The 56,664-nt window shown below is 69.2% G+C and carries 55 protein-coding genes and 4 tRNA genes (1 of these 59 cut by a window edge); 48 read left to right on the top strand and 11 right to left on the bottom strand.

Going from position 1 to position 56,664, the window contains the following annotated elements:
• From ACFYYH_RS12600 to ACFYYH_RS12585, 4 genes are all read right to left on the bottom strand, one after another.
• On the bottom strand, window positions 1-1,138 hold the 5' portion of the coding sequence (locus ACFYYH_RS12600; protein WP_388549695.1) for a sensor histidine kinase. 308 nt of this gene lie to the left of the window's left edge; the window shows 1,138 of its 1,446 coding nt (coding positions 1-1,138); the start codon lies at window positions 1,136-1,138; its stop codon lies beyond the left edge, outside the window.
• A gap of 195 nt (window positions 1,139-1,333) precedes the next feature.
• Window positions 1,334-2,536 (bottom strand): sensor histidine kinase, encoded by a 1,203-nt coding sequence (locus ACFYYH_RS12595; RefSeq protein WP_388549433.1) that lies wholly within the window; start codon window positions 2,534-2,536, stop codon window positions 1,334-1,336.
• Between the two features lie 329 nt (window positions 2,537-2,865).
• Complete coding sequence (locus tag ACFYYH_RS12590; protein ID WP_388549431.1) at window positions 2,866-3,486, bottom strand: GNAT family N-acetyltransferase; 621 nt, start codon at window positions 3,484-3,486, stop codon at window positions 2,866-2,868.
• Window positions 3,458-4,222 (bottom strand): GntR family transcriptional regulator, encoded by a 765-nt coding sequence (locus ACFYYH_RS12585; RefSeq protein ID WP_388549428.1) that lies wholly within the window; start codon window positions 4,220-4,222, stop codon window positions 3,458-3,460. Before ACFYYH_RS12585 ends, ACFYYH_RS12590 begins: the two co-directional genes overlap by 29 nt.
• 446 nt (window positions 4,223-4,668) lie before the next feature.
• Between ACFYYH_RS12585 and ACFYYH_RS12580 the strand changes: the two genes are divergently transcribed.
• The 26 genes from ACFYYH_RS12580 to ACFYYH_RS12455 all read left to right on the top strand — a co-directional run bounded on the left by ACFYYH_RS12580 (window position 4,669) and on the right by ACFYYH_RS12455 (window position 27,629).
• Entirely contained in the window at window positions 4,669-5,121 is a 453-nt protein-coding gene (locus ACFYYH_RS12580; protein ID WP_388549426.1) for a hypothetical protein, read from the top strand.
• Between the two features lie 37 nt (window positions 5,122-5,158).
• On the top strand, window positions 5,159-5,368 hold the full coding sequence (locus ACFYYH_RS12575) for a hypothetical protein (protein ID WP_388549423.1): 210 nt from the start codon (window positions 5,159-5,161) through the stop codon (window positions 5,366-5,368).
• Window positions 5,369-5,511: 143 nt separating this feature from the next.
• Window positions 5,512-5,775 carry a DUF6284 family protein gene (locus tag ACFYYH_RS12570; RefSeq protein ID WP_388549422.1) on the top strand — a complete coding sequence of 88 codons (264 nt, stop codon included), beginning with the start codon at window positions 5,512-5,514 and terminating at the stop codon, window positions 5,773-5,775.
• Window positions 5,772-6,227, top strand: a complete 456-nt coding sequence (locus ACFYYH_RS12565) for a Pycsar system effector family protein (RefSeq protein WP_388549420.1) — start codon at window positions 5,772-5,774, stop codon at window positions 6,225-6,227. Before ACFYYH_RS12570 ends, ACFYYH_RS12565 begins: the two co-directional genes overlap by 4 nt.
• On the top strand, window positions 6,224-7,126 hold the full coding sequence (locus ACFYYH_RS12560; RefSeq protein ID WP_388549417.1) for a DUF2637 domain-containing protein: 903 nt from the start codon (window positions 6,224-6,226) through the stop codon (window positions 7,124-7,126). Before ACFYYH_RS12565 ends, ACFYYH_RS12560 begins: the two co-directional genes overlap by 4 nt.
• Complete coding sequence (locus tag ACFYYH_RS12555; protein ID WP_388549416.1) at window positions 7,126-7,515, top strand: RRQRL motif-containing zinc-binding protein; 390 nt, start codon at window positions 7,126-7,128, stop codon at window positions 7,513-7,515. The genes ACFYYH_RS12560 and ACFYYH_RS12555 overlap by 1 nt, the downstream gene beginning before the upstream one ends.
• Before the next feature lie 101 nt (window positions 7,516-7,616).
• Window positions 7,617-8,027, top strand: coding sequence for a DUF6251 family protein (locus tag ACFYYH_RS12550; RefSeq protein ID WP_388549415.1), 411 nt, complete (start codon window positions 7,617-7,619; stop codon window positions 8,025-8,027).
• 266 nt (window positions 8,028-8,293) lie between these two features.
• Complete coding sequence (locus ACFYYH_RS12545; RefSeq protein WP_388549412.1) at window positions 8,294-8,620, top strand: DUF6257 family protein; 327 nt, start codon at window positions 8,294-8,296, stop codon at window positions 8,618-8,620.
• 107 nt (window positions 8,621-8,727) lie between these two features.
• On the top strand, window positions 8,728-10,851 hold the full coding sequence (locus tag ACFYYH_RS12540; protein ID WP_388549410.1) for an FtsK/SpoIIIE domain-containing protein: 2,124 nt from the start codon (window positions 8,728-8,730) through the stop codon (window positions 10,849-10,851).
• A gap of 286 nt (window positions 10,852-11,137) precedes the next feature.
• The gene (locus ACFYYH_RS12535; protein ID WP_388549407.1) at window positions 11,138-12,055 is read left to right on the top strand and encodes a bifunctional DNA primase/polymerase; all 918 of its coding nucleotides are present in this window, start codon (window positions 11,138-11,140) and stop codon (window positions 12,053-12,055) included.
• Window positions 12,056-12,401: 346 nt separating this feature from the next.
• Entirely contained in the window at window positions 12,402-13,526 is a 1,125-nt protein-coding gene (locus ACFYYH_RS12530) for a DUF3631 domain-containing protein (protein ID WP_388549406.1), read from the top strand.
• 228 nt (window positions 13,527-13,754) lie between these two features.
• A complete protein-coding gene (locus ACFYYH_RS12525; protein ID WP_388549404.1) occupies window positions 13,755-13,970 on the top strand; it encodes a helix-turn-helix domain-containing protein in 216 nt (71 codons plus the stop codon).
• Between the two features lie 71 nt (window positions 13,971-14,041).
• Complete coding sequence (gene xerC, locus ACFYYH_RS12520; protein ID WP_388549402.1) at window positions 14,042-15,238, top strand: tyrosine recombinase XerC; 1,197 nt, start codon at window positions 14,042-14,044, stop codon at window positions 15,236-15,238.
• A 185-nt stretch (window positions 15,239-15,423) separates the two neighbouring features.
• Window positions 15,424-15,816 (top strand): NADH-quinone oxidoreductase subunit A, encoded by a 393-nt coding sequence (locus ACFYYH_RS12515; protein WP_388549399.1) that lies wholly within the window; start codon window positions 15,424-15,426, stop codon window positions 15,814-15,816.
• 122 nt (window positions 15,817-15,938) lie between these two features.
• Window positions 15,939-16,559, top strand: coding sequence for an NADH-quinone oxidoreductase subunit B (locus ACFYYH_RS12510; RefSeq protein WP_388549692.1), 621 nt, complete (start codon window positions 15,939-15,941; stop codon window positions 16,557-16,559).
• Window positions 16,556-17,812, top strand: a complete 1,257-nt coding sequence (locus ACFYYH_RS12505; protein WP_388549396.1) for an NADH-quinone oxidoreductase subunit C — start codon at window positions 16,556-16,558, stop codon at window positions 17,810-17,812. Before ACFYYH_RS12510 ends, ACFYYH_RS12505 begins: the two co-directional genes overlap by 4 nt.
• Window positions 17,809-18,777, top strand: coding sequence for an NADH-quinone oxidoreductase subunit H (locus ACFYYH_RS12500; protein ID WP_388549393.1), 969 nt, complete (start codon window positions 17,809-17,811; stop codon window positions 18,775-18,777). The genes ACFYYH_RS12505 and ACFYYH_RS12500 overlap by 4 nt, the downstream gene beginning before the upstream one ends.
• Entirely contained in the window at window positions 18,777-19,403 is a 627-nt protein-coding gene (locus tag ACFYYH_RS12495; RefSeq protein WP_388549391.1) for a NuoI/complex I 23 kDa subunit family protein, read from the top strand. The genes ACFYYH_RS12500 and ACFYYH_RS12495 overlap by 1 nt, the downstream gene beginning before the upstream one ends.
• Window positions 19,400-20,083 carry an NADH-quinone oxidoreductase subunit J gene (locus ACFYYH_RS12490; RefSeq protein WP_388549389.1) on the top strand — a complete coding sequence of 228 codons (684 nt, stop codon included), beginning with the start codon at window positions 19,400-19,402 and terminating at the stop codon, window positions 20,081-20,083. The genes ACFYYH_RS12495 and ACFYYH_RS12490 overlap by 4 nt, the downstream gene beginning before the upstream one ends.
• Entirely contained in the window at window positions 20,083-20,433 is a 351-nt protein-coding gene (gene nuoK / locus ACFYYH_RS12485) for an NADH-quinone oxidoreductase subunit NuoK (RefSeq protein ID WP_388549386.1), read from the top strand. The genes ACFYYH_RS12490 and nuoK overlap by 1 nt, the downstream gene beginning before the upstream one ends.
• Window positions 20,430-22,436: an NADH-quinone oxidoreductase subunit L gene (locus tag ACFYYH_RS12480; RefSeq protein ID WP_388549383.1), complete on the top strand. Its 2,007-nt coding sequence runs from the start codon at window positions 20,430-20,432 to the stop codon at window positions 22,434-22,436. The genes nuoK and ACFYYH_RS12480 overlap by 4 nt, the downstream gene beginning before the upstream one ends.
• A gap of 3 nt (window positions 22,437-22,439) precedes the next feature.
• Window positions 22,440-24,029 (top strand): NuoM family protein, encoded by a 1,590-nt coding sequence (locus ACFYYH_RS12475; protein ID WP_388549381.1) that lies wholly within the window; start codon window positions 22,440-22,442, stop codon window positions 24,027-24,029.
• The gene (locus ACFYYH_RS12470; protein ID WP_388549378.1) at window positions 24,026-25,624 is read left to right on the top strand and encodes an NADH-quinone oxidoreductase subunit N; all 1,599 of its coding nucleotides are present in this window, start codon (window positions 24,026-24,028) and stop codon (window positions 25,622-25,624) included. The genes ACFYYH_RS12475 and ACFYYH_RS12470 overlap by 4 nt, the downstream gene beginning before the upstream one ends.
• A gap of 198 nt (window positions 25,625-25,822) precedes the next feature.
• Window positions 25,823-26,686, top strand: a complete 864-nt coding sequence (gene htpX, locus ACFYYH_RS12465) for a zinc metalloprotease HtpX (protein ID WP_388549376.1) — start codon at window positions 25,823-25,825, stop codon at window positions 26,684-26,686.
• On the top strand, window positions 26,683-27,075 hold the full coding sequence (locus ACFYYH_RS12460) for a YccF domain-containing protein (protein WP_388549374.1): 393 nt from the start codon (window positions 26,683-26,685) through the stop codon (window positions 27,073-27,075). Before htpX ends, ACFYYH_RS12460 begins: the two co-directional genes overlap by 4 nt.
• Before the next feature lie 284 nt (window positions 27,076-27,359).
• Window positions 27,360-27,629: a GlsB/YeaQ/YmgE family stress response membrane protein gene (locus tag ACFYYH_RS12455; protein WP_388549372.1), complete on the top strand. Its 270-nt coding sequence runs from the start codon at window positions 27,360-27,362 to the stop codon at window positions 27,627-27,629.
• Window positions 27,630-27,646: 17 nt separating this feature from the next.
• Here ACFYYH_RS12455 and ACFYYH_RS12450 read toward each other — a convergent pair whose 3' ends face one another.
• From ACFYYH_RS12450 to ACFYYH_RS12440, 3 genes are all read right to left on the bottom strand, one after another.
• Window positions 27,647-28,312 carry an alpha-ketoglutarate-dependent dioxygenase AlkB family protein gene (locus ACFYYH_RS12450; protein WP_388549371.1) on the bottom strand — a complete coding sequence of 222 codons (666 nt, stop codon included), beginning with the start codon at window positions 28,310-28,312 and terminating at the stop codon, window positions 27,647-27,649.
• Window positions 28,309-28,491, bottom strand: coding sequence for a hypothetical protein (locus ACFYYH_RS12445; protein WP_388549369.1), 183 nt, complete (start codon window positions 28,489-28,491; stop codon window positions 28,309-28,311). The genes ACFYYH_RS12450 and ACFYYH_RS12445 overlap by 4 nt, the downstream gene beginning before the upstream one ends.
• Before the next feature lie 118 nt (window positions 28,492-28,609).
• Complete coding sequence (locus tag ACFYYH_RS12440) at window positions 28,610-29,098, bottom strand: YajQ family cyclic di-GMP-binding protein (RefSeq protein ID WP_388549367.1); 489 nt, start codon at window positions 29,096-29,098, stop codon at window positions 28,610-28,612.
• Between the two features lie 241 nt (window positions 29,099-29,339).
• On the opposite strand from ACFYYH_RS12440, the gene ACFYYH_RS12435 reads away from it, so the two are divergent.
• A tRNA-Tyr gene (locus ACFYYH_RS12435) sits at window positions 29,340-29,421 on the top strand.
• A gap of 245 nt (window positions 29,422-29,666) precedes the next feature.
• Here the strand turns inward: ACFYYH_RS12435 and ACFYYH_RS12430 are convergent.
• Window positions 29,667-30,326, bottom strand: coding sequence for an SDR family oxidoreductase (locus tag ACFYYH_RS12430; protein ID WP_388549366.1), 660 nt, complete (start codon window positions 30,324-30,326; stop codon window positions 29,667-29,669).
• A gap of 81 nt (window positions 30,327-30,407) precedes the next feature.
• On the bottom strand, window positions 30,408-31,670 hold the full coding sequence (locus ACFYYH_RS12425; RefSeq protein WP_388549364.1) for an amidohydrolase family protein: 1,263 nt from the start codon (window positions 31,668-31,670) through the stop codon (window positions 30,408-30,410).
• Between the two features lie 346 nt (window positions 31,671-32,016).
• On the opposite strand from ACFYYH_RS12425, the gene ACFYYH_RS12420 reads away from it, so the two are divergent.
• The 8 genes from ACFYYH_RS12420 to ACFYYH_RS12385 all read left to right on the top strand — a co-directional run bounded on the left by ACFYYH_RS12420 (window position 32,017) and on the right by ACFYYH_RS12385 (window position 37,056).
• Window positions 32,017-32,089: transfer RNA gene (locus tag ACFYYH_RS12420), tRNA-Thr, on the top strand.
• A 47-nt stretch (window positions 32,090-32,136) separates the two neighbouring features.
• Window positions 32,137-32,209 (top strand) — tRNA-Met (locus ACFYYH_RS12415).
• Window positions 32,210-32,301: 92 nt separating this feature from the next.
• Complete coding sequence (rpmG, locus tag ACFYYH_RS12410) at window positions 32,302-32,466, top strand: 50S ribosomal protein L33 (protein ID WP_003956487.1); 165 nt, start codon at window positions 32,302-32,304, stop codon at window positions 32,464-32,466.
• Window positions 32,467-32,576: 110 nt separating this feature from the next.
• The gene (locus tag ACFYYH_RS12405; RefSeq protein WP_388549361.1) at window positions 32,577-33,029 is read left to right on the top strand and encodes a MaoC family dehydratase N-terminal domain-containing protein; all 453 of its coding nucleotides are present in this window, start codon (window positions 32,577-32,579) and stop codon (window positions 33,027-33,029) included.
• Window positions 33,030-33,034: 5 nt separating this feature from the next.
• Complete coding sequence (locus ACFYYH_RS12400) at window positions 33,035-33,463, top strand: MaoC family dehydratase (protein ID WP_388549359.1); 429 nt, start codon at window positions 33,035-33,037, stop codon at window positions 33,461-33,463.
• Window positions 33,464-33,655: 192 nt separating this feature from the next.
• Window positions 33,656-34,216 (top strand): TetR/AcrR family transcriptional regulator, encoded by a 561-nt coding sequence (locus ACFYYH_RS12395; RefSeq protein WP_388549356.1) that lies wholly within the window; start codon window positions 33,656-33,658, stop codon window positions 34,214-34,216.
• 207 nt (window positions 34,217-34,423) lie between these two features.
• The gene (locus ACFYYH_RS12390) at window positions 34,424-35,914 is read left to right on the top strand and encodes a DHA2 family efflux MFS transporter permease subunit (protein WP_388549354.1); all 1,491 of its coding nucleotides are present in this window, start codon (window positions 34,424-34,426) and stop codon (window positions 35,912-35,914) included.
• Between the two features lie 86 nt (window positions 35,915-36,000).
• A complete protein-coding gene (locus ACFYYH_RS12385) occupies window positions 36,001-37,056 on the top strand; it encodes a UDP-N-acetylmuramate dehydrogenase (protein WP_388549352.1) in 1,056 nt (351 codons plus the stop codon).
• 125 nt (window positions 37,057-37,181) lie between these two features.
• On the opposite strand, the gene ACFYYH_RS12380 is transcribed toward ACFYYH_RS12385, so the two are convergent.
• Together ACFYYH_RS12380 and ACFYYH_RS12375 are read right to left on the bottom strand one after the other, a co-directional pair.
• A complete protein-coding gene (locus ACFYYH_RS12380) occupies window positions 37,182-38,249 on the bottom strand; it encodes an adenosine deaminase (RefSeq protein WP_388549350.1) in 1,068 nt (355 codons plus the stop codon).
• 140 nt (window positions 38,250-38,389) lie between these two features.
• Complete coding sequence (locus tag ACFYYH_RS12375; protein ID WP_388549348.1) at window positions 38,390-39,616, bottom strand: pyridoxal phosphate-dependent aminotransferase; 1,227 nt, start codon at window positions 39,614-39,616, stop codon at window positions 38,390-38,392.
• A gap of 249 nt (window positions 39,617-39,865) precedes the next feature.
• Between ACFYYH_RS12375 and ACFYYH_RS12370 the strand changes: the two genes are divergently transcribed.
• From ACFYYH_RS12370 to fusA, 13 genes are all read left to right on the top strand, one after another.
• A tRNA-Trp gene (locus ACFYYH_RS12370) sits at window positions 39,866-39,938 on the top strand.
• Between the two features lie 108 nt (window positions 39,939-40,046).
• Window positions 40,047-40,331: a preprotein translocase subunit SecE gene (gene secE, locus ACFYYH_RS12365; protein WP_066942727.1), complete on the top strand. Its 285-nt coding sequence runs from the start codon at window positions 40,047-40,049 to the stop codon at window positions 40,329-40,331.
• 71 nt (window positions 40,332-40,402) lie between these two features.
• Window positions 40,403-41,290, top strand: a complete 888-nt coding sequence (gene nusG / locus ACFYYH_RS12360) for a transcription termination/antitermination protein NusG (RefSeq protein WP_388549345.1) — start codon at window positions 40,403-40,405, stop codon at window positions 41,288-41,290.
• A 193-nt stretch (window positions 41,291-41,483) separates the two neighbouring features.
• Window positions 41,484-41,918 carry a 50S ribosomal protein L11 gene (rplK, locus tag ACFYYH_RS12355; protein WP_363081959.1) on the top strand — a complete coding sequence of 145 codons (435 nt, stop codon included), beginning with the start codon at window positions 41,484-41,486 and terminating at the stop codon, window positions 41,916-41,918.
• Window positions 41,919-42,001: 83 nt separating this feature from the next.
• Entirely contained in the window at window positions 42,002-42,724 is a 723-nt protein-coding gene (rplA, locus tag ACFYYH_RS12350) for a 50S ribosomal protein L1 (protein ID WP_388549342.1), read from the top strand.
• Window positions 42,725-42,885: 161 nt separating this feature from the next.
• Window positions 42,886-43,749: a DUF1396 domain-containing protein gene (locus tag ACFYYH_RS12345; RefSeq protein WP_388549340.1), complete on the top strand. Its 864-nt coding sequence runs from the start codon at window positions 42,886-42,888 to the stop codon at window positions 43,747-43,749.
• 263 nt (window positions 43,750-44,012) lie between these two features.
• Window positions 44,013-44,573, top strand: coding sequence for a 50S ribosomal protein L10 (gene rplJ / locus ACFYYH_RS12340; RefSeq protein ID WP_388549337.1), 561 nt, complete (start codon window positions 44,013-44,015; stop codon window positions 44,571-44,573).
• Window positions 44,574-44,658: 85 nt separating this feature from the next.
• Complete coding sequence (rplL, locus tag ACFYYH_RS12335) at window positions 44,659-45,042, top strand: 50S ribosomal protein L7/L12 (protein ID WP_388549334.1); 384 nt, start codon at window positions 44,659-44,661, stop codon at window positions 45,040-45,042.
• Window positions 45,043-45,619: 577 nt separating this feature from the next.
• Complete coding sequence (gene rpoB, locus ACFYYH_RS12330; protein ID WP_388549331.1) at window positions 45,620-49,102, top strand: DNA-directed RNA polymerase subunit beta; 3,483 nt, start codon at window positions 45,620-45,622, stop codon at window positions 49,100-49,102.
• Between the two features lie 127 nt (window positions 49,103-49,229).
• Complete coding sequence (locus ACFYYH_RS12325) at window positions 49,230-53,144, top strand: DNA-directed RNA polymerase subunit beta' (RefSeq protein WP_388549328.1); 3,915 nt, start codon at window positions 49,230-49,232, stop codon at window positions 53,142-53,144.
• Window positions 53,145-53,592: 448 nt separating this feature from the next.
• Window positions 53,593-53,964, top strand: coding sequence for a 30S ribosomal protein S12 (gene rpsL / locus ACFYYH_RS12320; RefSeq protein ID WP_003948652.1), 372 nt, complete (start codon window positions 53,593-53,595; stop codon window positions 53,962-53,964).
• A gap of 2 nt (window positions 53,965-53,966) precedes the next feature.
• Complete coding sequence (rpsG, locus tag ACFYYH_RS12315) at window positions 53,967-54,437, top strand: 30S ribosomal protein S7 (protein WP_030742163.1); 471 nt, start codon at window positions 53,967-53,969, stop codon at window positions 54,435-54,437.
• Window positions 54,438-54,475: 38 nt separating this feature from the next.
• Entirely contained in the window at window positions 54,476-56,602 is a 2,127-nt protein-coding gene (fusA, locus tag ACFYYH_RS12310; RefSeq protein ID WP_388549325.1) for an elongation factor G, read from the top strand.
• Window positions 56,603-56,664 lie beyond the last annotated feature (62 nt).

Raw genomic sequence — 56,664 nt, 5'->3', positions numbered from 1 at the left:
CGCTCACCGGGACGGTGCAGCGGGAGGCGATGGCGGAGAGTGCCGCGTCCAGGCCGCGGTCGGTGAGGACGGCGGGGTGGATGCCGCGGGCCAGATCGCGCAGCTCCTGAAGCGCCGTCTTCACTTCCCCGTGCGCCTCGTCCACCATGCGCGCCGCGGCCTCCGGGTCCTCCGTGAGCTTCTCCTTCGCCAGCCCCAGATCCATGGCCAGGGCGACCAGCCGGGCCTGGGCGCCGTCGTGCAGATCGCGTTCGATGCGGCGCAGATCGGCCGCCGCCGTGTCCACGACCACCCCACGGTCCGACTCCAGCTCCGAGACCCGGGTGGCCAGCCGGGACGGCCCGAGCAGTCCCACGACCATCAGCCGGTCCACGGACACCAGGCCGCGTACCAGCCAGGGGCAGGCGAGGACGAACACCAGTCCGACCGCGCTGGTGACGCCGATCTCGAAGGGGGTGTCGAGGAAGATGCCGGTGCCCTCGCTGTCGCTGTACAGGGCGATACCCGGCTGGTCGAGATGGCCGGAGAACACCCACTGCCACAGCGGATAGGTGAACAGCGCCAGGGCCGTCACCCAGAACGTGACGGCGACGGTGAACGCGAACAGCGCCCACGGGAAGTGCAGCACTCCGTAGACGAGATGCCGCCAGGACACCCCGCTCTTCAGCATCGCGCCGACCCAGGACATCACCCCGCTCTTCTCGCCCCGTACGGGCACGGGGTCGGCCACGTCCAGTCCCAGCAGCCCCCTGGCCCGCGCCCGCTCCAGCATGCCGAAGCCGCGGCAGCCCGCCAGCCCCAGGGCCAGCACCGGAATGCCGAGGAAGGTGACGAGCAGCCCGCCGCCGAGCGAGAGCGTGGTGATCGCGTAGACGAAGAACACCGTGCTGATCGGCAGGCTGAGCAGCAGATAGCCGAACTCGCGCCAGGTGCGTCCCTCGACCGGCGCGCGCAGGGCGGGCGGGAGGAAGTGGGACCGTCGACGCGCTCCGTACGCGGGGCCGTGCTCACGTCCGTGCTCACGTCCGTGCTCATGTCCGAATACGGGGCCGTACCCGGATCCGAATGTGGGGCCGTACCCGGGTCCGTGCTCGGGGCCGTGATCCGACGCGTGGTCCGTTCCGTATCCGCGGTCCATGGCCATCGGGGGTGTCCGTTCTGCGAGCGGGCTGTGGCTGAGTGGGCGGTGGGCTTCCATGCACTCCATGCTGCTGGGACCGTGGCGCCGCCACCATGAGGGCGGTATCCGTCTTCGCCCTGGGGTTTTCCCCACCCCGGAGGGGGCGGTCGGCCACCCACGGGGGACGCCGTGTCTGCGGAGCGCCCGCAGGGCTCAGGCCTTTCCGCGCCGGCGCCAGGGCAGTTCCGCCGTGACGACGGTCGGGCCGCCGGCCGGTGAGTCCAGGACGAAGAGCCCGTCGACCGCGCCGAGCCGCTCGGCGAGACCGGACATGCCCGTACCGCCCTCCAGCCGCGCGCCGCCGCGTCCGTCGTCCGTGACCTGGAGCATCAGCCGGTCCTCCGTGCGCCACACCTCGACGGCCGCGGCGCGGGCCCCGCTGTGCTTGCTGACGTTCTGGAGCAGCTCGGAGACCGTGAAGTACGCGATGCCCTCGATCGCCTCCGCGGGCCGCTCGGTCAGATCGACGGTCACCTTCACCGGGACGGTGCAGCGGGAGGCGATGGCGGAGAGTGCCGCGTCCAGGCCGCGGTCGGTGAGGACGGCGGGGTGGATGCCGCGGGCCAGATCGCGCAGTTCCTGGAGGGCCAGCTTCACCTCGCCATGGGCCTCGTGGACCATGTCGGCCGCGGCCTCGGGATCCTCCGTGAGCTTCTCCTTGGCGAGGCCGAGCCCCATGGCCAGGGCCACCAGCCGGGCCTGGGCGCCGTCGTGCAGATCGCGTTCGATGCGGCGCAGATCGGCCGCCGCCGTGTCCACGACCACCCCACGGTCCGACTCCAGTTCGGCGATGCGCCGCTCCAGCTCGTCGGAGGGCGAGAGCAGCCCCCGGACCATCGCCCGGTCGGCGTTGGTGAGCCCGCGTGCCACATGGGGAAGGACCGGCCACAGGACGAACAGGCCCACCAGCGCGAGGGTGAACGTCACCACGCCCCAGGGCAGCCGGATGAATTCGTACAGCACGGTCCGCCAGGCGACCGGGTCCTTCACCCCCCTCCACACCCAGTCCAGCAGACCTTCGGAACGGCGCGCCCGGTCGCGCCGGCGCCCGCGCCCGTACGCGTACAGGGAGCTCGGTTCGTCGATCCGCACGCCCAGCAGCCCCCGCGCCCGCGCGCGCTCCGTCCGGCCGAGCCATCGCGCCCCCGTGAGACCGCCGACGAGCCAGGGCAGACCGATCACCGTCACCGACAGCGCCGCGCCCGTGGACACGGTGAACACCACATAGACGAATCCGGCCAGCGCGGCGGGCAGATTGGTGAGGAGATACGCGATCTCCTTCCAGGTCTGCCGGTCGTACGCGAAACGCACGGGTGGCGGCCGGTCGTCGTGGGGGAGGCTGTCGCTCACGGTCATGGGGCCAAGCCTGCACGTACGGGGTGCCGCACGCCATGGGGTAGCTGGGTGAGCCGGGGTAGGGATAACCCCACTGTCGAGACGGGGCTGCTTACCGTCTCTTTAAAGGCACCCCGGAAGGAGGCCCAGAGAGGCGCATGCTGCGAGTGTTGCTGGCAGTCGGCCGAGCGCTCTCTTGTCCGTGACAGTCCGAGTAAGTGCGCCCTGTGTCATGGCGTGTGGCTCCCTGTTTGGCTCCCCGCCGGAGCAACGAAACCGGCGGACCTGCACCAGTGAGGTGCGGGCCCGCCGGTTTGCTGCGACGTTCTCGTACGGTGCGACTTCACAGGTCAGGCGCCCCAGCCACCGGCCTCTGAAAGTGGGGTCCCGTCCGAGTCGTACAGCATCGCCTCAAGCCCGACGTACCCCGGGCCCGTGCCAGTGACTACCCCTGCCGGTCGCTGATAGAGAGCACCCGATCGGCGGTGCGGAAGGTCCACCGTGCGGACGTGCGTGAATCCCTGCCGCTGGTAGTAGCGCCCAAGCTGCGCATTGGTCCTCCATGCGTCCACCCGGAGCCACGACTTTCCCGCTTTCCTGGCTTTGCGCGATGCCCAATCAAGCATTGACGCACCCACGGATCGCCCCTGGGAAACCGAGAGAACGATGACCCGATGGGCATATAGGGCATCGTCGGGCGCATCTTCAGGGGTCCAGAATTCAGGGTCGGCAGATTCATCTACCGTAATCGTGCCCAGATTCACGCCGAAATCGTGAACGATATAGGCGGTACCGCACTCAATGTCATGCGAGATTTTCTCGACATTGGCGGGGTATTGCCACTGATCGATTCCCCTCTGTGCTAGCGCCCTAGACGCCTCACCCCACATCGAGGCAATTAGGTCCACATCGCTAGAGGCTGCGGGCCGGATGGTAATTCGATCACCCATTTTGACGCGTTCCCAACTCATAGCGGAGGACATTGCGGTCGGTAGGCATTGCGGTGACTGTGACCCGAACGGGGCCGCTCTCCGCGTATCCCGTACGACTCCTCACCAGCAGTGGCACCCCTGGCTCAACAGCTAGGTCATCGGCCTGTTTCGGATTCGGCATCACTGCCGTGACGTCGTCCACGTATCGCACCTGGGTATACCCCATGGATGCCATGTAGGCGATTACGCCTTCCGGAATATCGGCGGGCTCTGCGACAAGCGTGTTCTTCACGAGGCTGTTCGGATAGTACGAGTCTTCAGTTGACCAGGGCTGGCCGTCCACGAAACGCAGTCGACGACGGACAAGGACCAAATCCCCCGCTTCCAGGCCCAATTTCACAGCGATGTCCGGTGACGCCTTTTCGATGCTTACTGCGATGGTCTGACTCGGTGTGCGCCCTTGCTCTTGAATGTCCTGCACCCAAGCGTCAACACCCGCCGAGACGCGCCGGTCGTGATTCTCGGATCGCGATGCGTTGTAGACCAAGACGTCCTGCCGATGGACGAGGTACCCCTGTCCGTGGCTCGGGAAGATCAGCCCTTCCGTAACCAGTCGCTTGAGTCCAAGACGAACCGTGTTCCGGGAGGCGCCGAACCGTTCCATCAGCGTTCGCTCGCTCGGCAGCTTGCTGCCAGGGCCGTAGACGCCCGCGCCGATCTGCTCACGCAGGGCTGCTGCCATCTGCTCGTACAGGGGATCCGATCGAGTCGTCATGCCTCCATCTTGCCCCACCGGGTCAACTGGTTGGTACGAGTAGCACCAAAACTCTTGACGTCGACATCGGAAAGGGTGCAGAGTCTTCCTCAGGTGGTTGGTACCAGTTGAACCAGAGGAACCACTGCCTAGAGGGGCCTTCTTTGGGCTGCTCGACCGCATGACAAGGGGCCCGGGACAGAGCGGGCCGAGGTTCCCGGGCGCCTGGTCACCCCGGAGGGCTTAGACCGAAAGGTCACGTCTCCATACGCCTTCGCCGGGCATGGCGGCTCTTCCGTGAAACGGGAGTCGCAGTCCCGAAGGAGACACACGCACGTCATCAACTCTCGCAGCACCTTGCTGCGGCCGGTTGCCTCCTCCGCCCGTCCGGCCCCGCGAGGGGTTCGTACGGGCGGGGTTGAGGGGAGCCGGAACGTCCGGACCTAAGACCCCTGGAAAGGGGCCTCATGACAGTCACGATCATCGCCGTTCTTGGCACCCTCGCCGGTGCCGTAGTCGCCGGGCTCATGCAGCACCGGACGACGACCCGTACGGCCCGCGCCGCGCAGGCCGAACGCCGACGCCAGGCTCTCGCGGACGCCATCCCCGCCCTGCTCGGGGCGCTGGTCAAGCACCGCGAGAAGCAGTACGCGAAGATCGCGGATCGGCGCGACGGCCTGGCCGACACGGTCGAGTCCCGGCAGGCCCGGTACGCGGCCCACTCTGCGGTCACCAGCGCCATGGACACCCTGCACATGGTCACCCAGGACCGCGCGCTGCTCGACCTGGCCCAGGACGCCATCGACGCGGCCATGGCAATCGGAAACGCCCCCGCCACCGAGCTGGACGCGGCGGGCCTGCGGGCACGGCAGGCGCACACCGCCCTGCGTGTGGCGGGTGCCGCCCACATCCATGCCTGACATCTCGTCAGCGCACGATCCCACCCGAGGAGACCGTATGTTCCGCCGTCACACCGATGCGCAGGCCGCTTTGCGGCAGCAGGGCGACGACCTCAAGTGCCGTGACCGCGCCAAGAAGTGGGGCATGGCCGACAGCGCCAAGAAGTGGCAGGCCAGCGCCGACGCCGCGATGGACGAATTCGCGCGGATCACGCAGGAAGAGCACGACCGTCGTACCGCGCGCACCCCGAAGCGTCGCACCAAGTAGCACTACCAGCCCCGGCATCCACGTCGTGAGGGCGCCCGATCGGATCGGGCCCGGGGCGCTCCACCCACAAGCGGCGCGGCCCCGGTGTTCGAGCACCGGGGCCGCTGTTCGAGCCGTTTCACCTGCTAGGGAGAGACCGACTCATGAATCACATCGTTACTGTTCAGGAGGCCGTTACGGCGTTCGAGCCGTGGCTTGAGCCGACGGACGCGGAGCTGGACGCGGTCGAGCTGGAGTTGCCCGTCATCACGGCGGAGATCGCCTTGCTGGACGCGCAGATCATGACGCTGGACCGGCCGGTCAGCGAGCTGGACACCCGCCGCATCCGGCGGGCTCGCCGCCGGGTGCTGGCCGCCCGGCGGGAGCTCTCGAACCGCGCGGTGACTGTGCCCGGGGGTGCTGCATGAGCGCCCTGGACACCCGCCTGACCGCGGCTCACGCGGAAGTGAAGGCGGAGATCGCCCGGACGGACACCAAGACCGGGTTACTGCTGGCGTTCACCGGTGCACTGCTGGCCGGTGTCTGGACCGTTGCCAAGGACGTGCCCCTTCCGGTCGCCTCGCTGGTGGTGGGCGGTTTGGGTGTGGCGTTGCTGGTTGCGGCGGCTGCGGTGCTGCTCCGGGCGGTCCGCCCGAACTTGGGCGGGTCCCGGCCGGTGGGCTTCCCCCGGTGGGCTGCCCTCACGGCTGAGGACGTCCGCGCCGAGTTGGGTGAGGACAAGCTTGCCCAGCACGTTGTGGAGCTGTCCCGGATCGCTGTCCGGAAGTTCGTCGGCCTGCGGCGTGCGGTCGATCTGACGTGCGCGGCCGGTGTGCTGCTGATCGTGGCGGCTGTGATCGCGGTCGGGGGTGCGCTGTGAACCGCACTGCCAAGACCTTCGTTGTGCTGGCTCTGGTCGGCGTGGTCGCGATGGCGTTCCGGGTGTCCTGGAATGCCCTGCGTGACATTGCCCGGGCGATCGGTGCGGACGCGACGGCTGCCACGCTCTACCCGTTCGTGGTGGACGGACTGATGGCGCTGGCTCTGATCGCGGCCCTGGTGCTGGTCGGCAAGGACCGGTCGTTCGCGCTGCGGGTGCTGGCCGCCTACACGCTCGCATCCCTCGTCCTCAACTACGTCCACGGACTGGTTCCCGAGCTGCATGGCGGGGCGGCCGACTGGGGCCGACTGGCCGACTGGGACCCCGCCAACTGGGCTTTGGTCCTGCTCGCCACCAGTCTGCCGGTCGGGTCGATCTACTTCGGGTCCGATCTGGTCGCGAAGGTCCTTCACCACCGGCCGGTCGCCCCACCAGACAGCGGTACGAATGATCAGAAAACGACCGAGATTGAGATCAATCGGTCGATGTCTGACCTGGAAGTGTCGGCCGACGCGCCCGCAGAGGCGTCGGCGGTGCCGGTGGCCGCCCCCGTGCCGCTTCCCGCGCCAGCTCCGGTCGAACTGCCCGCGCCGGTCGAGCCGGTGCCGGTCGTCGCTGTGGTCGCGGCTGAGTCGGCCAAGCCCCGCCGGGCGACCGGTCGGGTTCCGGCAGCGGCGCGTACCGGTCGGCCGACCCGTACGGCGGACCAACTGCTTGATGAGGCACGGTCGGTGACGGCCGACTGGCCCGACGACCGGCTGACGGCCGACGCTATCCGCAAGGCGGTCCGTACGTCGGCGGAGAAGGCGCGCGGTCTGCGCGACACGCTCAAGTCGGAGCGCGCAGACGGCAACGCTGTTACCGACTCCCGTCAGGATGACGCTGCGGTGGTGGCGTGATGTCGGCCGCGTTCGGCACCTGCTACGACCCGAATGGTGAGCGCCACGGGATCCCGACGTTCCCGTGGCGTTTCGCTCCGGACGGCTACGCCACCCGCCGCCAGCTCCGCGCCGCCGGTCTGCGGCCCGGCGGTCAGCCGGTCGCCGCGCAGATCATGCGCCGCTCGCGCCGCCGTAAGACCGGGTTCACGGTCGCCTACCTCTACCACATCGACCAGGCCAAGCCCGTACGCCCCATGACCCCGGGGCGCGCCACCGCGCTCGCCGCGGCCATGGCCGCACGCCGGACCTGTCCCGAGTGCCGCACGGACGCGGGGTACTGCATCCCGACGTCGCTCGGCATGTGTGTGACCTGCGCGTATCCCTCAGAGGAACAGCGCGCCGCCTGAACCACCCCGCTCAGCCCCGGCAGTCACGCCGTGAGGGCGCCGGATCGACTCTGGCCCGGGGCACGCACCGCACCACCCCTGACCACCCCACCGGAGGCACCGTGGAACACCTCCCCATCTCCGCCCCGCGTACGGTCGTCCAACTCCCGGACGGCACGCACGCCTACGTCAACCCGTCCGACCTGCCCGCCGCTCAGCAGACCGGGGGCCCGCAGGTCGTTCACATCCACCAGGCCCCGCCGGACCGGACGATGCAGCGTGTCGCCCTGGGCTCCGGCATCGGCGCCGGAGCAGTCGGCGCGTCCGTCTACTTCGGCCCCATGTTGATCGCGGCGATCACGTCCATGGCGGTCAGCCTGGCTGTGGCCGCGCTGGTCGTGGTCGCGATCACGTATGGCCTGGTGACGGTCGTGCGGTCGGTCGGCGGCACGGACGGCAAGGCCGCCGCGGCGGCCGTTGCCCAGGTCGCCCCGAAGTCTCGCCGCGGTCGCAAGACGAGGGGGCGGGCGTGATGTTCCGGGCTGGTGACAAGGTCCGGATTATCGCCTGTGCTGACGATTCGCGCGCAGTCGGCCGGACCGGGGTGATTGTGGACGAGGTGCCGCCCGGGCCGCTGACCGGCGGGCGGTGGACCGTGCACCGGATCAGCCTGCTGATCGGCCCTGTTCTGTGCAGCTCGGATGAGCTGCGACCCGCCTGACGGCTGCCCAGACGCGCCCGGCTCTGTGCCGGGCGCGGTGGGGAGCCGGACAGTCCGGCCCCGTGAAGGGGGCACCCGATGCGTACGTACACCCGTTCCGAAAGCACCCGCCGCGCCTTGCTGGTCGCCCGTGGCGCCAAGCAGTCCCTGGCCGGTGCCGATGCGGTCGATCCGCGGATCGAGGACGAGATCGACCGGATCGACGACCGTGCCGAGGAGCGCGCCTGGCGTGACAGGAGCGCCATGGCCACCCAGCTCGACAAGGACAAGGACGCTGTGGCCGCCGCCCGGACGGCCGAACGCACCGCCACCCGCGGCGCCAAGAATGCCGCCCGCCAGGCCCGGCAGGACGCCGAAAAGACCCTGCGCCGGACCGAGCAGGCCGCGCGCCGTATCGGCCTGTGACCACGCCCCGGGACGGCCGCCACCGGCCAAGGAAGTCGGCCGTCCCGGGCCCCCACCCGCCATCCATGAGGCAGAGCAGGAGAACCCCCATCATGACTGAGACCGCGATGGAGGCGCCCGCGATGGGCAGCGTCCATGACCTGAATGAGCACCGTGCCGCCCGCGGGGACAGCCCCGTGACCCCGGTAACCGCCGCCCCTGCGGAGGCCGTTGACCGGTCCGACAACCCGCTGTCCGACTGGCTGACCGTGCCCGACGCCCCCGTGCTCCCCGCGTGGGCGCGGTCGCGCGCGTCGATCGCCGCCAACGTGACAGCGCTGGGCCGGCTCACGTGGTGGCACACCCAATACCACGGGCTGCGTGTCCCCAAGTATCTGGTCAAGACCGTGCTGCTGGCCACCCGCGGCTTCTTCCGCGCCACGGTCGGGCTGTGGCCGACGCTGTCCGCGCGGGACCACACCGCGATGGTGCGGGCCCTTGCGGCACAGGCTGCCCTCAAGCCCGAAGACATCGAACTCGCCGCGCGTCTCCAGGCCGCACACGCCGCCCGTACCCAGACGCGGCGCTGGCGGTTCGGTGTCGCCGCGGTCGGCGTTGCTGCCGCCGCGACGGGCATTGCGCTGGCCGACCCGCTGTTGCAGGCCGGTATGACCGCGGCCGTGGTCGGGCCGCTCGCCTACCTCGGGCGCGGCAAGGAGACGCGGCTGCTCGATCAGGGCGCCCCGCCCCTCAAGGTCGACATGTCTGCGCAGCAGTTGAACGACGCGCTCCGTGCCGCCGGTCTCCTCAAAAGCGGCAGCGGCAAGGACGAGAAGGACCTTCCGAAGGTGTCGTGCTCGATGGGCCCGGTCCGTGACGGCCGCGGCTGGGCCGTGATCTTCGACCTTCCCCGCGGCGGCGGCAAGACTGCCTCCGACGTGCTGGCCAAGCGCGAAGTCATCGCGCAGGAACTCGGGGTCGATGAGATCCAGGTCATCATGTCCCGCGTCCGCGCCGCGAAGGGCGGCAACGCAGGCCGCGTCTCCATGTGGGTCGCGGACGATGACCCCTACCTCGGCACGCCGAACCCGTCCCCGCTGGAGAAGGCAGAGCGGTTCTCCATCTGGGAGCCGGTCCCGTTCGGACAGGACGCCCGCGGCACCCGCGTCAACATCCCCGTGATGTGGCAGTCCATGTTCTTCGGCGGACTCCCCCGACGCGGCAAGACGTTCTCCCAGCGCCTCCTGACCGCGGCCGGTCTGCTGGACGCGTTCGTGCGGCACTACGTCGCGGACGGCAAGGGCGGGGCGGACTGGATGCCCATGAAGGCCGTCGCCCACCGCCTCGTCATGGGCGCTGAAGACGACGCCATCGACGCACTCAAGGCCATGCTGGCTGAGCTGCTCGCGGAGATGGAGCGCAGGTTTGCGCTGCTGCGGGACCTGCCGACGTCAGTGTGCCCGGAAGGCAAGCTCACCCCCGACATTGTTGCCAAGTACAACCTGCCGGTCATCTTCGTCACCATCGATGAGCTGCAGGAGTACTTCACCGCGATGGAGAAGGACGACCGTGAGCAGGTCATCAACGACCTGTGCCGCATCGCGCGGCGCGGACCGGCCGCCGGGTTCATCTCCAACTTCGCTTCCCAGCGCCCCGACGCGGACAGCGTGCCGACCAAGCTCCGGGAGATCATCACCATCCGCTACTCCACCCAGGTCGTAGACCGTGCGAGCAGTGACATGGTGCTGGGCAAGGGCAAGGCCGCGCAGGGCGCTGACGCGTCGGTCCTGTCCGAGGAGCACAAGGGCGTTGGCGTGCTGGTCACCGGGCCCGCCTCGTATGTCACCGTGCGGGCGGACTACCTGGACGGCCCGTCCTTCGCCGCCCTGTGCCGCAAGGGCAGGGTGCTGCGCGAGCAGGCCGGACAGCTCACCGGCGACGCGGCAGGCGACGTGACCGCCGCCGCCGACGCGGCTGGCGTCAGCGTGCCCGCGATCGTCTCGGACGTCCTGGAAGTCATGCGGCACGCCCCGCGGATGTTCACCACCGACCTGCTCGCCGCGCTCGTGAACCTGGACGAGGACGTGTACGGCGACCACAACGCGGAGCGCCTGGCCGCGGACCTGGAAGCCGCCGGAGTCAAGCGCACCAGCAAGCAAGTCAAGATCAACGGCGCCAACGGCGCGGGCTACCAGCGCCGTGACGTTGAGGCCGCGGTGCCCGCGGAGATCCTGCTCTCGGTCGGCAGGTAAAGCCCTCCCCCTCTACCAGGCACCCTCCCGAACACCCGCCCGCGCCCCCGGAAGCACCCCGCCGGGGGCGCGGGCGGGTAGAGGGGACCCTTTACCCCGGTAGAGGGGCAGGTAGAGGCCCCTGACCTGCAAGGTAAGGCCGGTAGAGGGGGGTGTCTGCCCCCTGCCGGAACCCCTCTCAGCACCACGATCCGACACCTGGCAGCACAGAGGGCGGCCCCCTCACTCCAATGACCGGGCCGCCCTCGTCCAGCACAACTCAACAGTGGAACTGGAGGCATCCAGCATGACGCATCACCCCCCGTCCGCGCTGCTGTCCGCAGCCCTCGCCGCCGCCGAACGCGGCTGGCACGTCTTCCCCCTCCGCCCCGGCGACAAGCGCCCCGCCCTGCACGGCGAGACCGCCTGCCCTCGCACCGGGGACTGCGCGGCCGGTCACCGCAAGTGGGAGGACCGCGCCACCACCGACCCCGACCGCATCCACCGGGCATGGGCCGACCGGCCGTTCAACGTCGGGATCGCTACCGGCCCCTCCGGGCTGATCGTGGTGGACCTGGACATGCCCAAGCACAACAGCATCAAGGGCAGTACGGACGCGCCTTCCGGCGCGACGACCTTCGAGGCGCTCTGCGAGCGCGCCGGACAGGCCGTCCCCACCACCTACCGCACCCGGACCGCGAGCGGCGGGCAGCACCTGTACTTCACCGCCCCTGCTGGGGTCCGGCTCGCCAACACCGCTGGAAAGCTGGGGCAGTTGATCGACACGCGAGCGTGCGGCGGGTATGTCGTCGGCGCGGGGAGCGTCACCCGCGCCGGAGCGTACGAGGCTCTGTGCGCCCCTGAGGCGGTCCCGGTGCCCGGATGGCTGCTGAGCATCCTCCAACCCGCCCCCAAGCCCGCACAGGCGCCCTCACGGCCCATCACGGGGCAATCACGCCGATACGCGGACGTAGCACTCACCAACGAGACGAACAACGTCGCCACCGCCGGGGACGGCACCCGCAACGCCACGCTCATGAGGGCCGCCCGCGCCATGGGACGGTTCGTCGCGTCGGGCGACCTTCCCCGCATCGTGGTGGAGGAGGCTCTTAGGGGAGCGGCGGCGGCCAACGCCACGGAGTCCGCGCGCTACTACGACGACGTGATCCGCCGTGCGCTGGACTGGTCCATCGCCCACAACCCGGCGCGGGTGAGGGCGGCATGAACACCCCTCCCCGCTCTAAGAGCATCACCGCCCCCGCCAACCGGCCGCCGGGCGCCGAACTGCGCTCCGTGCGACCGGCCGTGGGCGCGCCGAAGGTCGCCGCCGAAGGCGTCCCCACTGCTGTTCGCCCTGACCCGCGCCGGATCGGCCGACAGCACGTCATCGGGTCCCTGACCATCCGCGCCCCGCACCGCCGGACGCCCACCGTCCGGTCCTGGTGCGCGTGCGGACGCAACCTGACTGCCGCCGGACACCGCGACGTGCTCGCACTCGTTGCGGACCACGCCGCGCACCGCGACGTCTGCCCCCACCACACGGGCACCACCAGTGAAGGGAGGGCCGCCGCATGAGCGCGCCCACACAGTCCAGTGCGCCCATCGACGGCGCCGCCCTGCTCGATGAAGTCGAGTCGTTTCACCGCCGGTTCAACGTGTTCCCGAGCGAGGCGGCCTACGTCGCCGTGGCCCTGTGGGACGCCCACGCGCACCTGCTCGACGCGTTCGACAGCACTCCCCGCCTTGCGTTCCTCTCGCCTGAGCCCGGGTCGGGCAAGTCCAGGGCCCTGGAAGTCGTAGAGACGCTGGTCCCCGAGCCCATGACGGCCGTCAACGCCAGCGCGGCGGCCCTGTTCCGGTCGGTGTCCAGCCCCAACGGCCGCCCGACGATCCTGTTCGATGAGATCGACACGATCTTTGGGCCCAAGGCGGGCGACAACGAGGAGCTTCGCGGGTTCCTCAACGCCGGTCACCGCAGGACCGGGGTCACCTACCGGTGCATCGCTGACGCCACCGGCGGCCAGAGCGTCCAGGCGTTCCCCTCGTACTGCGCGGTCGCGGTCGCCGGACTCGGCAACCTGCCCGACACGATCATGACCCGCTCCGTCATCATCCGGCTGCGCCGCCGGGCAAGGAATGAGAAGGTCGAACCGTTCCGGGCCCGCATCCACGAGGCGGAAGGCCACAAGCTCCGTGACCGCCTCGCCGAGTGGGCCGACCACGTCCGGGACCGCGTCATGGGTGCGTGGCCCGAGATGCCAGACGGGGTCACCGACCGCCCGGCCGACGTGTGGGAACCACTGCTGGCCATCGCCGACGTAGCCGGGGGCGAGTGGCCCAACCGGGCGCGGAACGCGTGCCTGACGCTCATCCGGGCCGCTCAGTCCACGGACAAGCACAGCCTCGGCATCCGCCTGTTGACCGACCTGCGGGACCACGTCCTGATCGGCGTGGACAAGCTGCCGACCATCGCCATCCTGGACAGGCTCAACGCGCTGGATGATGCCCCATGGGCCGACCTTGACGGCAAGCCGCTCGACAACCGGCGCCTCGCCCGGATGCTCGGGGAATACATGACCGGCGAGAACACCCCCGTCCGGTCCCGCAACATCCGCACCGGCGGTGGAGTCCTCAAAGGCTTCTACACGGAGGATCTGGCGGACGGATGGGCACGCTACTGCCCACCCCCTCCCTAGAGCGGGGCTACATCCGCTACACCGCTACATCCCAGCTCAGAGCCCCTGAATCTGTAGCGGCCACACCAGGTGTAGCGGCTACGCCCCCGCACCCGCGAACAGCCGTAGCCGCTACACCCCACCCGTCCGCTACAAAAATCATGCCGCTGACCTGCAATGTAGCGGCGTAGCGGATGTAGCGGACTTCTGAGAGGCCCCCCGAAGGACTCCCCTAAGGAGGCACCGCGCATGGCCATGGCCGCCGCCGCACCAGCTCTCCAGCGTCGGCTTCACCGTGTTGAAGACGCCGCCGAAATTCTCGAACTTTCGCGCTCGACCGCTTACGAGGAAATCCGGCTGGGACGGCTCCGCACAGTCCGCGTCGGCCGACTTCGCCGGATCCCGACCGAGTACATCGACGACTACATCGAGCTCCTCAAGCGCGAGGCCACGGCCGCGCGCTGACCCCAGCGAAACCCGAGACGGGGCCGCGTCCGCTTGGACGCGGCCCCGTCGTCTTGCGAAAGGCAACACACATGACCGACGCGCCTGACCGGAGCCACAAGGCAGGCAACGGGGAAGACTCGATCTACTGGGACAAATCCAAAAACCGCTTCATCGGTGCTGTGTCGCGCGGATATACGTCGGCAGGCACGCGTAACCGACCGAAGGTGTCCGGGAAGACCAAGACGGAAGTTCGCAGGAAGCTCAAGGAGCTGAAAAAGAACCTTGATGCGGGGGTCAAGACGCCTGCCAACTACACCGTTGCCCAGACTGTGAATGACTGGCTCGCCAAGGGACTCAAGAGCAGGGAAGCAACCAGCATCAAGACGTACAGAATTCTCGCGGACACTCACATCATTCCACTGCTTGGCAAGGCGAAGCTGGGAGACCTTGAGGCCGACGAGTTGGACGACTGGTTGGAGGGCAGGGCCTCAGTCCTGGCAACACAGTCGCTCCGCATGGTCTTGTCCATTCTTCGGCGCTCGATCACCCACGCGCAGCGCAGGGGGAAGGTGGCGCGCAACGTGGCTGAACTGCTGGAGATGCCGGAAGGCCGACCGGGGCGCCCGAGCAAGTCCCTCTCCTTGGAGCAGGCCGAGGCGGTTCTCAGGGCTCTACCGGGGACGTGGATCCACGCGTACGTCGTCCTGTCGCTGCTGGTGGGGGTCCGGCCTGAGGAGGCGCGGCCCTTGATGTGGACGCACGTTCATACAGGGGCCGCAGATGGAACGAGGCCGCACGTGGATGTGTGGCGATCTGTGCGTCGGCGGGGCGACACGAAGACAAGGAAGAGTCGTCGCTCGCTCGCCATGCCGCTACAGGCTGCATCAGTGATGCAAGCCCATAAGGAGCGACAGCAGGCGGCGTGCAGGGCACAGGGCGCGGAGTGGACAGATGAACGCCTCGTCTACCCGGCCGACGACGGAGGGGTGCGGACATCCGAGAGCGTGCGGTGGTTTCTCAGGGTGCTGCTCAAGGAGGCGGGGTTCGAGGCGCCTGAGGAATGGACCACGAGGGAGCTTCGGACAAGCTTCGTCTCCCTGCTCTCGGACCACGGGATCCCGATCGAGGTGATCGCGCGCGTAGTCGGCCACAGCGGGAGCGGCATCACGGAGAGGGTCTACCGCAAGCAACTCCGGCCGGTCATCTCGGACGGAGCGGAGGCGATGGACGAGATCTTCGAGAAGACCGAGGGTGTCCAGCGCAAGGGGCACGCCGAAGGCACGTGATCAACTTACGGTGGCTCCCGATTTGGCTCCCCGTGGCCGCAAGACCCCCGCCCGCCCGCCTGTGAACTGGGGAGAAGCCTAGACAGGGGGCGGGTGGGGCTTACCGTCTCTTTAACAGGGCCTAGACTCCCGTCCGTACAGATCGTCGAAGAAACTGCTACGAGGTCAGGGAGCGAGGGGCGGACGTGTCGCGATCGACCGTTCTCGCGTCGGACTACTTCCAGAGCTATTCAGTGGTCGGGCTGCTCGCGGTCGTCGGTGTGCTGTTCGTCGCCGTGGCCTTCGGGGCGGGCCGGCTGCTGCGGCCGGTGGTGCCGACGCCGGAGAAAATGCTCACGTACGAATGCGGTGTCGACCCCGTGGGCGAGGGCTGGGCACACACCCAGGTCCGCTACTACGTCTACGCGTTCCTGTACGTGATCTTCGCGGTCGACTCGATCTTCCTGTTTCCGTGGGCGACCGTCTTCGCCGCGCCCGGATACGGGGCCACGACGCTGGTCGAGATGTTCATCTTCCTCGGCTTCCTGGCCGTGGGACTGCTCTACGCATGGAAGAAGGGCGTCCTGGAATGGACGTGACCCCCACCTCTGCCTCCGCTTCCGCCGTCGCCGCCGCGTCCGCGTCCGCTTCCGCCGTCGCCGCCGCGTCCGCGTCCGCGTCCGCCGCCTCCGCCTCCGCGGCTTCGGCCGGGGCCGCGGCTGTGTCCGTGGCCGGGGCGACGCCTCAGCCGCTTCCGTCGCCGCCGGAGCCGCTGCCGGAGGCGAGACGTCTCGGTCTGCTCTCCCGGCTGGCCCCCGAGCCCATGAAGGTGGTCCTCAACTGGGGCCGCCGCTACAGCCTCTGGGTCTTCAACTTCGGGCTGGCCTGCTGCGCGATCGAGTTCATCGCCGCCTCCATGTCGCGGCACGACTTCATACGGCTCGGCGTGATCCCGTTCGCGCCGGGGCCGCGCCAGGCCGATCTGATGATCGTCTCGGGCACGGTCACGGACAAGATGGCGCCCGCCGTGAAGCGGCTGTACGAGCAGATGCCCGAGCCCAAGTACGTGATCTCCTTCGGCGCCTGCTCCAACTGCGGCGGCCCGTACTGGGACTCGTACTCCGTCACCAAGGGCGTCGACCAGGTCATCCCGGTCGATGTCTATGTGCCGGGCTGCCCGCCCCGTCCCGAGGCGCTGCTCCAGGGCATCCTGAAGCTCCAGGAGAAGATCGCCCGCGAGTCGCTCGGCGAGCGCTACGCCACGGGCGGCCGGCCCTCGGCCGCCGCGCTGCGCAGCGGTCTGGTCGCCGCGCCGCCGACGCCGGGGGAGGGCGCCCGATGACCGGGCCGGACCTGACCGCGGGCGGCCGGAACGGCGACGGCGGGCCCGCCTACGACCGGCTCCCGGACGCGGTCGCCGAGATCTTCGGCCCGGACGCCACGGCGGAGCGGGCGTACGACCTCCTGACGGTCGACGTCCCCGCCACCTCCTGGACCGACGCGCTCGAAACCGCCCGCGACCGGCTGGGCTGCACCTACTTCGACTGGCTGAGCGCCGTCGACGAACCGGGCACGGGCTTCCGCGTCTGCGCCCATGTGGCCGCCCTGGGCGGCGGTACGGTCCGCCGGCTGCTGATCCGTACGACCGTCCCGCACGAGTCGGCCGTCCTGCCCACGGCCGTCGGCGTCTACGCGGGCGCGGGCTGGCACGAGCGGGAGACGCACGAGATGTTCGGCGTCTCCTTCACCGACCACCCGAACCTCGTCCCCCTGCTGCTCCCCGAGACCTTCGAAGGCCACCCCCTGCGCAAGGACTTCGTCCTCGCGGCCCGGGTCGCCAAGGCCTGGCCGGGCGCGAAGGAGCCGGGGGAGTCCGATCACGGAGGCCCCAGGCGCCGTCAGATGCTGCCGCCCGGTGTGCCCGACCCGAACGAGTGGGGGCCGCTCAAGGGCCAGCTTCCGCCCGCCCCGGCGCGCCCCGCGCGGGGCGCCCGCGCCGCGGGCGACCGTCCGGTCCGCCGTACGCGCAGTGCCTCGGAGGGCTCGGCGAGCCGCCCGGCCGGGACCGAGGGCGGCGGGAACGGGACCGAGGGCGCCGGGAACGGGCCGACGGAACCGACGCCGCCGACGGGAGGGACAGGACCGGCCGCCGGCAGCGGGGCGGCCCCGCCCCGGACGCCTCCGGGCGCCGGACCGGCCCGCCGGTCGCGCGGTGTGGGCGAGGGGTCGGCGTCGCAGCGGCGCGAGACCCCGCCCCCGTCGGCTCCGGACGCGCCCTGGCACAAGCCACGCCCCGCGTTCGACGACGACCGGGCCACCGGGGCGGACCGGGCCACCGAGGCGGACGAGACCGCTCCGGACACGGCACAGCCCGGCGCCGAGCCCCCCGACAAGGCGGTTCCTGGCGAAGCGGCCCCCGGCAAGGGAGGCGCGGCCGACCGACCGGAGAGCGACGGCCCGGAGAGTGACGGCCCGGAGAGTGACGGCCCCGACACCCAAGGCTCCCGGCGCAACGGCCCCGAGAGTGACCGTCCCGAGAACGACCGTCCCGAGAGCGACCGCCCAGAGAGCGACCGACCCGAAGGAGACGCGTGAACGACGTACTCGACGTCGCCCTCCGGCTGATCATCGTCTTCGCCGTGTTCCTGGTCCTTCCCCTCGTCGTCGGGCAGGCCGAGCACAAGGTGATGGCCCATATGCAGGGCCGTCTCGGCCCCATGCACGCGGGCGGCTTCCACGGCTGGGCCCAACTCGTCGCCGACGGTGTGAAGTTCGCGCAGAAGGAGGATGTGGTCCCGGCCAACGCCGACCGCCGTATCTTCCAGCTCGCCCCGGCCGTGGCGCTTCTCCCCTATCTCCTCGTGCTGGTCGCGATCCCGGTCGGCCCCCGCCAGGGCGCGGTCGGCCAGGTCGTCGACGCGGGTGTCTTCTTCGTGCTCGCCGTGCTGGGCATCGGGGTGCTCGGCTCGCTCATGGCGGGCTGGGCGTCGGCCAACAAGTTCTCCCTTCTGGGCGGACTGCGGACCGCCGCGCAACTCCTCGCGTACGAACTGCCGATGCTGCTCGCCGCCGCCTCGGTCGCGATGGCGGCCGGCACCGTCTCCCTTCCCGGCATCCTCCACGCCTTCGAGTGGTGGTGGCTGCCCTGGCAGATCACCGGCGCGGTGGTCTTCTTCGTCGCGGGCCTCGCCGAACTCCAGCGCCCTCCCTTCGACATGCCGGTCGCCGACTCCGAGATCATCTTCGGTGCCTACACCGAGTACACGGGTCTGCGCTTCGCACTGTTCCTCCTCGCCGAATACGTGGGCATCGTCGTCCTCTGCGGGCTGACCACCGTCCTCTTCCTCGGCGGCTGGCACGGTCCCCTCGGCGCCGACGGCCTCGGCTGGGTCTGGACGCTCCTCAAGGCCGCCGTGCTCGCCTTCGTGGTCATCTGGCTGCGGGTGAGCTATCCGCGGCTGCGTGAGGACCAGCTCCAGAAGCTGGCCTGGACCGTACTCATCCCGCTCGCTCTCGCGCAGATCGCGCTCACCGGCATCGTGAAGGTGGCGATCAACTGATGCCCCCGATCCCCGGCTCCGGCCTGGCCAAGGGCCTGGCCGTCACCCTGCGGACGATGACGAGGAAGTCCGTCACCGCGCAGTACCCGGAGTCCCAGCCCGAACTGCCGCCCCGCAGCCGGGGTGTGATCGCGCTGTTCGACGAGAACTGCACGGTCTGCATGCTCTGTGCCCGTGAGTGCCCCGACTGGTGCATCTATATCGACTCCCACAAGGAGACCGTGCCGGCCGCGGCCCCCGGGGGCCGCGAGCGCAGCCGGAACGTCCTCGACCGGTTCGCCATCGACTTCGCGCTCTGCATGTACTGCGGTATCTGCATCGAGGTCTGTCCTTTCGACGCGCTGTTCTGGTCACCGGAGTTCGAGTACGCGGAGACGGACATCCGCGAACTCACCCATGAGCGGGACCGGCTTCGCGAGTGGATGTGGACGGTGCCGGCGCCGCCCGCGCTCGACCCGGGCGCGGAGGAGCCGAAGGAGGTCGCCGCGGCCCGCAAGACGGCCGAGAAGCACGCGGCCGCACAGCGCCAGGAACGGGACCAGCGCGACCCCGGCCAGGACCAGGGACCGGCACAGGGACCTGGCCCCGGCCAGGACCAGGGGCCGGGACAGGGGGCCGGCGAGTGAGCCTCGCAGCGACGGCGGCGACCGCCACCGCCACCGCGACGTCCACCGCCGCGGCCGGACCCGGTTTCCTCTCACCGACCGGCGTCGAGATCACCTTCCTCCTGGTCGGTCTGGTCACCTTCGGCGCGGCGCTGGTCACCGTCACCACCCGGCAACTGGTCCACGCGGCCCTCTGGCTCGTCGTGACACTCGGCGGCCTGGCCGTCGAATATCTGCTCCTGACGGCCGAGTTCATCGCCTGGGTGCAGGTCCTCATCTACGTCGGTTCCGTGGTGGTCCTCCTTCTGTTCGGGCTGATGCTCACCAAGGCGCCCATCGGCCGCTCCCCGGACGCCGATTCGGGCAACCGCCCGGCCGCACTGGCCGTGGCGGTCGCCGCCGCCGCGGCCCTGGTCTGGGTGGTCGTCGACGCCTTCCGTACGACCTGGATCGAGCTGGGCGGACCGGCCCAGGGCTCCACCGAGGTGTCGGGACAATTCCTGTTCCGCAACTGGGTGCTGCCCTTCGAGGCGCTCTCCGTGCTCCTGCTGGCCGCGCTCGTCGGCGCGATCGTCCTGTCCCGCAAGAACGGCGGAGCGCCCGCGGAGGGCCCCGCGCCCACGGACCGCGGCGCACCCGGAAAGGGCCCCGCGCCCAGGAACGGCAGCGCGCCCGGCGGCAGCGGCAAGGAGCAGCGCTGATGCATCTCGCCTATCCCGCCGTCCTCGCGGCCCTCCTGTTCTGCACCGGGCTGTACGGAGTACTCGCGCGCCGCAACGCGATCCTCGTCCTGATGTCCGTCGAGCTGATGCTGAACGCCGTCAACCTCAATCTCGTCGCCTTCGACGTCTGGCTCCGCGACACCCTCCACACCGGCCAGGCGCTCACTCTCTTCGTCATCGCCATCGCCGCCGCGGAGATCGGCATCGGCCTGGCGATCGTCCTGATGGTCTACCGCAACCGCGGCACCTCGGACATCGACAAGCTCCGTGACACCGCCGAGCGCGACGAACCCGACGCCCCGGCTGAGAAGGCTGAGGCCACCGCGTGACCACCACGACCCTCGCCGTCCTCGTCCCCCTCCTGCCGTTCCTCGGCGCGGTCACGGGACTGCTCCTCGGCCGTACCTCGCCCGGTTTCGTACGTCCGCTGGCCGTTCTGCCGACCCTGGCGGCCGCCGCCCTCGCCGTCGTCGTGGCGGTGCGCCAGGGCGGTGGCTCCGGCAGCGGTACGGCGCCACTGGAAGCCGCGACCCGGCTCACCCCCACCGGCTCGGTCCCCATCGACCTCGCCCTCTCCGTCGACGGCTTCGCGGCGCTGGTCGCGGTCCTCGTCGGTCTCGTGGCGTCGTGCGTGCAGATCTACTCGACCGGATATCTGCGCGGCGACGCGCGCTACCCCTCCTACGCGGCCCTGGTCTCGCTCTTCACCTCCGCGATGCTGCTCGTCGTCTACTCCGGCGATCTGATGGTGCTGCTGGTCGGCTGGGAGATCATGGGCATCTGCTCGTACTTCCTCGTCGGCCACTACTGGGAGACCCCCGAGGCGCGCGCCGCCTCCCTCAAGGCGTTCCTGGTCACCAAGCTCGGTGATGTCCCCTTCCTCTTCGGGCTGTTCGCCCTCGCCGCCGACGCCGGTACGTTCCGGATCAGCGGCATCCTGGACACCGTCGCCGACGGCGGTCTGACGCACCCCACCCTGGTCGCGCTCCTGCTGCTCGCGGGGGTGGCGGGCAAGTCCGCCCAGTTCCCGCTGCACACCTGGCTGCCCGACGCGATGGCGGGCCCCACACCCGTCTCCGCGCTGATCCACGCCGCGACGATGGTCGCCGCCGGTATCTACTTCGTGGCCCGGCTGCTCCCCGTCTTCGCCGCCTCGACGGCCGCCCTGGTGGTCCTGGCCGCGATGGCCGCGGTCACCATGGTCGGTTCGGCGCTCGCCGCGCTCGCCCAGGACGACATCAAGCGCGTCCTCGCCTACTCGACCATCGGCCAGCTCGGCTATATGTCGGGCGCCCTGGCCGTGGGCGACCGCGGCGCGGCCGTCTTCCACCTCCTCGCGCACGGTGTGTTCAAGGCCCTCCTCTTCCTCGGAGCCGGCGTGATCATCCACGCCGCCGGCACCAACTCGCTGGCCGCCATGTCCCGTATGAGCGGCCTGCCCAAGCGCATCCCGGACGCCTACTGGACGATCACGGTGGCACTGCTCGCCCTCGCCGCGATCCCTCCCTTCGCGGGCTTCTTCTCCAAGGAGGCCGTCCTCGTGGCCGCCGAGCACGCCGCCCTCGGCGAGAGCGGCGGCGCCTCCGCGGCCGCGGGCTGGACGGTCCTGATCGCCGGTCTGCTCACCGCCCTCCTCACCGCCGCCTACGCCACCCGGCTGTGGCTGCTGGCCTTCCGCGGCCGTGGCGCCGAGGCCCCCGACCACGGCCGGCAGCCCGTCGCCATGAACGCCGTCCTCTGGGTGCTGGCCATCCCCTCCATCGGACTGGGCCTGGCCGTCGGCCGGCTCCCGGAATGGTTCGACGGACACACGCTCGCCCCGAACCTCACCACCTCCGTCCTCGGTACGGGCGTCGTACTCGTCGGCGGCCTGATCACCTACGCGTGCTGGCGGCACACCATGGCGCTGGCAGCCCGCACCCCGATCGGTGCCGTGGTCGCCCACCCCGATGTCGAGCCCGCCCTCGCGGAGATGGAGGCCATGGAGATCCACACCCGTGTCTACGGCTCCATCGCGGCGGCCTCCGACCCGGCGGACCCCGGCCGACTGCTGCTGGGACCGCTCCACCGCCACGCGGCGGTCGGCTTCCACCTCGACGCCGTGTACCACGCGCTGTTCGTACGCCCCGTGCAGGCCGCCGCCCGGCTGGTCCGCTTCCTGGACCGCGAGGTCGTGGACACCTATGTACGCGGAGCGGGCACCGGCACCCGCTGGCTCGGCGCCGCGGTACGCCGCGCGCAGACCGGCAATGTGCAGACCTATGTGAGCGCTCTGCTGGCCGGCTCCCTCGTCCTGGCGATCGCCGCCGTACTCGTCGCCGCCGGAGCGTGAGCCGTGATCGATATCAGTGAGTCCGTGATGCAGTTCCTTCTCGCGTTGATCGTCGCCGGCCCGCTCATCGGCGCCGCGGCGGCACTCCTGCCCGCCCCGCCGGGACTGCGGGGCAGGAGCCCCGACCAGGCCGTGCTGCGCCACGGGGTGACCGTGACCGGCGCGATCCTCGTCGCCGCGATCGTCCTCGCCCTCGGCTTCGACCACGACCACCCGTCGAGGATCCAGGCCACGACGGACGTGAGCTGGATCGCGGCTCTGGACATCCGGATCCACCTCGGCATCGACGGCATCTCACTCCCCCTTCTGGTCCTGACCGCGCTGCTGACCTTCCTCTGCGCGCTCTACAGCTACTTCAAGCCGCCGAAGGGCGGCTCACCCAGGGCGTTCGTCGCCCTCCTGCTCCTTCTCGAGTCCGGCACGCTCGCGACCTTCGCCGTCCTCGACCTGATCCTCTTCTTCCTGGCGTTCGAGACAGTCCTGATCCCGATGTACTTCCTGATCGCCCGCTGGGGCGGATCGGAAGGAGTCACCGGCGGCAGGCAGGCCGCCGCCTGGAAGTTCATCCTCTACACGCTGCTCGGCTCCGTGGTCATGCTGCTCGGCCTGCTGCTCATCGGGCTCCACGCAGGCACATTCGACATGGTGGCACTCGCCACTGACAACGGCCGCGGCCTCAGTACATCCGTGCAGGTCATCGCCGTTCTCTCGATCGGTCTCGGGCTGGCCGTGAAGACCCCGATGTGGCCGCTGCACAGCTGGCTGCCGGATGCCCACACCGCGGCCCCGACCGTCGGTTCCGTTCTTCTCGCCGGTGTACTGCTCAAGATGGGGACGTACGGTTTCGTCCGTATCGTCCTGCCCATTGCACCGGACGGGATGCGGACCTTCGCGCCCTACCTCGCGGCGCTCGCCGTCGTCGGCATCATCTACGGGTCCCTCGCCTGCCTGGCCCTGGCCAAACAGGGCGCGGGAGGCGACCTCAAACGGCTGATCGCGTACTCCTCGGTCGGCCACATGGGCTTCGTCCTGCTCGGTATCGCGACCATGACACCCACCGGCGTCAACGGCGCGCTCTTCGCCAACATCGCCCACGGCCTGATCACCGGCCTGCTGTTCTTCCTGGTCGGAGCGGTCAAGGACCGGTACGGCACCGCCGACCTCGACACCCTCGCCGGGGCGACGGGAGCCGCGCTCTACGGCCGCGCGCCCCGCCTCGGCGGGCTGCTCGCCTTCGCCGTCGTCGCCTCCCTCGGCCTGCCCGGACTCGCCGGATTCTGGGGCGAGATGCTCGCGATGTTCGGTGCCTTCGACCCCGCCGAGGGGCTGAGCCGCCCGGCCTTCCTCACCTTCATGGTGATCGCGGGCCTCGGCACCCTGCTCACCGCCGCGTATCTCCTGATCGTCGTACGCAGGGTCTGCATGGGCGCGACGCCCCAGGAGGCACCGCACGTCGCCGATGTGCAGACGTACGAATTCGCCGCCTGGACCCCGCTCGTCGCCCTGACCGTGCTCGCCGGACTCTGGCCCGCGGTCCTCCTCGGCCTCACCGACCCCGCCGTGCAGCAGCTCCTCGCAGGAGGCAAGTCGTGACCGTGGCCGCCGAGAGCGCCGCAGGCGCCGCCAGCCTCGTCCAGTCCGTCGACTGGCTCGCGATCGCGCCCCCCACCCTCACCGCGGTGGTCGCCCTGATCGTCCTGGTCGCCGATCTCTTCCTGCCGGATCACCGCAAGCCGCTCCTCGGCGCGCTCACGATCGCCGGTCTCGTCGCCGCGCTCGTCACGCTCCTGCCGCTGCGCGACGGGGACCGCTCGACGTTCTGTCTCCCCGCCGACCCCTCGGTGTGCAGCTACACCGCCGATCACTTCGCGCTGGTCATCCAGCTTCTGGTACTCGGCGGGGCGCTGCTCACCGCGCTGCTCTCGCTCGGCGGCGAGACACGGCGACTTCCCGTGGGGGAGTACTGGTTCCTGCTGCTCGCCTCGGCGGCCGGCGCGGCCCTGCTGCCCGCCTCACGTGATCTCGCCACCCTGGTCGTCGCCCTGGAGGTCGCCTCCCTGCCCGCCTTCGCACTGGTGGGGCTGAGGCGGGGCGACCGGCTCTCCTCCGAGGCCGCGCTGAAGTTCTTCCTCTCCTCGGTCACCGCGACCGCCGTGATGCTGCTGGGCGTCAGCTTCGTGTACGCCACGACCGGCACCCTCCATCTCACCCAGGTCGCCGCACGGCTGGAGGCCGGCGTCCCCGGCCCGCTCGCGACCCTCGCGCAGGCGGGCGTCGCCCTGACCCTCGTCGGGTTCGCCTTCAAGGCGGCCGCGGCCCCGTTCCACTTCTGGGTGCCGGACACCTATGCGGGCGCGCCCCTGCCCGTCGCCGCGTATCTCTCCGTCGTCGGCAAGGCGGTCGGCTTCTCCGGCCTCATCCTGGTGACCGTCATCGGCTTCCCGTCGTACGCGGACGTCTGGGGTCCCGTCCTCGCGGTCCTGGCCGCCCTCACCATGACCGTCGGCAACGCGGCGGCGCTGCGGCAGTCCGCCACGCGCGCGGGGAGCGCGGTACGGCTGCTCGCCTGGTCCTCCGTCGGACAGGCCGGCTATCTGCTGGTGCCGATCGCGGCGGCGGGGTACGCGGGCGGCCGGCAGATCGGCTCCACCGTCGCGTACGCCCTGATGTACGCCGTCGTGAACCTCGGCGCCTTCGCCGTGGTGGCCGTGGTGGCCCGTACGGAGCCCCTGAACCGTGTCTCCGACTACCAGGGGCTCTCCGCCCGGCGTCCGGTGGTCGCCCTCGCGATGGGCTTCTTCCTGCTCTGCCTGGCCGGACTGCCGCCGGGTGTCATCGGCCTGTTCGCCAAGGTCACCGTCTTCTCGGCGGCCGTCGACGCGGGTCTCGGCTGGCTGGCCGTGGTCATGGCCGTCAATGTGGTGATCGCTCTGTATTACTACCTTCGGTGGACGGCGGTCCTCTTCCGTGCCCCGGAGAGGGCCGACGAGGCCGCCGGGGTCCCCGGCGCCTCCGACGTCCCCCTGGGGCAGGGGGAAGGGGCCGCGGAGGGCGGCGCAGGGGAAGGCACCGTACGCAAGGCTCCGGCAGCCCTCACCGCGGCCATCGCCCTGACCGCCGTGGCCGGAATCGCCCTCTCCGGAGCGCCCCAACTGGTGCTGCGTTTCGCCGCGACCGGCCTCTTCTGAGACCACCCGGACCCCGGACCCCGTTCCGCCCCCCGCGCGCTCCCCCGGGCGCCGCCACCCGTACGGCGTACGCCTGTGTCCGGGCGCGCCAGGGAACCCGTGCCGCTCGCCTGGCGTTGACCTGTACGGAAGGGTCCACTGGAGAGTGGAGAAGCACCAGCAAAGGGTTCCCCTGCCGCACCACCAGGAGGGCGTACCGTGCACCGCCGGCACAACGGGCTGAGGACCGCCGTACTCCTCGGGGGACTGGCCGCAGTCATCATCGGGATCGGCAGCGTCTTCGGCCGTACGGGCCTGATCGTCGCGCTTGTCGTGGCCGTCGGGACCAACGCGTACGCCTACTGGAACAGCGACAAGCTGTCGCTGCGCGCCATGCGCGCCCGCCCCGTCAGCGAATTCGAGGCGCCGCAGCTCTACCGCATCGTCCGGGAGCTGTCGACCGCCGCGCGCCAGCCCATGCCGCGGCTGTACATCTCACCGACCCAGGCCCCCAACGCCTTCGCCACGGGCCGCAATCCGCGCAACGCCGCGGTCTGCTGCACCGAGGGAATCCTCCAGATCCTCGACGAGCGCGAGCTCCGGGGCGTCCTCGGCCATGAGCTGAGCCATGTCTACAACCGGGACATCCTGATCTCCTCGGTCGCGGGGGCGCTCGCCTCGGTCGTGATGTTCCTGGTCAACTTCGCCTGGCTCATCCCCGTGGGCCGTTCCGACGACGACGACGGCCCCGGCATCTTCGGATTTCTTCTGATCATGATCCTGGGCCCCCTGGCGGCCACGGTCATCCAGCTCGCGGTGAGCCGGTCCCGTGAGTACGAGGCGGATGCCTCGGGCGCGCAGATCACCGGTGACCCGCTCGCCCTGGCGAGCGCCCTGCGCAAGCTCGACGCGGGCACGAAGCAGCTTCCGCTGCCGCCGGAGCCGCGTATCGAGACGGCGAGCCACATGATGATCGCCAACCCCTTCCGCCCGGGGCAGGGCTTCTCGAAACTGTTCTCGACCCACCCGCCGATGGCGGAGCGGATCGCCCGACTGGAGCAGATGGCAGGTCGCCGACCATGAAGACAATCCTCAATGTCATCTGGCTCGTCCTGTGCGGCTTCTGGATGTGCCTCGGATATCTGCTGGCCGGCCTGGTTCTGTGCGTCACGATCATCGGAATCCCGTTCGGCTTCGCCGCCTTCCGTATCGGCCTCTACGCGCTGTGGCCCTTCGGCTATACGGCGATCGAACGCCCCGGCGCCGGGGCGCCGTCGTTCGTCGGCAATGTCCTGTGGGTGATCCTCGCGGGCTGGTGGCTGGCCCTCGGCCATGTCCTCACCGGTGTCGCGCTCTGTGTGACCGTCATCGGCATCCCCCTGGGCCTGGCCAACTTCAAGCTGATCCCGATCTCGCTGATGCCGCTCGGCAAGGAAATCGTGCGCACCGACCAGCCGTTCGGGATGCGCTGACACCGGCGCGGAGGTGGTCCGGTCCCGGTCGGGCCGGGGCCACGGCCGATTGTCAGTGCCCTGGTCCACCATGAACGCATGACCGAGACCGAGCAGTTGCCCGTGCCCGTGCCCGTGCCCGTGCCCGTGGCCGTGGCCGTGGCGGCCCGTGGCGCCGCGTTTCCCGGTTCCGTGTTCCGTGTCCGGTCATTCCGTATGTGGTCACGGCGACAGCCGTCCCCGCAACCGCGCCCCGTCCCCACCGCGTCCTCCCTGACGACACGCACGAAAGGCAGGATCAGGGCATGAGCATCATCAGCTGGATCATTCTCGGACTGCTCGCCGGAGCCGTCGCCAAGATTCTGCTCCCCGGCCGGGATCCGGGCGGGCTGATCGGCACCACCCTCATCGGTATCGCGGGAGCGTTCATCGGCGGCTGGATCTCGGCCCGCTGGCTCGACCGTCCCATCGCCACGGATTTCTACGACGGTGCGACCTGGGCCGCCGCCATCGGCGGGGCGCTGGTGCTGCTCGTCATATACCGGATCCTGTTCGGCCACTCCCGGTCCCGCTGACACGACGGAACGGCGTCTCAGCCGAGGCCCGTCTCCCGCAGGGTGATGTTCAGCCGGCCGCCGCGCATACCCGTCCCCGGGTCGGCCGTTCCCGGGTACACCTTGGGCACACCGTGGTAGGCGAGGCGGGACGGTCCTCCGAAGACGAAGAGATCACCGGAGGAGAGTTCCACATCCGTGTACGGCCGCCCCCGGTTCTCCGTACCGCCGAAGCGGAAGACACAGCGGTCGCCGATGCTCAGGGACACCACCGGGGCACCGGACTTCTCGTCCTTGTCCTGGTGCATCCCCATCCTCGCGTCGCCGTCGTAGAAGTTGATCAGCGCGGTGTCCGGGGTGTACGCCGCACCCGCCGCCGGATCGCCATAGGCGTCGGTGAGCGCCTCGCGCCCCAGCCGCACCAGCCAGTCCGGGAACTCCGCGACCCGGGCGCCGTTCACATCACCGGCGGTACGGGTGTACCGGTACGGCTGCCAGTGCCAGCCGACACAGACGGTCTGTACGGACATGACACCGCCGTTCGGCAGCACCGTGTGCCGGATCGGCACCGGCCCCCGCGCCCAGTCGCGGCAGATGTCCACCAGCTCCCGCTGCCGTTCCTCCGGCAGCCAGTCGGGGACATGCACCGCACCGGGCGCGACGGTCGCCCGCGGTCTCCGGATCGGGAACAGTTCTCCGCTCATGACACGCGTGCCCCCTCCGGACCGAGGAGGCGTTCCTCGCGCGCCGGCGCGGCGCCACACCCCCGAAGCGCTCCGTCCGTGGCACCCCCGGCGTCGCCCCGCGCGGCGGCGGACTCCTCACTGGCCCGGAGCAGTTCACCCTCCGGGCTGTCCATCGGCGTGTACTCGGTCACGGTCATCGCTCGTTCCTCTCCCGGCGGCGCGTTCGGCCGTCTGCCCTGCGGGATGCGGGATGCGGGATGCGGGCGGGAGCGGGGACGGAGACGGATCACACGCTCCGCCCCCGTACCGCCGTCATCACCGGTAGTTCACGAACTGGAGGGCGAAGTCGAAGTCCTGCCCCTTCAGCAGCGCGATCACGGTCTGAAGGTCGTCACGGCTCTTCGAGCTGACCCGCAGCTCGTCGCCCTGCACCTGCGCCTTGATCCCCTTGGGACCCTGGTCGCGGATGATCTTCGCGACCTTCTTGGCGTTGTCCTGGGAGATGCCCTCCTCGATCGAGGCGAAGATCTTGTACTCCTTGCCGGACAACTGCGGCTCGCCGGCGTCCAGCGCCTTCAGCGAGATCCCGCGCTTGATCAGCTTGGACTGGAAGACGTCGAGGATCGCCTTGACCCGCTCCTCGGAGTTCGCCTCCATCAGGATCTTCTCGCCGGACCAGCCGATGGAGGCTCCGACGTTCTTGAAGTCGTAACGCTGAGAGATTTCCTTCGCGGCCTGGTTGAGGGCGTTGTCGACCTCCTGCCGCTCGACCTTCGAGACGATGTCGAAACTGGAGTCGGCCATGTCCTGTGGCTCCTTGTATCGGTGCTGTCCGGGTGCTGACCGGGCGCACATCGGGTGCTCGTCGCATGCTCGCAGCGCGGCCGGACACCGCCGGTCGCTCCCGTAAAGCCTAGTCACCCGCACCCGTCCGAAGCGCTGATCAATCCGGTGGCGGAGCACCCCCGGGCATCGGGTATCGTTTACGTCGTTGCCACGGAGCACCGCCTCACAGCGGCCCATCCGAACGGCGACGACATCCCATGGCGGTGTGCCCGAGTGGCCAATGGGAGCGGACTGTAAATCCGTCGGCTTAGCCTACCCAGGTTCGAATCCTGGCGCCGCCACGCGATAAAAGAGATGGCCCCCGATCTGCGGAAACGCGGATCGGGGGCCATTCGCGTAGGGCTCCGGACCAGGGCGGCGGGCGTCTGCGCCGCTGGCGCGCGGAAGGCGAAGAGGCCTGCCGGGCGGGCGATATGAGGGAGCGTCAGTCAGGAGCCTCGGGCAAGCAGGGCGTCGGGAGTGGGGTGGGGGGCGGGGGCCCGTACCGCCCCCGCCCCCGCCCCTCGCGGCTCGGTGCCGCTCCGGCTCAGTGGCCGCTTCCGACCGTCTTCGTGGCCTCCGCCACCGGGACCGTGCCGCTGATCAGCTCCAGGGTCAGACCCGCCGTCCCCGGCGTCTCCAGCAGCTCCACGAGAACCGCCGCCACATCGTCGCGCGGCACCGGACCGCGCTCCACCGACTCCGCCAGCCGCACCAGCCCGGTGCCCGGGTCGTTCGTCAGCATCCCCGGCCGCAGGATCGTCCAGTCGAGCGCGGACCGGGACCGTACGTACTCCTCGGCCGCGCCCTTGGACCGCAGATACACGTCGAAGACATCGTCCCCGGCGTGATCTGGATCCGCGCCCAACGAGGAGACGAGGAGATAGCGCCGTACGCCGGCCCGCTCCGCCGCGTCGGCGAGGAGGACCGCGGCGCCGCGGTCCACCGTGTCCTTGCGCGCCGTGCCGCTGCCTGGGCCCGCGCCCGCCGCGAACACCGCGGCGTCCGCGCCCTCCAGCACCGCGGCGACCTCCTCCACCGAGGCCGACTCCAGGTCCAGGACGACCGGTTCGGCGCCCGCCCTCCGCAGGTCCTCCGCCTGATGTGGGTCGCGGATGAGTCCCACGACCTCGTTTCCGCGCTCGGCGAGCAGCCGCTCCAGCCGCAGCGCGATCTGACCATGTCCTCCGGCGATCACCACTCTCATGGTCACGACCGTACGTCCGACAGGGCCGTTGCCGCCTGACGCCACGGCGCGGTCCCGTTCATGGGGCGCGGGCACACAGGCTCATGGCCCGCCCGGTGGGAGGTCGGACCGTCCCTGGCGGGGCAGTTCCAGCGCGACGGCCGCCGCCGTGTCGCAGTACTCCCGTACCGCGCTCGTACGCGCCACCACCCGCCCCCGGTGGATGACGATCCTGCTGTACGCCAGCGACAGCATGTCCGCGATCCGCTCCCCGCGCACCGCCAGCAGCTCCGCCGGAAAGCCCGCCTCCACCCGTACCTCCGGCAGCCCCATCGCCGCCCGCGCCGCCGTGCTCACCGTGTCGTACGCGTCCGCCGCCCGCATCCCGGTCTGTGAGGCCAGCAGATAGGCGGCCTCCAGCGGATCTCCGCGGCCGACCGGGTTCGACACGTCCCGCAGCGCGCCGCTGCCCGCCGCGACCCGTACGCCCGCCGCCCTCAGCAGCGGTACGGGGGCGACGCCCCGCTGTTCGGGGCCGCCGCGTTCCACGCCTCCGCAGCCGCCCTGCGGCAGGCAGATCACCGTCACCCCGGCCGCCGCCAACTGGGCCGCGGCCCGTGCCGCGATCGCGGTCGGCAGCCGGGCCAGCCCCGCGCACGGCCCGAGCGTCACACCCGGCCGCATACCGCCGGCCATCGCCGCCAGCCGGGCCAGCCGCGCCGGGTCGTCACCGTCCGTGTGCAGATCGACCGGACAGCCGTGTTCGGCGGCGACCGTCAGCACGGCCTCCACGTACCCGGCCGGGTCCGGGTCGAGATCGGGGCAGCCGCCCACCACCCCCGCGCCCATCTTGACCGCGTCGCGCAGCATCGCGAGGCCGTCGGCGCCCGCGCGCCCCGTCAGCAGCCGCGGTACGGCGACGGCCGTCAGATCCCCGAGGCCGCGCAGCGAGCGGCGGGCCTGGAGCACCGCCTCCATCCGGCCGAGCTGCTGCGCGTCCCCGATCCGTACATGGGAGCGCAGCGCGGTGGCGCCGTGCCCGAGCTGGAGCAGGGTGGCCTCGGTGGCGCGGCGCTGGACGTCCTCGGGGGCGTACGAGACCGGTCCGTCGCAGGTGAGCGCGGTCAGCGCGGTATCGCAGTGGGCGTGCGGCTCGGCGGGGGCGGGGAGCAGCAGATAACCCGCGAGGTCCACCCGGGAGCCATGTACGGCGAGGCTGCCGGCCGTGCCCACGGCCTCGATCCGGCCCGCGCTCAGCCGTACGTCGACGGTGCGGCCGTCGGTGAGGCGGGCGCCGGTGAGCACGAGCGCGCTGGTGTCGGCCGTGCCGCCGTCGGACGGCTGCCGCGGGTGGCTGTCGGGCATCGCGCTCCCTGGTGCGGGCTTTCCGGTGGGCTCGGGCGTGCGAGATCACGCAGCGTGGGATCGAGCCTAGGGGTGGCTCAGCCGTGCTTCCCGCAGGAGCGCAATAGTCGTACCGGGGAGCCCACCAGTGGCGTACGGGGCGCCCCGGGACGGCTGGGGCAAGGGCGCGGGCGCTCCCGGTCCGAGGAGCGGGCGAGGGGTGGGCGAGGAGCGGGCAGGGGGCCGGTAGAGGAGCGGGCAAGGGGCCGGTCGAGGAGCGGGGCAGGCGGCCGACCGGGGGCCCGGAAAGTGACCGGGAAACGGATTTGGGCGAACGGCAACCGACCGTGTAATGTCTTCATCGCTCGCCCCAATAGCTCAGTCGGTAGAGCGTCTCCATGGTAAGGAGAAGGTCTACGGTTCGATTCCGTATTGGGGCTCAGATGTTCGGTGATCCTCGCCTCCGGGCGAGGAGATCCAACATCGAAGCGGTGTAGCTCAGTCGGTAGAGCAAGCGGCTCATAATCGCTGTGTCACCGGTTCAAGTCCGGTCACCGCTACACAAAGTAGCCGATTGTGGGGTCGGTCCTTCGATCGGCTACTCTTTTCTGCGTTCATCTGTTCATCCGTTGTCCGTCCAAGGAGCACTCACGTGGCTGCCACCGACGTCCGCCCGAAGATCACGCTGGCCTGCGTGGAGTGCAAGGAGCGGAACTACATCACCAAGAAGAACCGGCGCAACAACCCGGACCGTCTTGAGATGAAGAAGCACTGCCCGCGCTGCAACTCGCACACCGCGCACCGCGAAACGCGCTGAATCAGGCTCGTATGCGAGGCCGTCCCCACTGGGGGACGGCCTCGTGTCGTTTGTCGTGATCACATCGTGGTCACATGTAGTGATCAGATCCATCAGGAGGGAGCGGGTCCATGGCGCTCGATCAGTCTTTCGTGGGGCGGAGCTATCCCCCCACCGAGCCGTACGAGGTCGGCCGGGAGAAGATCCGCGAGTTCGCCGAAGCGGTGCGCGATCCCAACCCGGTGTACACCGACCCCGAGGCCGCCAAGGCGCTCGGCTACAGCGACCTGATCGCTCCACCGACGTTCGTGTTCGCCATCACCTTCAAGGCCGCGGGTGATGTCGTCGCCGATCCGCAGCTCGGTCTGGACTACAGCCGGGTGGTGCACGGCGACCAGAAGTTCGCGTACTCCCGTCCCGTCAGGGCGGGGGACCGGCTGACCGTCACCTCCACCATCGAGACGATCAAGTCGCTCGCCGGGAACGACATCATCGATGTACGGGGCGAGGTGCGCGACGAGGCCGGCGAGCATGTCGTGACCGCGTGGACGAAGCTGGTGGCGCGCGCCGCCGGGGAGGCGTGAGACCGATGACGGCGAAGATCGGTTACGACGAGGTCGAGGTCGGCACGGAGCTGCCCGCGCAGAGCTTCCCCGTCACGCGCGCGACGCTCGTGCGGTACGCGGGTGCCTCGGGGGACTTCAACCCGATCCACTGGAACGAGAAGTTCGCCAAGGAGGTCGGGCTGCCGGACGTCATCGCGCACGGCATGTTCACCATGGCCGAGGCGATCCGGGTGGTGACCGACTGGGTGGGCGACCCGGGAGCCGTCGTCGAGTACGGCGTCCGCTTCACCAAGCCCGTCGTGGTGCCCAACGACGACGAGGGCGCGCTGGTCGAGGTCAGTGCCAAGGTCGCGGCCAAGCTGGACGACAGCCGGGTCCGGGTGGATCTGACGGCCATGAGCGCGGGACAGAAGGTGCTGGGGATGTCCCGCGCCGTGGTCCGGCTCGCCTGACCGCCCCTACGCGGACCGGACCAGGTGGCGGACCGGACCAGGTGAAGGGCGCTCGCGACGGCGGGCGCCCTTACTCGTGGGCCCTGGACCCATGGACCCTGGCCCCGGACCCTGGACCCATGAGCCCTGGGCTTCGGCCCCGGCCCGCGTACGTGGTTGACAAAGTTAGTGAGTAGCCAATAACTTTGTCGCATGGTCAGAATGAGTGCTGAGGAGCGGCGCGAGAGCGTCATCCGCGCGGCGGTCACCGAATTCGCCCGCAGCGGCTACAACGGCACCTCCACGGAGGCGATCGCCCGCCGTGTCGGTGTCTCGCAGCCGTATCTCTTCCGGCTCTTCCCGAACAAGGAAGCCATCTTCCTCGCCGCCGCCGAGCGCTGTCTCACGGACACCACCCGGGTCTTCGAGAAGGCGTCCGAGGGGCTGGAGGGCGAAGCGGCCCTCCATGCCATGGGTGACGCGTACCAGCAGCTCATCGCGGATGATCCCGAGAAGCTGCACATGCAGATGCAGATCTATGTCGCGGTGGCCTCCGCCGAGGCCGCCGGTGACCATGCCTTCGGTGACCCCGTCCGCGCCGGCTGGCGGGCCCTCTGGGACACGGTCCATCTCGCGCTCGGGGCGGACGTCGACGACACCACGACCTTCCTCGCCTACGGAATGCTGATCAACACCCTGGTCTCCCTGGGCTTTCCGCCCGGGGATCGCATCTGGTCCGGCTTCTTCCACTCGGCGCAGCCCGCCGACGGCTGAGTCGGGCCTCCCTGCCCCTGTCTCTGCCCCTGCGCCTGCCCGTGCCCGTGCGCGTCCGCTTGTGCGTGCCCGTGCGTCTCTCCTCTGTGCCCGTACCCCGTTTCGCCGGTATCCGTTCCACCCGTACCCGTCCGGCCTCGCGGGCACGAAGCGCTGTCTTCTGTCCATGAAAGTTAGTCATCAATTACTAATCTGAAAGGGAGAGCGATGACCCCGTCAGCCGCTCGCGGTTCCGCCGTCTGGGCCCTGGTCATCACCGGCCTCGCCAGCTTCATGGCGGCCCTGGACAACCTCGTCGTCACCACCGCACTGCCCTCCATCCGCGCCGACCTCGGCGGCGCGCTGGAGGATCTGGAGTGGACGGTCAACGCCTATACGCTCACCTTCGCGGTGCTCCTCATGTTCGGCGCGGCCCTCGGGGACCGCTTCGGCCGCCGCAGGCTCTTCCTCGTCGGCCTCACGGTCTTCACCGGTGCCTCCGCCGCCGCGGCCCTCTCGCCCGGTATCGACGCGCTGATCGCCGCACGCGCCGTCCAGGGCGTCGGCGCGGCGATCATGATGCCGCTCGCCCTCACCCTGCTCACCGCCGCCGTTCCCGCGGAACGGCGGGGAGCGGCACTCGGCATCTACGGCGCGATCACCGGTCTCGCCGTCGCCAGCGGCCCGCTCGTCGGCGGAACCCTCACCGAGCACATCTCCTGGGACTGGATCTTCTGGCTGAACGTCCCGATAGGCCTGGCCCTGCTCCCGCTGGCCCGGCTGCGGCTGAAGGAGTCGCACGGGCCCGGCGCCCGGCTCGACATTCCCGGCACCCTGCTCATCAGCGGCGGTCTCTTCGGCATCGTCTACGCCCTGGTCAACGCCAACACCGAGGGCTGGACCAGCACCGTCGTCCTGCTGGGTCTGTTCGCGGGCGCCGCGCTGCTCGTCGCCTTCGTACGGCACGGTCTGCGGCGCCCGGACGCCATGCTGCCCATGCGCCTCTTCACGAGCCGGGCCTTCACCGGCATCAACGCGGCGAGCCTGCTCATGTTCCTGGGCATGTTCGGCTCGATCTTCCTGCTCAGCCAGTTCCTCCAGGGGGTCCTCGGCTACTCGCCCACCGAGGCCGGTCTGCGGATGCTCCCGTGGACGGCGATGCCCCTGCTCGTCTCGCCGGTCGCCGGTCTCGTCTCCGACCGTGTCGGCGGGCGTCCCGTCGTCGCGACCGGGCTGGCTCTCCAGGCCGTCGGGCTCGGCTGGTTCGCGCTGATCGTCGAACCGGGGGTGTCGTACGGGGCCCAGCTTCCCGCCCTGATCCTCAGCGGAATCGGCATGGGGATGTACTTCGCCCCGGCCGCCAGCCTGGTCATGTCCAGCGTCCGCCCCGGCGAACAGGGCATCGCCTCCGGCGCCAACAACGCCCTGCGCGAGGTCGGCGGAGCGCTCGGGGTCGCGATCCTCGGCGCGGTCTTCGCCGCGCGGGGCGGTTACGAGTCCGGCGACTCCTTCGTCGACGGCACCGTCCCCGCACTCTGGATCGGCGCCGGTGCGGTGGCGCTCGCGGCGCTGACCGCACTGATCATCCCGGGGAGGCGCGCCGAGCGGGCCGCCGCGACCGGGAAGGATGCCGGCGAGGCCGGAGCGGACGCCGACGCGACGGGAGAGGCCGGCAAGGCGGACACCGACCGGGACGAGCGCGAAGGGGCGGCCGTCTGACCTTGTGCGCGCCCGGCCCGGTACCCCCGGATGACGGGCCGTCGCCCTCCGATCCCCGGACGGCGACGGCCCGTACTCTTGTCCCCGTGCTGGAACTCCACAACGCGCCTCTCGCTCCCCTGACCACCTTCCGGCTCGGCGGCCCGGCGGCCCGGCTCGTCACGGCCACCACCGACGACGAGGTCATCGCCGTCGTCCGCGAGGCGGACGCGGCCGGCACACCGCTCCTGATCATCGGCGGCGGCAGCAATCTGGTCATCGGGGACAAGGGCTTCGAGGGCACGGCCCTGCGGATCGCGACCCGGGGCTTCACACTCGACGGCAGCAGGCTGGAACTGGCCGCGGGCGAGGTCTGGAGCGACGCGGTCTCCCGTACCGTCGCGGCGGGCCTGGCGGGCGTCGAATGCCTCGCCGGTATCCCCGGATCGGCCGGTGCCACCCCCATCCAGAACGTCGGGGCGTACGGCCAGGAGGTGGCCGGCACCATCACCGAGGTCGTCGCCTACGACCGCGCGCTCCGCGCGCCCGTCACGCTGACCAGCGCCGAATGCGCCTTCTCGTACCGCCACAGCCGCTTCAAGGAGCACCCCGAGCGCTATGTCGTGCTGCGGGTCCGCTTCGCCCTGGAGGACGCGGGAGGGCTCTCCGCCCCCCTCAAGTACGCCGAGACGGCCCGCGCCCTGGGTGTGGAGCCCGGCGACCGGGTCCCCGCCGCTCTCGCCCGGGACACGGTCCTGAAACTGCGGGCGGCCAAGGGCATGGTGCTGGACGCCGAGGACCATGACACCTGGTCGGCCGGTTCCTTCTTCACCAACCCGATCCTGACCGAGCGGGAGCACGCCGCGTTCGTCGGCCGGGTACGGGAGCGGCTCGGCGCCGAGGTGACGCCGCCCGCGTTCCCGGCGGGGGACGGGCGTACGAAGACCTCCGCGGCCTGGCTGATCGACAGGGCCGGTTTCACCAAGGGGTACGGCACGGGCCCGGCCCGTATCTCCGGCAAGCACACCCTGGCCCTCACCAACCGGGGCGGGGCGACCACCGAGGATCTGCTGACGCTCGCCCGTGAGGTGGTCGCCGGGGTCCACGCGGCCTTCGGGATCACGCTGGTCAACGAGCCCGTGACGGTAGGCGTCAGCCTCTAGCCGGAGCCGGAGCCGGAGCCGGGGCCGGAGCCGGAGCCGGAGCCGGGATCAGGACCGGAGCGGGGCCCGCTACGGGCCCGCTCGCCCGGCCGGGCCCGTTCATCTGTCGGCCCCGCCGGGCCCGCTCACCCGTCGGCGTCGTCCTGCCCCTCGCCCCGGCCGGGGTCGTCGGTGAGCCAGGCGTCGATCCCCGCCAGCAGCTTCTCCCGTGCGTCCGGCGGCGCCGCCGAGCCCCGTACCGACTGACGCGCCAGCTCGGCCAGTTCCGCGTCGCTGAAGCCGTGGTGGGCGCGGGCCAGCTCGTACTGCGCCGCCAGCCGTGAGCCGAACAGCAGCGGATCGTCCGCGCCGAGCGCCATCGGTACGCCCGCCTCGAACAGCGTCCGCAGGGGCACGTCCTCCGGCTTCTCGTAGACCCCCAGTGCCACATTGGAGGACGGGCAGACCTCGCAGGTCACCCCCCGGTCGGCGAGCCTGCGCAGCAGCCGGGGGTCCTCGGCCGCCCGGACGCCGTGCCCGATCCGCGCGGCGCGCAGATCGTCCAGACAGTCCCGTACGGACGCGGGCCCGGTCAGTTCACCGCCGTGTGGCGCCGCCAGCAGCCCGCCGTCCCTCGCGATCGCGAACGCCCGGTCGAAGTCCCTGGCCATACCGCGGCGCTCGTCGTTGGAGAGCCCGAACCCGACGACCCCCCGGTCCGCGTACCGCACGGCGAGCCGGGCCAGGGTCCTGGCCTCCAGAGGGTGCTTCATCCGGTTCGCCGCGACCAGCACGCGGATACCGAGACCGGTCTCCCTGGCGGCCGCGTCCACCGCGTCCAGGATGATCTCCAGCGCGGGGATCAGCCCGCCGAGCAGCGGGGCGTACGAGGTGGGGTCGACCTGTATCTCCAGCCAGCCGGAACCGTCCCGTACGTCTTCCTCGGCCGTCTCGCGGACCAGCCGCTGGATGTCCTCGGGGGCGCGCAGACAGGACCGGGCGATGTCGTACAGCCGCTGGAACCGGAACCAGCCGCGCTCGTCGGTGGCCCGCAGTCTGGGCGGTTCACCGCTGGTCAGCGCGTCGGGGAGGTGGACTCCGTACTTCTCGGCGAGTTCCAGCAGGGTCGTCGGGCGCATCGACCCGGTGAAGTGCAGATGCAGATGTGCCTTGGGCAGCAGGCTGAGGTCGCGGGGGCGGGTGGTGCTCTCCATTCCAGGATCCTGCCGCACGCGAGGGCCCACCGGGAGCCCCTTTCCCCGATCGAGATCTTGCCCGAACGGAAAAACGGGCCCCCGGCCAGGGCCGGGAGCCCGCTCCCACGGTCGAGGGACCAGGGGAAAGCGAAGGGAGATCAGTCCTGCGCCTCCGCCAGCAGCTTCTGGATCCTGGCGATGCCCTCCACCAGGTCCTCGTCGCCGAGCGCGTACGACAGCCGCAGATATCCGGGCGTACCGAAGGCCTCGCCCGGCACCACCGCGACCTCGACCTCCTCCAGGATCAGCGCGGCCAGGTCGACCGTGGTCGCCGGGCGAATGCCCCGGATCTCCTTGCCCAGCAGGGCCTTCACCGAGGGGTACACGTAGAACGCGCCCTCCGGCTCCGGGCAGAGCACGCCGTCGATCTCGTTCAGCATCCGCACGATCGTCCGGCGGCGCCGGTCGAAGGCGGAGCGCATCTCGGCGACGGCTGTGAGATCGCCGGAGACGGCGGCGATCGCGGCGGCCTGCGCGACGTTGGAGACATTGGACGTGGCGTGCGACTGGAGGTTCGTCGCGGCCTTGACGATGTCCTTGGGCCCGATGACCCAGCCCACCCGCCAGCCGGTCATGGCATAGGTCTTCGCCACACCGTTGACCACGACGCACTTGTCCCGCAGCTCCGGCACGACGGTGGGCAGCGAGGTGAACGCGGCGTCGCCGTAGACCAGGTGCTCGTAGATCTCGTCCGTCAGCACCCACAGCCCGTGCTCGACGGCCCAGCGGCCGATGGCCTCGGTGTCGGCCGCGCTGTAGACGGCGCCCGTCGGGTTGGACGGTGAGACGAAGAGCACGACCTTCGTACGCTCGGTACGGGCCGCCTCCAACTGCTCGACGGAGACGCGGTAGCCGGTGGTCTCGTCGGCCACGACCTCTACCGGGACACCGCCGGCCAGCCGGATCGACTCGGGGTACGTGGTCCAGTACGGGGCCGGGACGATGACCTCGTCACCGGGGTCCAGTATGGCCGCGAACGCCTCGTAGATCGCCTGCTTGCCGCCGTTGGTCACCAGGACCTGGGAGGCGTCGATCTCGTAGCCGGAGTCGCGCAGCGTCTTCGCGACGATGGCGGCCTTCAGCTCCGGGAGCCCGCCGGCCGGCGTGTAGCGGTGGTACTTCGGCGTACGGCAGGCCTCGACCGCCGCCTCGACGATGTACTCGGGCGTCGGGAAGTCGGGCTCGCCGGCACCGAAGCCGATCACCGGACGTCCGGCGGCCTTCAGGGCCTTGGCCTTGGCGTCCACGGCCAGCGTCGCGGATTCGGAGATCGCGCCGATTCGGGCGGAGACCCGGCGCTCGGTGGGTGGAATTGCAGCGCTCATACGGCCATGGTCCCAGACCTGAAACCTCCCCGGCACACAGGTTTCACTTCGCGAGCGCGAGGAGCACGCGCCCCGCGGAGGGAGGGGGACGCGCGCCGCGGACGGACAGGTCGTGAATCGTTCCGGCGCAAGCTGTTCGACGCGGGCGCCACGACCACGTACACTCACTCGTCGTTGGACCTCGGCAGACAGGTCCGTACCAGGCACTCCGTGCGCCCGGTCGGATGCGGTAGGTTGAGGAAGACACAAAGGGTCGTAGCTCAATTGGTAGAGCACTGGTCTCCAAAACCAGCGGTTGGGGGTTCAAGTCCCTCCGGCCCTGCTACACAAGCCTCCGCCAGGCTGTGTGCGCATGTACGTACATTCAATGCACCGCCGTGCGGCTCCCCCGGGCGCGGCACGGCCACGACCGGGAATCAGGTGAGAGAGCGTGACGGACGCCGTGGGCTCCATCGACAAGCCTGATGCCGACGATGAGTCCGCTGAGTCGAAGAAGCCCCGTAAGGGTGGCAAGCGCGGCAAGAAGGGTCCTCTGGGCCGTCTCGCGCTCTTCTACCGTCAGATCGTCGCCGAGCTGCGCAAGGTCGTCTGGCCGACTCGCAATCAGCTGACGACGTACACCACAGTGGTGATTGTCTTCGTTGTCATCATGATCGGTCTGGTGACCGTGATTGACTACGGCTTCCAGAATGCGATCAAGTACGTCTTCGGCTGATCCCGCGGAGGGCGCCCGCTCGGCGCCCCTTTCGCGTGTTCCACCCATTGAGCCAGGAAGAAGCAGCCACCGTGTCTGACCCGAACCTGAACGACGCCAGCGAGTCGGAGGAGTCCCGAGAGGACGAAACCGACATCGTCGAGGCGGCGGACGCTGTCGAGCCAGACCAGGCCGAAGCCGCTGATCTCGCCGCCGGCGAGCCGGCCGAGGAGGCGGCGCTGCACATCGAGGACGACGGGACCGAGGCGGACGACGACTCCGCCGAGGACGCGCACGACGCGGACGACGCCGACGCGGACGAGGACGAGGAAGACGCCGAGGCCGAGGCCCCGGCCGCCCCCGCCGACCCGATCGCCGCGCTCCGCGAGGAGCTGCGCGGTCTGCCCGGCGAGTGGTACGTCATCCACACCTACGCGGGCTACGAGAAGCGCGTGAAGGCCAACCTGGAGCAGCGTGCCGTCTCGCTGAACGTCGAGGACTTCATCTACCAGGCCGAGGTCCCCGAGGAAGAGATCGTCCAGATCAAGAACGGCGAGCGCAAGAACGTCCGCCAGAACAAGCTCCCGGGCTATGTCCTGGTGCGCATGGATCTGACGAACGAGTCCTGGGGCGTCGTCCGCAACACCCCGGGCGTCACCGGCTTCGTGGGCAATGCCTACGACCCGTACCCGCTGACGCTGGACGAGATCGTCAAGATGCTCGCGCCGGAGGCCGAGGAGAAGGCCGCCCGTGAGGCCGCCGAGGCCGAGGGCAAGCCCGTTCCCTCGCGCAAGGTCGAGGTCCAGGTGCTGGACTTCGAGGTCGGCGACTCGGTCACCGTCACCGACGGCCCGTTCGCCACGCTCCAGGCGACCATCAACGAGATCAACGCCGACTCGAAGAAGGTCAAGGGTCTGGTCGAGATCTTCGGCCGCGAGACCCCGGTCGAGCTGAGCTTCGACCAGATCCAGAAGAACTGAGCGCCGGACCGCACGAGCGGTCGCGTCCCGCTCTCTGGAACCACAGCTTCCGACAGGTCAGACAGGCTCCCACAGATGTCTGACCTGTCGGTTTTTGGCCGCACAGCTATACCCGTTATCGTTGTGCGGTATGCCTCCATCCGGATGACCGGATGGCCGGCTGAAAACTCTCACTAGGACCCGGAGAGAGCACATGCCTCCCAAGAAGAAGAAGGTCACGGGGCTTATCAAGCTCCAGATCAGCGCCGGTGCGGCCAACCCGGCTCCGCCGGTCGGCCCCGCGCTGGGCCAGCACGGCGTCAACATCATGGAGTTCTGCAAGGCCTACAACGCCGCGACCGAGTCGCAGCGTGGCATGGTCGTGCCGGTGGAGATCACGGTCTACGAGGACCGCTCCTTCACCTTCATCACCAAGACTCCGCCGGCCGCCAAGCTGATCCTCAAGGCCGCTGGTGTGGACAAGGGCTCCGGCGAGCCGCACGTCAAGAAGGTCGCGAAGCTCACCCGCGCCCAGGTGCGTGACATCGCCACGACGAAGATGCCCGACCTGAACGCCAACGACCTGGACGCCGCCGAGAAGATCATCGCCGGCACCGCCCGTTCCATGGGCATCACGGTCGAGGGCTGACCCAGCCGGGCAAGCCCCAGTGGCAGGGCCCTGCGCGGCCCGGACCACGAACTCCACACCTGTATGAACCACCAGGAGAAGAAGTGAAGCGCAGCAAGGCTCTCCGCGGCGCGGACGCCAAGATCGACCGGGAGCGCAGCTACGCGCCCCTCGAGGCCGTCCGTCTCGCCAAGGACACCACCACCACCAAGTTCGACGGCACCGTCGAGGTCGCCATGCGTCTGGGCGTCGACCCGCGCAAGGCGGACCAGATGGTCCGTGGCACCGTGAACCTTCCGCACGGCACCGGCAAGACCGCCCGGGTCCTGGTCTTCGCGACCGGTGACCGTGCCGAGGCCGCGCGTGCCGCGGGCGCCGACATCGTCGGCGCCGACGAACTGATCGACGAGGTCTCGAAGGGCCGTCTGGACTTCGACGCCGTCGTCGCCACCCCGGACCTCATGGGCAAGGTCGGCCGCCTCGGCCGTGTCCTCGGCCCGCGTGGTCTGATGCCGAACCCGAAGACCGGCACGGTCACCCCGGATGTCACCAAGGCTGTCAACGACATCAAGGGCGGCAAGATCGAGTTCCGCGTCGACAAGCACTCGAACCTGCACTTCATCATCGGCAAGGTCTCCTTCGACGAGACGAAGCTGGTCGAGAACTACGCCGCGGCGCTGGAGGAGATCCTCCGTCTGAAGCCGTCCGCCGCGAAGGGCCGCTACATCAAGAAGGCGACCCTGACCACGACGATGGGCCCCGGCATCCCGCTGGACGCCAACCGCACCCGCAACCTCCTCGTGGAGGAGGACCCGGCCGCCGTCTGACCGACGGCAGCCGCGGGCCGCACCGTACGACAGCCGGTCCCCGCACCTCTCCGGAGGCGCGGGGACCGGCCGTTTTTTATCCCGGGAGCTCTGTCAGAGGTCGACGGTAGAGTTCGCCGGGCTTGAAAGATCCAGTGCATACCCATGGGGGGATCCAGAATATGAAGCACCGCACCATCGCCGCGGCCGCGCTCGCCGGCGCGCTGCTCTGCGGCACGGCGGCCTGTTCGTCCGGGACGGAGGGCGCCAAGCCCGCCGCCGAGGGCAAGGCCTCGGGGACGCCGGTGGAGATGTCCCCCGTCGCCGCCGTGAAGAAGGCCGCCGCCAACAACGAGAAGTTCACCTCGGTCACCTACACGATGAAGGGCAGCGTCCCCGGGGAGGGGGTCGTCGAGGGCGACGCCTCGATGAGCCTGAAGCCGATAGCCGTCCAGATGAAGATGCGGGGCGAGCTGGAGGGGAAGCAGCAGGAAGTGGAGCTCCGGCTCACCTCCGACGGCATGTATCTGAACGGTGGCAAGGAAGCCGCCGCGGAGATGGACGGCAAGAGCTGGCTCAAGTTCCCCATGGAGGCCCTCGGCGCGGGCGGGGAGAGCCCTCTGGGCGCGCTGACGGGCCAGGTGGACAAGAACCCGGCCGCCGAGTCCGGCACGCTCACCGCGGCCAAGGACCTGAAGAAGGTCGGCGAGGAGACCGTCGGCGGGGTCAGGACGACGCGCTACACCGGCACGCTCACCCTCGAACAGATGGGCGCGGCGCTGGGGAAAGGCGCCGGGGCCGAGGAGAAGCGGGAGAAGACCCTCAAGACGTACCGGGACATGGGCATCGACCGGCTCACCATGGACATGTGGATCGACGGGGAGGACCGCACCAAGCAGTTCCGCACCCGGGGCGAGTCCAAGAAGGGCCCGCTCGACATGACGATCACGTTCGTGGACTTCAACAAGCCGGTCGTGGTCAAGGCCCCGCCGGCCTCCGAGACCGTGGACCTCGCCGAGATGATGGCGGGCGCCCAGGCCGGCTGAGCTCCGTCCGCCACGATTTGCCTGGCAAGGAGCCGTTCACGTAGTCTTCCCCAGAAGCCAAAGACCGCTGGTCGTTGCCGTGTGCTCGTGAGAGGACGCGGCGGCCGAAGGATCCGCTAGCTGCGGACGACCTGCGCAGGTGACTGTGGACAGCTCCCGGATTCCATTCGGTCGAGCTACGCCCCGTGCGCCTGCGCCGGGGCGTTTCGTTTTGCCCAGCCCCTTCTGAGCGGTCCTCATCACCCGGAAGGAGGCCGACGCTCATGGCAAGGCCCGACAAGGCTGCCGCGGTGGCCGAGCTGACGGACAAGTTCCGCAGCTCGAACGCCGCCGTGCTGACCGAGTACCGGGGTCTCACCGTGGCGCAGCTCAAGGAGCTGCGCCGTTCTCTCGGTGAGAACGCCCAGTACGCCGTGGTGAAGAACACGCTGACCAAGATCGCGGCCAACGAGGCCGGGATCAACACGCTGGACGACCTGTTCGCAGGTCCGACGGCGGTTGCCTTCGTCACCGGTGACCCGGTGGAGTCGGCGAAGGGTCTTCGTGACTTCGCCAAGGACAACCCGAATCTCATCATCAAGGGCGGTGTCCTTGACGGTAAGGCGCTCAGCGCCGATGAGATCAAGAAGCTTGCGGACCTCGAGTCCCGCGAGGTTCTGCTCTCCAAGCTGGCAGGCGCCATGAAGGGCAAGCAGTCGCAGGCCGCTTCGCTCTTCCAGGCCCTTCCGTCGAAGTTCGTCCGCACGGCGGAAGCGCTTCGCGTCAAGAAGGAAGAGCAGGACGGTGCCGGTACGCCGGCCCCCGTCGAGGCCGACTCCGAGTAAACACGCTCGCTCGGTCGGAGCGGGCCGGTTACGCCCGCGGAACTGTACATACGGCACCAGCCGAATTAGTGGAAGGACCGCCATCATGGCGAAGCTCAGCCAGGAAGACCTGCTCGCGCAGTTCGAGGACATGACCCTCATCGAGCTCTCCGCGTTCGTGAAGGCCTTCGAGGAGAAGTTCGACGTCACCGCCGCCGCCGCGGTCGCCGCCCCGGTCGCCGGTGTCCCCGGTGCCCCGGCCGAGGCCGTCGAGGAGCAGGACGAGTTCGACGTCATCCTCACCGGTGCCGGCGAGAAGAAGATCCAGGTCATCAAGGTCGTGCGTGAGCTGACCTCCCTGGGTCTGAAGGAGGCCAAGGACCTCGTGGACGGCGCCCCGAAGCCCGTTCTGGAGAAGGTCGCCAAGGAGGCCGCCGAGAAGGCCGCCGAGTCCCTCAAGGGCGCCGGCGCCTCCGTCGAGGTCAAGTGACCCCGTACGAGTCCGCCACCGCCCGCCGCTAGGCGTACGGAGGCAGTCTCGGCGCCGCGAGGCGCGATGTTGACGCGCAGGGCGATCACCCAGTCGGGTGGTCGCCCTTCCGCGTTCCCGTGGGGGCTGCCTTGCTCTTCCGCCCGCGACGAGTATCGTGATCATCGCCGTGCCTCCGTACGCCCAGTAACGCTCCGCAGGGGGCAGGGGGCCTTGACGAACCGCACGCAGCGCGCAATTCTCAGGAACGCGTCGGCACAATCGATCCGGATCCGAGGCATGGATCGACGGCGAAGAGGGCAGTATCGATGTGCGCCTACGGCGCGATGGCTTGCCGCAGTTGAGACAAGGGTGTTGAGAACAACGAGGGTGTCGGAAAACCCGCTCTGGACATCAGTGTGCCAAGTGGCTACACTGACCCTTTGCGCTGCCTGTTAGCTGCTCCCTGCCCGTCACCAGGGGCACCCCCTCGTATGAGCATCGGTGGTGGAAAGGTCCTGAACTGGACTTTTCTCTCCGTGCCCAGCTTGGGACCGGTACGCGCGTAGTGAGTCCGAGCCCTCGGAAGGACCCCCTCTTGGCCGCCTCGCGCAACGCCTCGACCGCGAATACGAACAACGGCGCCAGCACCGCCCCGCTGCGCATCTCCTTTGCAAAGATCAAGGAGCCCCTCGAGGTTCCGAACCTCCTTGCGCTGCAGACCGAGAGCTTTGACTGGCTGCTCGGCAATGCCGCTTGGAAGGCTCGTGTCGAGGCGGCTCTCGAGAACGGGCAGGACGTCCCCAGGAAGTCCGGTCTGGAGGAGATCTTCGAGGAGATCTCCCCGATCGAGGACTTCTCCGGGTCGATGTCGCTGACCTTCCGCGATCACCGCTTCGAGCCCTCCAAGAACTCGATCGACGAGTGCAAGGAGCGCGACTTCACGTTCGCCGCCCCGCTCTTCGTCACGGCCGAGTTCACCAACAACGAGACCGGCGAGATCAAGTCCCAGACGGTCTTCATGGGCGACTTCCCGCTCATGACCAACAAGGGCACCTTCGTCATCAACGGCACCGAGCGTGTCGTGGTGTCCCAGCTCGTCCGCTCGCCGGGTGTCTACTTCGACTCCTCGATCGACAAGACGTCCGACAAGGACATCTTCTCCGCCAAGATCATCCCCTCCCGGGGTGCCTGGCTGGAGATGGAGATCGACAAGCGCGACATGGTCGGTGTCCGTATCGACCGCAAGCGCAAGCAGTCCGTGACCGTCCTCCTCAAGGCTCTCGGCTGGACGACCGAGCAGATCCTGGAGGAGTTCGGCGAGTACGAGTCCATGCGCGCCACCCTGGAGAAGGACCACACCCAGGGCCAGGACGACGCGCTGCTCGACATCTACCGCAAGCTGCGCCCGGGTGAGCCCCCGACGCGTGAGGCCGCTCAGACGCTGCTCGAGAACCTCTACTTCAACCCGAAGCGCTACGACCTCGCCAAGGTCGGCCGCTACAAGGTGAACAAGAAGCTCGGCGCGGACGAGCCGCTGGACGCCGGCGTGCTCACCACCGACGATGTCATCGCGACCATCAAGTACCTGGTCAAGCTGCACGCCGGGGAGACCGAGACGGTCGGCGAGAACGGCACCCAGATCGTCGTCGAGACCGACGACATCGACCACTTCGGCAACCGCCGTCTGCGCAATGTCGGCGAGCTGATCCAGAACCAGGTCCGTACGGGTCTGGCGAGGATGGAGCGCGTCGTGCGTGAGCGCATGACGACCCAGGACGTCGAGGCGATCACGCCGCAGACGCTGATCAACATCCGGCCGGTCGTCGCCTCCATCAAGGAGTTCTTCGGCACCAGCCAGCTCTCGCAGTTCATGGACCAGAACAACCCGCTGTCGGGTCTCACCCACAAGCGCCGTCTGTCGGCTCTTGGCCCGGGTGGTCTCTCCCGTGAGCGGGCCGGCTTCGAGGTCCGTGACGTGCACCCCTCGCACTACGGCCGCATGTGTCCGATCGAGACCCCCGAAGGCCCGAACATCGGTCTGATCGGCTCGCTCGCCTCGTACGGCCGGGTCAACGCGTTCGGTTTCGTCGAGACCCCGTACCGCAAGGTCACCGACGGCCAGGTCACCGACGAGGTCGACTACCTGACCGCCGACGAGGAGGACAGGTTCGTCATCGCCCAGGCGAACGCGACCCTCTCCGACGATCTGCGCTTCACCGAGCCCCGTGTCCTGGTGCGCCGCCGTGGCGGTGAGGTCGACTACGTGCCCGGCACCGACGTCGACTACATGGACGTCTCGCCGCGCCAGATGGTGTCGGTCGCGACCGCCATGATCCCGTTCCTGGAGCACGACGACGCCAACCGCGCCCTCATGGGCGCGAACATGATGCGTCAGGCCGTGCCCCTGATCACCTCCGAGGCGCCGCTCGTCGGCACCGGCATGGAGTACCGCTGTGCGGTCGACGCCGGAGACGTGATCAAGGCGGAGAAGGCGGGTGTGGTCCAGGAGGTCTCCGCGGACTACATCACCGTCGCCAACGACGACGGCACGTACACCACGTACCGCATCGCGAAGTTCTCCCGCTCCAACCAGGGCACCTCGGTCAACCAGAAGGTTGTCGTCAACGAGGGTGACCGGGTCGTCGAGAGCCAGGTGCTCGCCGACGGTCCCGCCACCCAGCTTGGCGAGATGGCGCTCGGCAAGAACCTTCTCGTGGCGTTCATGCCGTGGGAGGGCCACAACTACGAAGACGCGATCATCCTCAGCCAGCGCCTGGTGCAGGACGACGTCCTCTCCTCGATCCACATCGAGGAGCACGAGGTCGACGCCCGTGACACCAAGCTCGGCCCCGAGGAGATCACCCGGGACATCCCGAACGTCTCCGAGGAGGTCCTCGCGGACCTCGACGAGCGCGGCATCATCCGTATCGGTGCCGAGGTCGTCGCCGGGGACATCCTGGTCGGCAAGGTCACGCCCAAGGGTGAGACCGAGCTGACCCCGGAGGAGCGTCTGCTCCGCGCGATCTTCGGTGAGAAGGCCCGTGAGGTCCGTGACACCTCGCTGAAGGTGCCGCACGGCGAGACCGGCAAGGTCATCGGCGTACGGGTCTTCGACCGCGAGGAGGGCGACGAGCTGCCGCCGGGCGTGAACCAGCTCGTCCGCGTGTACGTCGCCCAGAAGCGCAAGATCACCGACGGTGACAAGCTCGCCGGACGCCACGGAAACAAGGGCGTCATCTCGAAGATCCTGCCGATCGAGGACATGCCGTTCCTGGAGGACGGCACCCCGGTCGACATCATCCTCAACCCGCTGGGTGTCCCGTCCCGGATGAACCCGGGACAGGTCCTCGAGATCCACCTCGGCTGGCTCGCCAGCCAGGGCTGGAAGGTCGAGGGCAGCGAGGAGTGGATGGAGCGGCTGAAGGCCATCGGCGCCGACGAGGTCGCCGCCGGGACCAATGTCGCCACCCCGGTCTTCGACGGTGCCCGCGAGGACGAGATCTCCGGTCTCTTCGAGGCCACGATCCCCAACCGCGACGGCAACCGGATGGTGCAGCCGTCCGGCAAGGCGCACCTGTTCGACGGCCGCTCCGGTGAGCCGTTCCCGGACCCGATCTCGATCGGGTACATGTACATCCTCAAGCTCCACCACCTGGTCGACGACAAGCTGCACGCGCGTTCGACCGGCCCGTACTCGATGATCACCCAGCAGCCGCTGGGTGGTAAGGCCCAGTTCGGCGGTCAGCGCTTCGGTGAGATGGAGGTGTGGGCGCTGGAGGCTTATGGCGCCGCGTACGCCCTCCAGGAGCTGCTGACGATCAAGTCCGACGACGTGACCGGCCGCGTGAAGGTCTACGAGGCCATCGTCAAGGGCGAGAACATCCCCGAGCCCGGCATTCCCGAGTCCTTCAAGGTGCTCATCAAGGAAATGCAGTCGCTCTGCCTCAATGTGGAGGTGCTGTCCTCGGACGGCATGTCCATCGAGATGCGTGACACGGACGAGGATGTCTTCCGCGCGGCGGAGGAGCTCGGAATCGACCTGTCCCGGCGCGAGCCGAGCAGCGTCGAAGAGGTCTGACGGGTCGGCCGGCCGGATCCCGTATCCGGCCGGCCCTCCCGGGACCCGTTCAGACCATTGCTGAAGCGCCCCATATTTCTCGCTGACGCGAGGGGGCTCGAACCCCCGAAAGAGGGATTGACGACAAGTGCTCGACGTCAACTTCTTCGACGAGCTGCGGATCGGCCTCGCCACCGCGGACGACATCCGGACCTGGTCGCACGGCGAAGTGAAGAAGCCGGAGACCATCAACTACCGCACGCTCAAGCCCGAGAAGGACGGACTCTTCTGCGAGAAGATCTTCGGCCCCACCCGGGACTGGGAGTGCTACTGCGGCAAGTACAAGCGTGTCCGCTTCAAGGGCATCATCTGTGAGCGCTGTGGTGTGGAAGTCACCCGCGCCAAGGTGCGCCGTGAGCGGATGGGCCACATTGAGCTGGCCGCGCCCGTCACCCACATCTGGTACTTCAAGGGCGTCCCGTCGCGCCTCGGATACCTGCTCGACCTCGCGCCGAAGGACCTGGAGAAGGTCATCTACTTCGCCGCGTACATGATCACGTTCGTGGACGAGGAGCGCCGCACGCGCGACCTGCCCTCGCTGGAGGCGCATGTCTCCGTCGAGCGCCAGCAGGTCGAGAACCGCCGCGACGCCGACCTCGAAGCCCGCGCCAAGAAGCTCGAGACCGACCTGGCCGAGCTGGAGGCCGAGGGCGCCAAGGCCGATGTGCGCCGCAAGGTGCGCGAGGGCGCCGAGCGTGAGATGAAGCAGCTCCGTGACCGCGCGCAGCGCGAGATCGACCGCCTCGACGAGGTGTGGAACCGCTTCAAGAACCTCAAGGTCCAGGACCTGGAGGGCGACGAGCTGCTCTACCGCGAGCTGCGCGACCGCTTCGGCACGTACTTCGACGGTTCGATGGGCGCCGCGGCGCTCCAGAAGCGCCTGGAGTCCTTCGACCTGGACGAGGAGGCCGAGCGCCTCCGCGAGATCATCCGCACCGGCAAGGGCCAGAAGAAGACCCGCGCGCTCAAGCGCCTCAAGGTCGTCTCCGCGTTCCTCCAGACCAGCAACAGCCCCAAGGGCATGGTGCTGGACTGCGTCCCGGTGATCCCGCCGGACCTGCGTCCGATGGTGCAGCTCGACGGTGGCCGCTTCGCGACCTCCGACCTGAACGACCTGTACCGCCGTGTGATCAACCGCAACAACCGCCTCAAGCGTCTGCTCGACCTCGGTGCCCCCGAGATCATCGTGAACAACGAGAAGCGGATGCTCCAGGAGGCCGTCGACGCGCTGTTCGACAACGGCCGCCGCGGTCGCCCGGTGACCGGTCCCGGCAACCGGCCCCTGAAGTCCCTGAGCGACATGCTCAAGGGCAAGCAGGGCCGTTTCCGTCAGAACCTGCTCGGCAAGCGTGTCGACTACTCGGCCCGTTCCGTGATCGTCGTCGGTCCGCAGCTCAAGCTGCACCAGTGCGGTCTGCCGAAGGCCATGGCGCTGGAGCTGTTCAAGCCGTTCGTGATGAAGCGCCTGGTGGACCTGAACCACGCGCAGAACATCAAGTCGGCCAAGCGCATGGTCGAGCGCGGCCGTACGGTCGTGTACGACGTGCTCGAAGAGGTCATCGCCGAGCACCCGGTGCTGCTGAACCGTGCGCCGACGCTGCACCGTCTCGGTATCCAGGCCTTCGAGCCGCAGCTCGTCGAGGGCAAGGCCATCCAGATCCACCCGCTCGTCTGCACCGCGTTCAACGCGGACTTCGACGGTGACCAGATGGCCGTCCACCTGCCGCTCTCCGCGGAGGCGCAGGCCGAGGCCCGCATCCTGATGCTGTCCTCGAACAACATCCTCAAGCCGGCCGACGGCCGTCCGGTCACCATGCCCACCCAGGACATGGTGCTCGGTCTCTTCTTCCTCACCACGGACGAGGAGGAGCGCGAGGTCAAGGGCGAGGGCCGGTCCTTCGGCTCCAGCGCCGAGGCGACCATGGCGTTCGACAACCGGGAGCTGTCGCTCCAGGCGAAGGTCGACATCCGCTTCCCGGTGGGCACCATCCCGCCGCGCGGCTGGACCCCGCCGGTCTCCGAGGACGGGGACGACGGCGTCGGGGCGGCTCCGTACCAGCAGGGCGACAGCTTCCGGCTGCGTACGACCCTGGGCCGCGCGCTCTTCAACGAGCTGCTGCCCGAGGACTACCCGTTCGTCGACTACTCGGTGGGCAAGAAGCAGCTCTCCGAGATCGTCAACGACCTGGCCGAGCGCTACCCCAAGGTCATCGTGGCGGCGACGCTCGACAACCTGAAGGCGGCGGGCTTCTACTGGGCGACCCGTTCCGGGGTCACCGTGGCCATCTCCGACGTGGTCGTGCCCGAGGCGAAGAAGGCGATCGTCCAGGGTTACGAGGCACAGGACGAGAAGGTCCAGAAGCAGTACGAGCGCGGTCTGATCACCAAGCAGGAGCGCACGCAGGAACTGATCACGATCTGGACCAAGGCGACCAACGAGGTCGCCGAGGCGATGAACGCGAACTTCCCGAAGACCAACCCCATCTTCATGATGGTGAACTCGGGCGCGCGCGGAAACATGATGCAGATGCGTCAGATCGCCGGTATGCGTGGTCTGGTGTCGAACGCCAAGAACGAGACGATCCCGCGTCCCATCAAGGCGTCCTTCCGTGAGGGCCTGTCCGTGCTGGAGTACTTCATCTCCACGCACGGTGCCCGTAAGGGTCTGGCCGACACGGCGCTGCGCACCGCCGACTCGGGTTACCTGACCCGTCGTCTGGTGGACGTCTCGCAGGACGTGATCATCCGCGAGGAGGACTGCGGCACCGACCGCGGCCTCAAGCTGAAGATCGCGGTCAAGGGCGCCGACGGTGTGCTCCGCAAGACGGAGGACGTCGAGACCTCCGTGTACGCGCGGATGCTCGCCGAGGACGTCGTCATCGACGGCAAGGTCATCGCGCCGGCCAATGTCGACCTGGGCGATGTCCTGATCGACGCGCTGGTCAACGCCGGGGTCGAGGAGGTCAAGACCCGCTCGGTCCTGACCTGTGAGTCCGCGGTCGGCACCTGTGCCTTCTGCTACGGCCGTTCGCTGGCCACCGGCAAGCTGGTCGACATCGGTGAGGCGGTCGGCATCATCGCCGCCCAGTCCATCGGTGAGCCCGGTACCCAGCTCACGATGCGTACCTTCCACACCGGTGGTGTGGCCGGTGACGACATCACCCAGGGTCTGCCCCGAGTCGTCGAGCTGTTCGAGGCCCGTACGCCCAAGGGTGTCGCCCCGATCTCGGAGGCGGCGGGCCGCGTCCGTATCGAGGAGACGGAGAAGACCAAGAAGCTGGTCGTCACACCGGACGACGGCAGCGACGAGACGGCGTTCCCGATCTCGAAGCGCGCCCGTCTCCTGGTGGAGGAGGGCGACCACGTCGAGGTGGGCCAGAAGCTCACCGTGGGTGCCACCAACCCGCACGACGTGCTGCGGATCCTCGGTCAGCGCGCGGTCCAGGTCCACCTGGTCGGCGAGGTCCAGAAGGTCTACAACTCGCAGGGTGTGTCGATCCACGACAAGCACATCGAGATCATCATCCGGCAGATGCTGCGCCGTGTGACGATCATCGAGTCCGGCGACGCGGAGCTGCTGCCCGGCGAGCTGGTGGAGCGGTCGAAGTTCGAGACCGAGAACCGCCGTGTGGTCACGGAAGGCGGCCACCCGGCCTCCGGCCGTCCGCAGCTCATGGGTATCACCAAGGCCTCGCTGGCCACCGAGTCGTGGCTGTCGGCGGCGTCCTTCCAGGAGACGACCAGGGTCCTCACCGACGCGGCGATCAACGCCAAGTCGGACTCCCTGATCGGCCTCAAGGAGAACGTCATCATCGGTAAGCTCATCCCGGCCGGTACGGGTCTGTCCCGCTACCGCAACATCCGGGTCGAGCCGACCGAGGAGGCCAAGGCCGCGATGTACTCGGCCGTCGGCTACGACGACATCGACTACTCGCCGTTCGGCACCGGCTCCGGCCAGGCCGTCCCGCTGGAGGACTACGACTACGGTCCGTACAACCAGTAAGGCGTGAGCGGACCGGAGGGCGGCCATCCGTACGGATGACCGCCCTCCGGCATGCCCGGGACCTGTGCCTGAAGCGGCTTCCGGGCGGCCCCGGGGCCGGCTCCCGGCATCGGGCGCGCCGCGGTGTCGCGGTTACGGGGAGTGAGGAATTCCGGCGGGAAACCGGGAATTCCTCCGGGGGGTCCATCCGTTGGACGTACGGCGTGTCTGGTCCAGGGCATTTGTTTTGACCGGAGTCGATGAGGTAGGTACGCTCAGACCTTGTGCCTGGGGTGTGCCTGGGCTCCTGTGCGTGTCTTCAGCCGCATGGCGAGCTCGAGTATCGGCCACCGTGATCTGCGCCTTCCTCGCCCTCGGCGGGGTCATGCAGCATTCGACACACCCGACCGCGTGGGTCGGAGTTGTTCCAGGTTAGTTGTACTGACGGCACACAGAAACCGGAGAAGTAGTGCCTACGATCCAGCAGCTGGTCCGTAAGGGCCGGCAGGACAAGGTCGAGAAGAACAAGACGCCCGCGCTCGAGGGTTCCCCTCAGCGTCGCGGTGTCTGCACGCGTGTGTTCACGACCACCCCGAAGAAGCCGAACTCGGCCCTCCGGAAGGTCGCGCGTGTGCGTCTGACCTCCGGTATCGAGGTCACGGCCTACATTCCGGGTGAGGGACACAACCTGCAGGAGCACTCCATCGTGCTCGTGCGTGGTGGCCGTGTGAAGGACCTGCCTGGTGTTCGTTACAAGATCATCCGCGGTTCGCTCGACACCCAGGGTGTCAAGAACCGCAAGCAGGCCCGCAGCCGCTACGGCGCCAAGAAGGAGAAGTAAGAATGCCTCGTAAGGGCCCCGCCCCGAAGCGCCCGGTCATCATCGACCCGGTCTACGGTTCTCCTCTGGTCACCTCGCTGATCAACAAGATCCTGCTCAACGGCAAGCGTTCCACCGCCGAGCGGATCGTGTACGGCGCCATGGAAGGTCTGCGCGAGAAGACCGGCAACGACCCGGTCATCACGCTGAAGCGCGCGCTTGAGAACGTCAAGCCCACGCTCGAGGTCAAGTCCCGCCGTGTCGGTGGCGCCACCTACCAGGTGCCGATCGAGGTCAAGCCCGGTCGCGCCGCCACCCTCGCGCTCCGCTGGGTCGTGGGGTACTCCCGCGCCCGTCGCGAGAAGACCATGACCGAACGCCTCATGAACGAGCTGCTCGACGCCTCCAACGGTCTCGGCGCCTCGGTCAAGAAGCGTGAGGACACGCACAAGATGGCCGAGTCCAACAAGGCCTTCGCGCACTACCGCTGGTAGTCGCTACCCCCATCGAGACCGAGAGAAGATTGAGCCTCATGGCCACCACTTCGCTTGACCTGGCCAAGGTCCGCAACATCGGGATCATGGCCCACATCGACGCGGGCAAGACGACGACCACCGAGCGCATCCTGTTTTACACCGGTGTGAGCTACAAGATCGGTGAGGTCCACGACGGCGCTGCCACGATGGACTGGATGGAGCAGGAGCAGGAGCGCGGCATCACGATCACGTCCGCCGCGACCACCTGTCACTGGCCGCTCGAGGACGTCGACCACACCATCAACATCATCGACACCCCGGGTCACGTGGACTTCACGGTCGAGGTGGAGCGTTCGCTCCGCGTGCTCGACGGTGCCGTCACCGTGTTCGACGGTGTCGCCGGTGTGGAGCCGCAGTCCGAGACGGTGTGGCGTCAGGCCGACCGTTACGGCGTGCCCCGCATCTGCTTCGTCAACAAGCTCGACCGGACCGGCGCGGAGTTCCACCGCTGCGTCGACATGATCTCGGACCGCCTCGGCGCGACCCCGATCGTCATGCAGCTTCCGATCGGCGCGGAGATGGACTTCAAGGGCGTCGTCGACCTCGTGACGATGAAGGCCTTCGTCTGGTCCGCCGAGGCCGCCAAGGGCGAGATGTACGACGTCGTCGACATCCCCGCCACGCACACCGAGGCGGCCGAGGAGTGGCGCGGCAAGCTGCTCGAGGTCGTCTCCGAGAACGACGACGAGCTGATGGAGCTGTACCTGGAGGGCATCGAGCCCACCGTGGAGCAGCTCTACGCCGCCATCCGCCGCATCACCATCGCGTCGGGCAAGTCCAACGACACCACCGTCACCCCGGTGTTCTGCGGAACCGCGTTCAAGAACAAGGGCGTCCAGCCCCTGCTCGACGCGGTCGTGCGCTACCTGCCGTCGCCCCTGGACGTCGAGGCCATCGAGGGCCACGACGTCAAGGACGCGGAGCTGGTCGTCAAGCGCAGGCCCTCCGACGACGAGCCGCTGTCGGCGCTGGCGTTCAAGATCATGAGCGACCCGCACCTCGGCAAGCTCACGTTCGTCCGCGTGTACTCCGGCCGTCTGGAGTCCGGCACCGCTGTGCTGAACTCCGTGAAGGGCCGCAAGGAGCGCATCGGCAAGATCTACCGTATGCACGCGAACAAGCGTGAGGAGATCGAGGCGGTGGGCGCCGGCGACATCGTCGCCGTGATGGGCCTGAAGCAGACCACCACCGGTGAGACGCTGTGCGACGAGAAGAACCCGGTGATCCTGGAGTCCATGGACTTCCCGGCGCCGGTGATCGAGGTCGCGATCGAGCCCAAGTCCAAGGGTGACCAGGAGAAGCTGGGTGTCGCCATCCAGCGCCTCGCGGAGGAGGACCCCTCCTTCCAGGTTCACACCAACGAGGAGACCGGCCAGACCGTCATCGGCGGTATGGGCGAGCTTCACCTCGAGGTCCTGGTCGACCGCATGAAGCGCGAGTTCCGCGTCGAGGCGAACGTCGGCAAGCCGCAGGTCGCTTACCGTGAGACGATCCGCAAGGCCGTCGAGCGGGTGGACTACACCCACAAGAAGCAGACCGGTGGCACCGGCCAGTTCGCCAAGGTGCAGATCGCGATCGAGCCGATCGAGGGCGGCGACGCCTCGTACGAGTTCGTGAACAAGGTCACCGGTGGCCGTATCCCGAAGGAGTACATCCCTTCGGTCGACGCGGGTGCGCAGGAAGCCATGCAGTTCGGCATCCTGGCCGGTTACGAGATGACCGGCGTACGTATCACACTGCTCGACGGTGCGTACCACGAGGTCGACTCCTCCGAGCTGGCATTCAAGATCGCCGGTTCGCAGGCATTCAAGGAGGCCGCTCGCAAGGCGTCCCCCGTGCTCCTGGAGCCGATGATGGCCGTCGAGGTCACCACGCCCGAGGACTACATGGGTGATGTCATCGGCGACATCAACTCCCGCCGTGGCCAGATCCAGGCCATGGAGGAGCGGGCCGGCGCCCGGGTCATCAAGGGCCTGGTGCCGCTCTCGGAGATGTTCGGCTATGTCGGAGACCTCCGCAGCAAGACCTCGGGTCGCGCAAGCTACTCGATGCAGTTCGACTCCTACGCCGAGGTTCCGCGGAACGTCGCCGAGGAGATCATCGCGAAGGCCAAGGGCGAGTAACTCTTCCGAGTTCACGCTTTAGGCTTGTCACCGGCAAGCCCTGGGGCTTTCCCACCGGATCA

The organism is Streptomyces sp. NPDC002018 (genome assembly GCF_042890865.1).
Classification (GTDB): domain Bacteria; phylum Actinomycetota; class Actinomycetes; order Streptomycetales; family Streptomycetaceae; genus Streptomyces.
This window is presented reverse-complemented; position numbering and strand designations above follow the sequence as displayed.

Bases quoted from the DNA above. Each gene is read 5' to 3' on its own strand.
- ACFYYH_RS12595 (WP_388549433.1), bottom strand. From the start codon at position 2,536: ATGACCGTGAGCGACAGCCTCCCCCACGACGACCGGCCGCCACCCGTG.
- ACFYYH_RS12590 (WP_388549431.1), bottom strand. From the start codon at position 3,486: ATGAGTTGGGAACGCGTCAAAATGGGTGATCGAATTACCATCCGGCCC.
- ACFYYH_RS12585 (WP_388549428.1), bottom strand. From the start codon at position 4,222: ATGACGACTCGATCGGATCCCCTGTACGAGCAGATGGCAGCAGCCCTG.
- ACFYYH_RS12580 (WP_388549426.1), top strand. From the start codon at position 4,669: ATGACAGTCACGATCATCGCCGTTCTTGGCACCCTCGCCGGTGCCGTA.
- ACFYYH_RS12575 (WP_388549423.1), top strand. From the start codon at position 5,159: ATGTTCCGCCGTCACACCGATGCGCAGGCCGCTTTGCGGCAGCAGGGC.
- ACFYYH_RS12570 (WP_388549422.1), top strand. From the start codon at position 5,512: ATGAATCACATCGTTACTGTTCAGGAGGCCGTTACGGCGTTCGAGCCG.
- ACFYYH_RS12565 (WP_388549420.1), top strand. From the start codon at position 5,772: ATGAGCGCCCTGGACACCCGCCTGACCGCGGCTCACGCGGAAGTGAAG.
- ACFYYH_RS12555 (WP_388549416.1), top strand. From the start codon at position 7,126: ATGTCGGCCGCGTTCGGCACCTGCTACGACCCGAATGGTGAGCGCCAC.
- ACFYYH_RS12545 (WP_388549412.1), top strand. From the start codon at position 8,294: ATGCGTACGTACACCCGTTCCGAAAGCACCCGCCGCGCCTTGCTGGTC.
- ACFYYH_RS12540 (WP_388549410.1), top strand. From the start codon at position 8,728: ATGGAGGCGCCCGCGATGGGCAGCGTCCATGACCTGAATGAGCACCGT.
- ACFYYH_RS12535 (WP_388549407.1), top strand. From the start codon at position 11,138: ATGACGCATCACCCCCCGTCCGCGCTGCTGTCCGCAGCCCTCGCCGCC.
- ACFYYH_RS12530 (WP_388549406.1), top strand. From the start codon at position 12,402: ATGAGCGCGCCCACACAGTCCAGTGCGCCCATCGACGGCGCCGCCCTG.
- ACFYYH_RS12525 (WP_388549404.1), top strand. From the start codon at position 13,755: ATGGCCATGGCCGCCGCCGCACCAGCTCTCCAGCGTCGGCTTCACCGT.
- xerC (WP_388549402.1), top strand. From the start codon at position 14,042: ATGACCGACGCGCCTGACCGGAGCCACAAGGCAGGCAACGGGGAAGAC.
- ACFYYH_RS12505 (WP_388549396.1), top strand. From the start codon at position 16,556: ATGACCGGGCCGGACCTGACCGCGGGCGGCCGGAACGGCGACGGCGGG.
- ACFYYH_RS12495 (WP_388549391.1), top strand. From the start codon at position 18,777: ATGCCCCCGATCCCCGGCTCCGGCCTGGCCAAGGGCCTGGCCGTCACC.
- nuoK (WP_388549386.1), top strand. From the start codon at position 20,083: ATGCATCTCGCCTATCCCGCCGTCCTCGCGGCCCTCCTGTTCTGCACC.
- ACFYYH_RS12460 (WP_388549374.1), top strand. From the start codon at position 26,683: ATGAAGACAATCCTCAATGTCATCTGGCTCGTCCTGTGCGGCTTCTGG.
- ACFYYH_RS12455 (WP_388549372.1), top strand. From the start codon at position 27,360: ATGAGCATCATCAGCTGGATCATTCTCGGACTGCTCGCCGGAGCCGTC.
- ACFYYH_RS12450 (WP_388549371.1), bottom strand. From the start codon at position 28,312: ATGAGCGGAGAACTGTTCCCGATCCGGAGACCGCGGGCGACCGTCGCG.
- ACFYYH_RS12445 (WP_388549369.1), bottom strand. From the start codon at position 28,491: ATGACCGTGACCGAGTACACGCCGATGGACAGCCCGGAGGGTGAACTG.
- ACFYYH_RS12440 (WP_388549367.1), bottom strand. From the start codon at position 29,098: ATGGCCGACTCCAGTTTCGACATCGTCTCGAAGGTCGAGCGGCAGGAG.
- ACFYYH_RS12430 (WP_388549366.1), bottom strand. From the start codon at position 30,326: ATGAGAGTGGTGATCGCCGGAGGACATGGTCAGATCGCGCTGCGGCTG.
- ACFYYH_RS12425 (WP_388549364.1), bottom strand. From the start codon at position 31,670: ATGCCCGACAGCCACCCGCGGCAGCCGTCCGACGGCGGCACGGCCGAC.
- ACFYYH_RS12405 (WP_388549361.1), top strand. From the start codon at position 32,577: ATGGCGCTCGATCAGTCTTTCGTGGGGCGGAGCTATCCCCCCACCGAG.
- ACFYYH_RS12400 (WP_388549359.1), top strand. From the start codon at position 33,035: ATGACGGCGAAGATCGGTTACGACGAGGTCGAGGTCGGCACGGAGCTG.
- ACFYYH_RS12395 (WP_388549356.1), top strand. From the start codon at position 33,656: ATGGTCAGAATGAGTGCTGAGGAGCGGCGCGAGAGCGTCATCCGCGCG.
- ACFYYH_RS12390 (WP_388549354.1), top strand. From the start codon at position 34,424: ATGACCCCGTCAGCCGCTCGCGGTTCCGCCGTCTGGGCCCTGGTCATC.
- ACFYYH_RS12380 (WP_388549350.1), bottom strand. From the start codon at position 38,249: ATGGAGAGCACCACCCGCCCCCGCGACCTCAGCCTGCTGCCCAAGGCA.
- ACFYYH_RS12375 (WP_388549348.1), bottom strand. From the start codon at position 39,616: ATGAGCGCTGCAATTCCACCCACCGAGCGCCGGGTCTCCGCCCGAATC.
- rplK (WP_363081959.1), top strand. From the start codon at position 41,484: ATGCCTCCCAAGAAGAAGAAGGTCACGGGGCTTATCAAGCTCCAGATC.
- ACFYYH_RS12345 (WP_388549340.1), top strand. From the start codon at position 42,886: ATGAAGCACCGCACCATCGCCGCGGCCGCGCTCGCCGGCGCGCTGCTC.
- rplJ (WP_388549337.1), top strand. From the start codon at position 44,013: ATGGCAAGGCCCGACAAGGCTGCCGCGGTGGCCGAGCTGACGGACAAG.
- rplL (WP_388549334.1), top strand. From the start codon at position 44,659: ATGGCGAAGCTCAGCCAGGAAGACCTGCTCGCGCAGTTCGAGGACATG.
- rpsG (WP_030742163.1), top strand. From the start codon at position 53,967: ATGCCTCGTAAGGGCCCCGCCCCGAAGCGCCCGGTCATCATCGACCCG.
- fusA (WP_388549325.1), top strand. From the start codon at position 54,476: ATGGCCACCACTTCGCTTGACCTGGCCAAGGTCCGCAACATCGGGATC.